This window comes from Simplicispira hankyongi, assembly GCF_003570885.1.
Lineage (GTDB): Bacteria > Pseudomonadota > Gammaproteobacteria > Burkholderiales > Burkholderiaceae_C > Simplicispira > Simplicispira hankyongi.
On record NZ_QXJC01000001.1, the window covers coordinates 854,037 to 909,375 of the forward strand.

The following is a 55,339-nucleotide window of genomic DNA, read 5'->3' on the forward strand; positions in this document are numbered from 1 at the left end:
CCTCGTCGGCAAACTGGTAGATGGGCAAAAACCGCTCGTCTGCATTGAACGCAAAGTGCCGGGCGTTGTTGTTGGCGAAGTAGTAGGTGCTGGTGCGGTTGCTGACGATGAAGAGCTGCAAAAAGCTCAGCAGCGTTTTGGTGTAGCCGTTGCCGGGGTCGTTTTTGTAGTCAACGATCTGCTCCATGGCCCGGCGGGGGTTGATGCCCAGGGTTTTGAGCTCCACCTGCACGCACGGCACGCCGTTGATGAGGATGAGCACGTCGTACCGGTGGTGGCTGTAGTCGGTGTTGATGCGCAGCTGGTTGACGACCTCAAAGGTGTTCTTGCACCAGTCTTTGATGTTGACCAGGGTGTAGTTCAGCGGCGTGCCGTCTTCGCGCGTGAAGGCATTGATGCTGCGCAGGGTTTTGGCGGCGGTGAAGACGTCGGGGGTGACGATTTCGTCCAGCAGGCGGGCAAATTCGCCATCGGTCAGGTGCACGCGGTTCAGGGCCTCGAACTTCTCGCGAAAGTTGCGCTCCAGCGCGGCGCGGTCGCGGATATCGGGGCGGTATTCGTACTTGAGGTTTTGGAGCTTGCCGATGAAGCCGTATTCGATCTGCTCTTCTTTGACGGCGGGGCTCGGGGCTCCTGATGGCAGATCGTAGATTGACTTGGATGAAGGCATGGGGGAGGAACGTGCGTTGGCCATAGACCGGAAGGCAATGCGGGGGCGGGTTGGTATAGATTGTGACCGTTGCCCTATGCAGTACGCCGTCCTGAATGCATCAATTGTGGGGCGAGTGGGCCCGATCAAAGAGCTTGCCGATCTCATGCAGCGTCCAGCCTTGTTTCCAGCGCTCCCACATCAGCGCCTTCTGAGTATCTGAATCGTAGATTCTTGGTCGCTGCTTCATCCGCAACACTCCTTCCGCCTAGCCGGTGGTTAGTGTGTTGCATCGACCGGTTGAATCCGCCGCCGAAACCCGTCTTCCCCTCTGCACAAGACAAAAGCCCAAAACGGCGGCGCCATTCCCCACAGCCCCGTCACTTCCAATTCAATAGCTACCAGCGCTTGCTGCATAAGCGCTAGAGCCCTATTTCACTTGAAATTCAAGCTGGCGCCGCCACCTGAATCAAGTGGCCAAAGGCCGAGAGCGTAGCCTTCGGCCCATCGCCGGCAGCCATCACGGTCTGTGGGTACGGCCCTTGCCCTGCCCTGCCCTGCCCTTCATTGCGCCGCAAGAAATCAGGCTTGTGCCACGTTGATCGTGTGCGCCGAAATGGCAGCCACCGTGTCAGGCCCGCAGCCAGCCCTTGGTCCTGGCGACATTGACGAAGGCTTGAACACCGGCGGCGATGTCGGCGTTGGCATCGGGAAAGACTTTCTCCAAGTCCTGGATGATGCCCTGGACGCTGGCTTGGCCATCGCAGCGCTTCATGATCTCGCCGGCCGTATCGTTGAGTTTGATCAGCCCCTCCGGGTACAGCAGGATGTAGGCGTTCTGGCTCTCTTCCCAGCGGAAGAAGTAGTGCGGCGCGAGGCGCGGCTGAAGCCCAAGGTTGTCGGTGGTGTCCATCATCAGGGCCCGGTAAATGCGGCGCCGGGCGGAGGCGGTTGCTGCCTTCGCCCGGACACCGCTTAGCGCACGTAGACGTAAGCAGTGACTTCAAAGCCGAGGCGGATTTCGCAGTAAGCAGGGGTTTCCCAGGTCATGACAAGTCTCCTTGGTAGCGGAACGGCAACATGCTGTTCCTTAATGGATTGTGGGTTTCGTGCCTTGCGCCCACTAGCCGCATTTCGCGAAAAGCGGCTCATGAAAATCATGAACTGCCCCGTCTTTTTCCATCGGTGTGTAGCGGCCCCAGCCGCTGACCTGCACGTCGCAGTACGCCAGCATCATGGTGTCCAGCATGGCCCACAGGATGTCGAGCTTGAACTGCAGAATCTCCAGTGCGCGTTGCTGCAATTCGCGCGTATTGAAATGCCCGAGCGTGATGCGCAGGCCATTGCAGACATCGCGCGGGGCCTCGCTCAGGCGGCGCCGAAAGTACGCATAGCCATCCGGCTCGATCCACGGGTAGTGCTGTGGCCAGAACTCCAGCCTCGACTGGTGGATGCCGGGGGCGAACAGCTCGGTCAGTGACGCCGCTGCCGCCTCCTGCCATGGCCGCTGGCGCGCGAAATTGACGTAGGCGTCGACGGCAAAGCGCACGCCGGGCAGCACCAGCCGCTGCGATACGGTGTCCGCGCGTGCCAAACCCACCGCTTCGCCAAGCCGTATCCAGGCTTCGATACCGCCCTCATCGCCCTGGCAGCCATCGTGATCGAGGATGCGCTGCACCCAGTGGCGCCGTACTTCGCGCTCTGGGCAGTTGGCCAGAATTGCCGCATCCTTGATCGGAATGTTGATCTGGTAGTAGTAGCGGTTGGCCACCCAGCCCTGAATCTGCTGCGGCTGCAGTTGCCCCCGGTGCATCATGACCTGAAACGGATGGTGGATGTGGTAGCGCCCGCCCATCGCGCGCAGGCGCTCTTCGAATTCCTGGTCGCTCCAGGCTTGCAGTGTGTTCATGGTTGGTCTCCGGTATCGATCCGCATGCCGTCCCAGGCCAGTTCGACGCCAGCACGCTTCAACGCGGCGTGTTCCAGCGAGTCTTCGTCCAGGATCGGGTTGGTGTTGTTGATGTGAATCAGCACCTTGCGCGGCTTGTCAAAGCGCGCCAGCAGCGCCAGCATGCCGCCCGGCCCCGATTGCGGCAGGTGCCCGATGGCGCGCGCCGTATGGGTCGACAGGCCGAGGCGGATCATTTCGTCATCGGTCCAGAACGTGCCGTCGAGCAGCACCCAATCGGCATCGGCAAGGTAGGGTTCCAGGTGCGGCTCCATGGCGCCGAAGCCGGGGGCGTAAAAAATTCTTTTCCCGCTCGCCGTGTCTTCGATCAGCACGCCGATGTTGTCGCCGGGGCGCGATTGCTGGCGGTAGAGCGAATACGGCGGCGCCTTGCTGACCAGCGGCACGGGTGTGAAGCGCAGGCCGCTGACGGCGGGCACGGTGAATGGCGTCGGTGGCTCCACCTGCAAGGCTTGCCAGCGGACCGTGCAAAAGTGCGACAGCACGTTGAAGACGGGGTTGCCGGTGGAGAGGTCTTCGTGCACCTGCGCGGTGCACCACACGTCGAGGGGCTTTCCTTCTCGCAACATGAAGAGGCCGGTGGTGTGGTCCACCTGGGCATCGATCAGCACCACCCCGGCGATGCCGGTATCGCGCTGGGCACGCCCCGGTTGCAGACAAGGGTTGGCGCGGATCTGGCTCAAAAGGTCGGGTGAGGCGTTGAACAGCACCCAGTCGCTGCCGTTGCTGCTGACCGCAATCGAGGACTGCGTGCGTGGCTGGGCGCGCACGCTGCCGCGCCGCACGCCGTCGCAGTTGCGGCAGTTGCAGTTCCATTGCGGGAAGCCGCCGCCGGCGGCCGATCCGAGTACCAGAAGTTTCATGGCGCCAGTGTGTGGCGGCGCTGCGGCCGCCGCATGCAGGGATTCGTGAAACCACCGTCAAGGTTTTCTGGAGCCAGGGGCATCGCCCTTGCCTCCGACTTGGGTGCAGGCGCACTGGGGCGCACCTGGGAGCCTCGTGCCCGGTTGGCCGGACTCTCTCTTCACGGCGGCACTTTGGTCGCCAACCTCGCGTCGATCCGGGAAAGCGCCAGGCTGCAAGCACTGGCTCTGGCCGCGACCTGCGCTCAAGAAAATCACTAGCCAGCTTTGCGTACAAACCTGAGGCAGTTCTCCACGCGATCGCGTCGCGCCGCTTTCCGCCTGGGCCAACAATGCCGCCAAGGGGTCTTTCGTTTCGACCGGCCTCATGCAAATACAGGAGACGGGTATGCCAAAAGAATCGCAAGGACTCACGCTGGACGGCCAGGGAAAGCCGCTTTGGCTGTCGCTGGAGCTGACCTACCGCTGCCCACTGAAATGCTCATGGTGCAGCAACCCGCTCAATTTCGAGGATTACACCGAGCGCGAACTCTCGACCGAAGAATGGAAAGCCACGCTGCGCGAAGCGCGTGCCTTGGGTACGCTGCAACTGGGCTTCACCGGTGGCGAACCCTTGCTGCGCGATGACCTGGAAGAGCTGGTGGCCTATGCCGACGGCCTGGGCCTGTACACCAACCTGATCACGTCCGGCATCGGGCTCACCGAAGCCCGCTTGATTGCCTTGAAAGAGGCAGGCCTGAAACAGGTGCAACTGTCGCTGCAGGCGCTGCGCTCGTCGCTGACGGACGAACTGGTCGGCGCCAAGGCGCACACCCGCAAATTGGCGGCGGCGCGCCTGATCAAGGCCCACGGCTTTCCCATGGTGATGAACATGCCGGTGTTCAAGCAGAACATCGACCAGATCGATGCCATGTGCGCATTCGCCGCCGAAATCGGTGTCGAGTACATCGAGTTTGCCAATATCCAGTACTACAACTGGGCCATGGTCAACCGCGATGAGCTGATGCCGACCCTGGAGCAGGTGCGCGAAGCCGAAGCCACGATCCAGCGCTGGCGCGACAAGCTGGGCGACAGCATGACGCTCTATTTCGTCATTCCGGACTACTACGAAGGCCGCCCCAAAGCGTGCATGAACGGCTGGGGCGCCATCAGCCTGACCATCGCGCCGGATGGCGTCGCGATGCCCTGCCTCGAAGCGCGCGTGATCCCGGGCCTGGAATTCGTGTCGGTGCGCGACAAGCCGCTCTCGTGGATCTGGCACGAATCGCCGCTGTTTCGCAAATACCGGGGGGTCGACTGGCTGCCCGAGCCGTGCCGTTCGTGCTCCGAGAAGGAAAAGGATTTTGGCGGTTGCCGCTGCCAGGCCTTCCTGCTGACCGGCGACGCCGGCAATACCGACCCGGCCTGCAGCCTGTCGCCGCACCACCATGTGGTGCAACAGGCGGTGGCCAGCACCGTGCAAGCGCTGCGCTTTCGCAAACCCCTGATCCGGCGCACCAAGAGCGCGGTGTCCACCGCCTACATGGAGGAATGAACCATGCGCCATCCTTACGACACGGCCGCCGGCACGATCGTGCTCGGCCTGCTGCTGACTGGGGCCTTGGCCGCCCTGGCGCGCTTGCTGATCGCCTGAGGCACAGCATGGACAGTCTCTCTATCGATCTGCTGCTGCGCTGGGGCCATTTCATCGCCGGCGTGATCTGGGTTGGCCACAACTATTCCAGCGTCATCCAGCGGCCCAACTGGCGTGCGCTGAGCGCCGCCGATCTGATTGACGACCAGAGCCCGCGCTTCCAGGCGCTGCTGCACCGCGAGCACGGCACGTTTCGCTGGGCCTCGGTCGTCGCCTGGTCCGCCGGCATGCTGATGCTCTGGCGCTACGGCTGGCTGATGGGCGCCATTACCCTGCAAGGGACCTTGGCGCCGATCGGGATCGGCATGTACATCGGCACGCTGATGATGGCCAACGTCTGGCTGGTGCTGTGGCCGCACCAGCAAAAAGTCCTCGGCCTCAAGCCGGCCTCCATCGCCGAGCGCGTGCGCTGCTCGCGCATCACGCATTTGTCCTCGCGCACCAACACCATGCTGTCGATTCCCTTGCTGTTCTTCATGGCAGCGGGCGCCCATGGCGGCCTCCTGGCGGGCTGACGCGGCAATGGCGCAGCACGACGCCCCGGCGAAGGCAGCCTGGAATTTCGCCGCCGGTCCGGCGCGGCTGCCGGATGCCGTGTTGGCACGGGCCGGCGCCGCCCTGTTCGAGCGCGGCGCCGATGGCGCAGCAGCCATCGAACGCCCCTTCACCGGGGCCGGCTTTCGCGAGGTGCTGGCCGACGCCCGGCAGCGCCTGGCGGCCTTGCTCGGCGTCCCCGACCACTACCGCGTGCTGTTTCTCGCCGGCGGCGCCATGCACCAGTTCTCCATGCTGCCGATGAACCTGCTCGACCCGGCATCGGGCCTGCGCCGCGTCGCCTATGCCGACTCGGGCTATTGGTCGCGCCGGGCGATGCAGGAGGCAGCGCGCTACGCCGAAGTGGCGGTGGTTGCCAGACATGCCGGCGCGCTGCCGCTCACCGCACCGCCGCTGGACGACTGGCAGGTGCCGCCAGATTGCGCCTACTGCCACATCACGGCCAACGAAACCGTGGACGGCATCGCTTACCCGGCATGGCCCAATACCGGCGCCGTGCCGCTGGTGGCCGATGCGACCTCGTGCTTTCTCAGCGCGCCGCTCGACGTGTCGAAGTTCGGCCTGATCTATGCCAGCGCGCAAAAAAACATCGGTCCGTCCGGCCTGACAGTGGTCATCGTGCGCGAAGACCTGCTGCGGCGCCCTGCCTTGGCCGCCCCCTCGGCCTTGTGCTATCGCCTGCAGGCGGCGCAGGACAGTTGCCTGAATACGCCGCCGACCCTGGCGATTCACCTTGCGGCGCTGGTCTTCGACTGGATTTCTGAATCGGGCGGTCTGGTGGCCATGGCAAGTGCCAACCGACGCAAAGCTGATTTGCTGTACAGCGCCATCGACAGCAGCCAGGGTTTCTACACGGCGCCGGTCGCCCATGGGCACCGCTCGACCACCAATGTCCGCTTCCATCTGGCGGATGAGCGCCTGACCGAAGTTTTTTTGACCGACGCCGCAGCCGCCGGCTTGCACCACCTGCGCGGCCACCGCCAGGTCGGCGGCCTGCGTGCCAGCCTCTACAACGCAATGCCGGACGCAGGGGTCGCTGCGCTGGTCGACTTCATGGCGGAATTTGCCCGAGGCCACGGGTGAACACCGCCTGGCTCCCCACCCGGCCTGGGCTGGCCGGCGGAATCGACAACGACGGCAGCCGGGCAGCGGAACTGCTGGCCGCCGGGTTCGGCAGTGTGGAGTTCGGCACGGTAACGCCCCGCCCTGAGCCTGGCGCCAACCCCGGCGCCAACCCCGGCGTGGTTGCGCTGGCTGCCCGTCTGCGGGCGCTGCCGCCGCGCGCGCAAGGTGCTGCCCGTGTCGGCATCGGCATCGGCATGGGGGGCGACGCCGCGCCGGAAACCCTGGCCGCCGAATGGTGCTGCGGGTACCAAACCGCCTGCGAAGTGGCCGATTACCTGAGCTTCAATTTGAGCGCGCGCCGCTACCAAGCCTTGTTGACGCCTGCGCATTGGCCGCTGCTGCTGCAGGCATTCGACGCTGTTACCCACGAACGCCAACAGCACACTGCCGTTGGCGGCCAGTACCTTCCCCTGGCGCTCAAACTGCCGCTGGGGCCGGCGGGCGGGTTCCCACTGGCACTGGCTCAAGCAGCGGCCGCAGCCGGCTTCGATGCCGTGACGGCGGTGCTGCCCGCCAGCAGCGAACGTCTCGACCGGCTTCGCCTGCTGCGCGCACAACTGCAAGGCCAGGCAGCCATCGTGGCCGTCGGCGGCATACGGTCGGCGGGCGATGTGCGCGCCGCACTGGCAGCCGGCGCCAACGCGGTGCAAGTCCATTCTGTGTTCGCGCAACAAGGCGCTGCCTGCCTGCCGGATCTGCTCCATCTGGATCTTCAGGCCTAGGGTGCCAGCGTCAGATCGACCGTGGTCTGGCTTGGCAGAACACAGGCGCTTTCGCTGGATGTCATCGGCCCGGTCATGTGCCTGCAAGGGGAGCAACGCCGCATGGCGCGCCGAGTGCGGTGCCCCCATCCTGTGAGCCCTGGTGTCATACCGCTTGGCGCGCACAACAATGCCGCCAACGGCCAGCTCGACCTCGTCGCCACCCTTTGAGAACAAAGCGGTGGCGCCTGTCCCGCAATCTCTAAGCTTTCAATTTGATAGCTAAAAGCGACCGTGGATATTGCCGTAGAAGCCAATTTTTATTGAAATTTCCGGCAAGAACCGACCCCACGGATCATCCGCCCATCTGCGCAATCGCCTGGCGGAAACGGCGCAGCGACAGTGCAAACATCACCACGCCAATCAGCAGCAGCGCCACGAAGGATGGCCATACCACCGCCAGGCCCGCCCCGCGAAACAAAATGGCCTGGCCCAGTTCGGTGAAATGCGTGGTGGGTGCGAGGGACATCACCGCTTGCACCCACTCGGGCATGCTCTCGCGCGGCGTCATGCCGCCCGAGAGCATTTGCAGCGGCAGCATCACCAACATGACCAGCAGGCCGAACTGCGGCATGTTGCGTGCCAGCGTCGCCATGAAGATGCCCAGCGACGTGGTGGCAAACAGGTGCAGCACCACGCCAGCAAAGAACAGCCACAGCGAGCCCTCCACCGGCACCCGCAGCAGCCCCAGCACAACGCCGTGCAGGGACAGCAGCGTTGCCACCACCACCACCAACCCCATGGCCCACACCTTGGCCAGCATGATTTCGGTGGGCGTCACCGGCATGACCAAGAGGTGCTCGATGGTGCCATGCTCGCGCTCGCGAATCAGCGCCGCGCCGGTCAGAATGATCGAAAGCATGGTGACCTGCGAGACCAGCTCCATCAGGGAACCAAACCACACATTCGAGAGCGTGGGGTTGAAGCGCATGCGCGTCACCAGCTCTACCGGGGGAGCCTGCGTGCCCCGGTTGCGCTGCACGAACTCACCCACCTCGCCCGCCACGATCTGCTGGGCCAGGCCACTGCCTGCAAACGCCTGGCTCATGCGCGTGGCATCCACATTGAGCTGCACAGTGGGCGAGCGCCCGGCCAGCACATCGCGCTGCAGGTTCGGCGGAATGACCAGCACCAGCGTGTAATGGCCTGCGTCCAGCGCCGGATCGACCTGGGCATTGGTGATGCGCACCGGCGCATTGAACGCGGGCGGGTAAAACGCACTGAAAATACGCGCCGACAGGGCCGAATCGTCCTCGTCCACGATGGCCATCGGCGTGTGGTGCAGCGTTTCGGGCATGGCCGTTCCCGCAGTGTAGATCGCCACGGTAAAGGTGTACACAATCAGGACCAACATCATCGGGTCGCGCCACAGGCTCCACAGCTCCTTGACGCCCAGCAGGCGGATGTTGGTCAGGTGGTGCAGCAGGCGGCGCATGCTCACTTTTCCTGCTTGCGCAGCAGCAGCACCGCCACGCCCAAAATCACCACCGGCGCCACGGTCAACGGCCAGAACGAGGCGGCCAGGTCGTGAAACCCCAGCGCCTTGTTGAACACCCCCCGGCTGATGGTGAACATGTGGCTGGCCGGATAAATCTCGCCGATCCAGCGCCCCGCACCCTCCAGCGACGACACCGGGTTGATCAGGCCGCCAAACTGGATGGCAGGCAGCATGGTGCCGATCATGGTGAAGAACATGGCCGCAAGCTGGCTGCGCACCAGGGCAGATGCCAGCAGGCCCAGCCCGGTGGCGCTGATGGCAAACAGCAGCGTCGCCAGTGTGAGCGTGGCCAGGCTGCCGGTGACAGGCACGCCAAACACGGTCACGGCCAGCAGCAGCATCATGGCGAAATTGAGCATGGACAGCGCGAGATAGGGCAACTGCTTGCCCAGCAGAAACTCGGTGCGCGTGGTCGGTGTGACGTAGAGATTGATGATCGAACCCAACTCCTTCTCGCGCACCACGGCCAGCGCGGTCAACATGGCCGGCAGCATGAGCAGCAGGATGGGGATGACCGCTGGCACCATGGACGGCAGGCTCTTGACGTCGGGGTTGTAACGAAACCGCGTTTCCACGTTCACGTTGCCTGCGGGCGCTGCGCCGGTGCGCGCTGCAATCGTCTGCACCAGCCAGTACTGGTGCATGCCCTGCACATAGCCGGCCACGGTTTCCGCGCGCTGCGGCATGGCACCATCGATCCAGGCGCCGATCTCGGCCTGCTCGCCGCGCTCCGCATGGCGGGCAAAGCCGCTGGGGATTTCCAGCGCCAGCGAAATTTTGCCGCTGCGCAGGCGCTGGTCCATGTCGGCATCGTCCCGCAAAGGCGGCTGCTCGCTGAAGTAGCGCGAGCCCGCAAGCTGCAGCGCATAGTCGCGGCTCAGCGCGGTCTGGTCGCGGTCGAGCACCGCAAAGCGCAGGTCTTCGACATCCATGCTGATGCCGTAGCCCATCACAAACATTAGCAGCAACGAGCCCAGCAGCGCCAGCGCGCCGCGCACCGGGTCGCGCTGCAACTCCAGCGACTCGCGCCAGGCATAGCTGTAGAGGCGCCGCAGGCTGCGCCGCCAGGCGGGCTCGCGGGGCGGCGCAGCGGTGGTGGCGCGCGGGTCCTGCGCGGCTTCGGGCGTATCCGCCGCGCCGCCGCCGGCCTGCACCAGGCAATCGATAAAGGCCTGCTCCAGCGTCTGCGCTGCGTGCGCCGCCACAATGGCCTGCGGCGTATCGCTGGCAAGCACCCGGCCCGCGTGCATGAGCGAAATACGGTCGCAGCGCGCCGCCTCGTTCATGAAATGGGTCGAGATGAAGATGGTCACCCCGTCGCGGCGCGAGAGCTCGATCATCAGGCGCCAGAAGTTGTCGCGCGCGATCGGGTCGACGCCCGAGGTCGGTTCGTCGAGGATCAGTAGCTCGGGCTTGTGCACCATGGCGACGGCGAGCGAGAGGCGCTGGCGGTGGCCGAGCGGCAGTTTCTCGGGCAACAGATTCAGAGAGTCCTGCAGGCCAAAGCGCTGCGCCATCTCGGCGGCGCGGCCCGCGACTTGCGCTTCGGGCACATGGAACAGGCGCGCGTGCAGCAGCAGGTTCTGCTCCACCGTCAGTTCGCCATAGAGAGAGAAGCCCTGCGACATGTAGCCCACGCGCTGGCGCGTGGCGATGTCCTTGGGGTCCACCGCATGGCCGAACAGCAGCGCACTGCCCTCGCTGGCGGGCAGCAGGCCCGTGAGCATCTTCATGGTGGTGGTCTTGCCGCAGCCGTTCGACCCCAAGAAACCAAAAATCTCGCCCCGGCGGATGCGCAGGCTGACCGCATCGACTGCGGTGAAATCGCCAAACCGCATGGTCAGGCCCTGCGCCTCGATGGCCACCTCCTGCGCCTGGGCGTCCGACAGGGGCGGAATTTCAATCACGCGGTGCCCGCGCCGCCGCTCCTCGGGCAGCAGGCCGATGAAGGCGGCTTCCAGATCGGCTGCGCCCGTGCGCTCCAGCAGGCCGCCGGGCGTGCCTTGCGCCAGAATGCGGCCCTCGTCCATGGCGACGAGCCAGTCAAAGCGCTGCGCCTCGTCCATGTAGGCGGTGGCCACCACCACGCTCATGCCGGGGCGCTGCTGGCGGATGCCCTCAATCAGGTCCCAGAACTGCGCGCGGGCCAGCGGATCGACGCCGGTGGTGGGCTCATCGAGAATCAGCAGGTCGGGGTCGTGGATCAGCGCGCAGCACAGCCCGAGCTTTTGCTTCATGCCGCCCGAGAGCTTGCCGACAGGGCGCGCCAGAAATGGCTGCAAGCCGGTGGCGCGGGTGAGCTGGTCGATGCGCCGGCGACGCTCCTGCGCGCCATGGCCGAACAGGCGCGCAAAGAACTGCAGGTTCTCTTCGACCGAGAGCGTGGGGTAGAGGTTTTTGCCCAGGCCCTGGGGCATGTAGGCAATGCGCGGGCAAACGCGGCGCCGGTGGCCGGCGCGTGCCATGTCGCCGCCCAGCACCTGCACCCGCCCCTGCTGCACCACGCGGGCCCCTGCCATCAGCGCCAACAGGCTGGACTTGCCCACCCCGTCGGGGCCGATCACGCCCACCATGCAGCCTGCCGGCACGTCCAGGTCGATATCGGCCAGGGCCTGTACCTGCCGATAACGCAGCCCAACACCCGCCAGCCGCGCCACGGGCGCCAAGCCCGTATCGCTCACGGCTGCCCTTTGATGGCCAGGTGCTCGGGCCACGCGGCCTGCGGGTCGGTGCGGATCCAGGCCATGCCGGGCAGCCCGGTCTTGACCTGCTCGATGTGGCGCAGCAGCAGATCGCGGTCGATCTGCGCACGCACGCGGAACATGAGTTTTTGCCGCTCACTCGCGGTTTCCACGGTCTTGGGTGTGAACTGGGCCGTGCTGGCCACAAAGGACACACGCGCCGGAATCACGAACTGCGGCGCGGCATCGAGCACGATGCGCACCTCGCTGCCCAATGCCACCCGGCCTGCGACCGCCTCCGGCAGGAAGAAGGTCATGTACACATCCGACAGGTCGACAAGGCTCAGCACCCTGGCGCCCCCCGCCACGATTTCACCAGGGTGTGCAATGAGAAACTGCACGCGGCCGTCGCGCGGGGCCTTGAGCTCGCTCTCCGCCAGATCCACATCAATGCGCTGCAGCGTGGCTTCCATGGCCTGGACGCTGGCCTCGGCGGCGGGCACCTGGGCGCGTGCTGCATCCACCCCGGCCTCGGCCGCACGCGCCTGGGCCTTGGCCGCATTCAGCGCCGCCTGGAGGTTGCGCACCCGGGCGCGGTCGTCGTCCAGCACCTGGTCGGACAGGAAACCGTCGCGCGCCAACTGCTCGGTGCGCGGCAGGCGGCGCTGGGCCATCTGCAAATCGGTTTCGCGCTGCACCACCTGGGCCAGCGCGGCCTGGTGGTTGCCCACGGCCTGTGCCACCTGCATCTGGCTGGTGGGCACCGCCTGGCGCGCCTGCTTCAGCCGTGCCAGGGCTTCGTCGCGCTGCGCCTGCAAGCCGTCGAGCTGCAAGCGGGCCAGCACCTGTCCGGCCTTGACGAACTCACCTTCGGACACCAGCAGCTCGCTCAAGCGGCCCGGCTGCTTGCTGGCAACGGCGATTTCCGTCGCCTCGATGCGGCCGTTGCCGCCGACCAGGCCAGCCTGCGGGTCGGCCGTGCGCCAGGGCGCCCAGGCCAGCAGCAGCGCCGCGCCGACCAGCAACAGTGCGCCGGCCGTCAGAACCGATTTCCAAGCGATCTTCATGCCGCCATTGTCCCCTCGCCGCCGGGCCGCACGGACGCCACCCGGCACCTGTTTGCCCGCGATCAAGAAAAACCACCCGGACAGCGCCGGGTGGTCTTATTTTGATAGCTGTAAGCGCTTACTGGATAAGCGCTAGAGGCCATTTTTACTACAAATTCAGGCCGGCACCGGGGTACGGATCAGGTAATCGAACGCGGCCAGCGCCGCCTTCGCCCCATCGCCCGCCGCGGTGATGATCTGCTTGTACGGCGCGGTCGTGCAGTCGCCGGCGGCGAACACGCCGGGCACGTCGGTGCGGCCGTGGGCGTCCACCTGGACCTCGCCGAAGCGCGAGAGCTCCACGGTGCCCTTGAGCCACTCGGTGCTGGGCAGCAGGCCGATCTGCACGAACACGCCGTCGAGCGCAATGTCCTGCGCCTCACCCATGGTGCGGTCGGTGTAGGCCAGGCCCGTCACCTTGCTGCCGTCGCCCAGCACCGCCGTGGTCTGCGCGTTGGTAATAACGGTGACGTTGGGCATGCTGAGCAGCTTTTTCTGCAGCACCGCGTCGGCCTTGAGTTCCGGGGCGAATTCCAGCACTGTCACGCGCGCCACGACGCCGGCCAGGTCGATGGCCGCCTCGATGCCGGAGTTGCCGCCGCCAATCACGGCCACGTGCTTGCCCTTGAACAGCGGGCCGTCGCAGTGCGGGCAGTTGGTCACGCCCTTGGTGCGGTACTGCTCCTCGCCGGGCACGTTCATGTTGCGCCAGCGCGCACCGGTGGAGACGATGACGGTGCGGCTCTTGAGGCGGGCGCCGTTCTCCAACTCCACCTCGATCAGGCCGCCGGGCGTGCTGGCGGGCACCAGTGCCTTGGCGCGCTGCAGGTTCATGATGTCCACCTCGTAGTCGCGCACGTGGCGCTCCATCGCGGCGGCGAACTGCGGGCCCTCGGTGTGCTGCACCGAGAGGAAGTTCTCGATGCCCACGGTGTCGAGCACCTGGCCGCCGAAGCGCTCGGCCGCGACGCCGGTGCGTATGCCCTTGCGCGCCGCGTACACCGCAGCGGCCGCGCCGGCCGGACCGCCGCCGACGATGAGCACGTCGAACGGCGCCTTCTCACCGAGCTTGGCGGCGTCGCGCGCGGCGCTGCCGGTGTCGATCTTGGCGACGATTTCGGCGAGCTCCATGCGGCCCTGGCCGAAGCGCTCGCCATTCAGGAACACGGTGGGCACGCCCATGATGCCGCGCGCCTCGATCTCGTTCTGGAACACGCCGCCGTCAATCGCGGTGTGCGTGATGCGCGGGTTCAGCACGCTCATGAGGTTGAGCGCCTGCACCACGTCCGGGCAGTTGTGGCAGGAGAGCGAGTAGTAGGTCTCGAAATGGAAGTCGCCGTCCAGGCCCTTGACCTGCTCCAGCAGCTCGGCCGCTTCCTTCGACGGGTGCCCGCCGACCTGCAGCAGCGCCAGCACCAGCGAGGTGAACTCGTGACCCAGCGGCACGCCAGCGAAGCGCACGCCGCTGTTTTGCCCAGGGTTGGTGATGAGGAACGAGGGCTTGCGCACATCCAGGTCGTTCTTCTCGACCACGGTGATCTTGTCCGACTGGGCGCGGATGTCTTGCAGCAGTTCGCGCAGCTCGTTCGACGCCGTGCTGTCGTCCAGCGTGGCGACCAGTTCCACCGGGCGCTGCAGGCGCTCCAGGTAGGCTTTCAACTGGGTTTTGAGGGTGTCGTCGAGCATTGCGGAACTCCTGAAATTTGAATTTTTGGGCGTAAAAAAACCCGGGCGCCAGGCACCCGGGCGTCTTGGAGCGCTTAAGGAGGGCGCTTAGATCTTGCCGACGAGGTCCAGCGAAGGGGCAATGGTCTTCTCGCCTTCCTTCCACTTGGCCGGGCAGACTTCACCAGGATGCGCCGCGGTGTACTGGGCGGCCTTGAGCTTGCGCAGGGTTTCCTTCACGTCGCGGGCGATTTCGTTGGAATGCACTTCCATGGTCTTGATAAAACCATCGGGGTTGATGATGAAGGTGCCGCGCAGCGCCAGGCCTTCTTCGTCGATGTGCACGTCAAAGGCGCGGGTCAGGTGGTGCGTCGGGTCGCCGACCAGGAAGAACTTGGCCTTGCCGACGGCGGGCGAGGTTTCGTGCCAGACCTTGTGCGAGAAATGCGTGTCGGTGGTGACAACGTAGACCTCGGCACCGGCCTTCTGGAATTCTGCGTAGTTGTCGGCCGCATCTTCAACTTCGGTCGGGCAGTTGAAGGTGAAGGCGGCGGGCATGAAGATCACCACGGACCACTTGCCTTTGATGGTTTGGTCCGTCACTTCAACGAACTTGCCGTTGTGGAAGGCTTGGTTCTTGAACGGCTGGACTTGCGTATTGATGAGGGACATTGCTGCTTTCCTTTCGGGTGATGAACTGAACACGAAGGCAAGTCTAGACACAATCAATCAATAAAACCAATCAATTCATTTCATAGTATCGATGCCTTTTAACTATTTCAATACCCCGATCAGCGCACAGTGGCCGGCGCTGGACGCACAATGGCGCCTTCATTGCCGCACACGATAAGGAGTCCCGCTATGCAAGGCGACGCACAGGTCATTGGCTACCTCCAGGCCCAGCTCAAGAACGAGCTGACCGCCATCAACCAGTACTTTTTGCACTACCGCATGCTCAAGCACTGGGGCTTTGGCAAGCTGGCCAAGAAGGAGTACGAGGAGTCCATGGGCGAGATGAAGCATGCGGATATGCTGATGGACCGCATTTTCATGCTCGACGGCCTGCCGAACCTGCAAGACCTGGGCAAGCTGATGATTGGCGAGGACGTGCCCGAAATTCTGGCCTGCGATCTGGGCCTGGAGCGCGGCGCGCAAGCGACGGTCAAGGAAGGCATGGCGCACTGCGAATCGGTGCGCGACTACGTTTCGCGCGATTTGCTGCAAACCATCCTCGACGACACCGAAGAGCACATCGATTTTCTGGAAACGCAGATTGAGCTGGTCGCCAAGGTCGGCGTGCAAAACTACCTGCAGTCGCACATGAGCGAACTTGAATAGGCCGCAGGCGGCTGCGCAACCGAAGCGGGCCAGGCGCCCGCTTTTTTATTGCGCATGCGAGCTTGCGCCCATCCTCGCACCGGTTTGCGACAATGCCCGTACCCCTCGCCTGCCCTATCGCCCCCATGCACGAAACACCTCCGCCTGCACCGCCTGAGCCGCCTGCCACCCAGCGGCACAACCCCTTGCACGGCGTGACGCTCGAAGCCATGGTGCGCGCGCTCGCCGAGCATTACGGCTGGCCGGGCCTGGCCGAACAGATACCAGTGCGTTGCTTTCAGCACGAGCCCAGCGTGAACTCCAGCCTGAAGTTTTTGCGCAAAACGCCCTGGGCGCGTGAGAAGGTCGAGAGCTTGTACCTCTTCATGCTGCGCGAGCAGCGCCGGGCGGCGCAGTAGGCATTCACCTAAGGCGGGTCGTGCTGCCAGTAGCGCCGCCCGACCTCGCGCTCACAGCGCACTGCCTCGGGCGCGTCCGATTGCCAGGTCGCGGCGCCGCAATGTGCCGAATCAACCACCCGTGCACCATGCTCGCGCAAGCGCTGCACCACGATCGGCGCGGGGTGGCCAAAGCGGCTGCGGTAGGCGGCCTGTACCAGCGCAATTTTCGGCTGCACCGCGGCAAGAAAAGCGTCGCTTGACGAGGTTTTGCTGCCATGGTGCGGGACCAGCAGCGCATCGGCAGCCAATGGCGCTCCGGCCTCCACCAACGCCAGCTCCTGCGGTCGCTCGATATCACCGACCAGCAGCGCGCTGGCGCCGCTCACAGCCCGCACGTGCAACACGCAGCTTTGTGCATTCGGCTTCTCGCCACGTGGCAACACGGCAGGCGCCGCCTGCAACGGGTGCAGAACATCGAACTGCACACCGTCCCACGTCCAGGTCTGCCCCGCGACGCAGGGCGCCCAGGCACGCAGTGCGAGCAGCGCGGCCTCACCAGCAATCGACCCGGTCAGCGCAGCCTGCGGCTGCTGGGCCAGTACAGCACTCGCGCCACCGGTATGGTCGCTGTCGCGGTGGCTGAGCATGACGGTGTCCACCCGCTCACCCAGCGAGCGCAGCAGCGGCACCAGCACGCGATCGCCCGCATCGCTTGCCAGGCTGTAGCGTGGGCCAGTGTCGTAAAGCAGCGCGTGCCGCGCGGTACGCACCAGCACCGCGTTGCCCTGGCCAATGTCGGCGGCAAGCAACTCGAAACTGCCCGGCAGCGGCCTCGGCGCCTGCCACAGCAGCGCTGGCAGCAGCAGCGGCACGCCGGCCAAACGCAGGGATGCGGGCAGGCGCGCAGCCAGCAACACGCCGCCGATCACCGCAGCCAGCCCCGCCCACAGCGGCGCCGCCGCCACATCGAACTGCGCCCACGGCCAGGCTGCCAGCCAGCCCAGCCAAATGCCCAGCAGTTGTACGCACCAGGCCGCCACCTGCCATAGCGGCGGCCAGAGCACGCCAGCGAAGGCCAGTGGCGTGACGATCAGCGTGACCCAAGGAATGGCAACGAGGTTGGCAAAAAAACCGACCAGCGACACCTGGCCAAACAGCAGCAGGCTGAGCGGCGTGAGCGCCACGGTCACCGTCCATTGCTCGCGCAATAAGGAGAGAAACTTGGCCTTGGCGCTTATGGTACCTGCGCTACCAGCTATCGGATTAAGAGCAAACAACACCCCGACAGCCACAAAGCTCAGCCAAAACCCGGCCTGCAGCAGGGCCCAAGGGTCGAACAGCACCACGACCGCACAGGCCAGAAGCCAGATAAGCGGCCAAGGCCAGCGCCGCCCGGCAAGCTTGAGGCCCACCACCACGGCCAGCATCAGCACGGTGCGCTGCGCAGGAATGCCCCAGCCGCTGAACACCGCATACACCGTTGCCAGCAGCAAACCACCGAGCAGGGCCGCAGACTGCGCCGGCCATGCCAGGCACAGGCGCGGCGCGCGCCGCCACAGCCCACCAACAGCCAGAGCCGCCAGCCAGGCAAAGAGCGTGATGTGCAGGCCTGAGATGCTGACCAGGTGCGCGACCCCCGTGGCCCGAAACACGTTCCAGTCGCTGCGGTCGATGGCACGCTGGTCGCCCGTCACCAGTGCCGCCACCACGCCGGCGGCACGCACCTCGGCCGGCCCCTCGGCGGCTGCGGCCAGTCGGGTCAGAATCGCATCTCGGACGTTCTCACGCAGTTGCAGCACCGGGTAGCGCAGCGCGGCGTCCAGACGCGCGGGAGGCCCGTCCTTCGGTCCGGCCCGCACATAGCCCACTGCCTGCACGCCTTGTTCCCACTGCCTGAGCTCGTAGTCAAAGCCGTTCGGGTTGCGCGCGCCATGCGGCGCCTTGAGCCGCACCACCATGCGCCAGCGCTCACCAGCGTGCGGCGCGCCGGCTTGCTGGGGCTGCGCACCGCTCGCACCGGCCTCGTGGTACCAGGCCAGGTCGATGAGCGGCGGCACTTGCAGAGACTTTCCCTGCAGGCTGGCGGAATCGACCTGCAAGCGAAAGCGGACACCCGTCTCCATGGCTTCCGGCAAGCCTGCCACAGTGCCGGTCACCATGATGTCTTGCCCCTCCAGCGCCGGGTTCAGCGCCGCGCGCGCGTAGTGCAGGGAGCGCAATCCGCAGAGCGCAAACACGGCAAGTGCAAACGCCACCAACACGAGAAAAAACGCCCTGCGCGGCCTGGATGTCGCCCGCCAGCTAAGGGCGCCCAACGCCAGCGCGACACCAGCGGCGCCGGTGGCGGCATACCCCGCTGCCGTCCATAAAGTGGGCTGCTGGATTTGCAACGCAGACCCCACCACCACGCCGAGCAGCCCCGGCACCAGCACGACAAGCCGCATCGGCGCCATGCGCAGCCCTTGCCGTTGCGACGGAACAGGTGCTGGCGGTGCTGGACTGGAATCCGACGCAGAGGTCATCGCAGAGGCTGGCGCCGGGGTCATTGCCGGATGGGTGGAATGTTGGGTTTCTGCCTGTGTACCATGCGCGGTTTCCCTACAGCAAGAATCTGCCATGAACGTTTACGACAAACTCAAAGAACTTCAGATCACCCTGCCACCGGTCTCGGTGCCTGCTGCAGCCTACGTGCCCTACGTGCAGACCGGCAAGCTCGTCTTCTTGAGCGGCCATATTGCACGCAAGGACGGCAAGCCTTGGGCGGCACAATTTGGCCGCGATATTTCAACGGAAGACGGCAAGGCTGCCGCGCGCGCCGTGGCCATTGACCTGATGGGCACGCTGCAAGCCGCAGCCGGCGGTGACCTCAACCGCGTCAAGCGTATCGTGAAGCTGATGAGCCTGGTCAATTCCACGGGAAGCTTCACCGAGCAGCACCTGGTGACCAATGGCGCCAGCGAACTGCTGGGCGAAGTGTTTGGCGAAGCTGGTGTGCACGCGCGCAGCGCTTTCGGCGTGGCGCAGATTCCCTTGGGCGCCTGCGTGGAAATTGAACTGATTGCCGAATTGGCTTGAGCGCGGCTCCAAGCGCGCTGTCGCTGCGCGCCTAGAACGATTCCCAATCGCCCTCATCGCCCGGCGCTGCAGCAGCAAGCCTGGAAGAAGGTTTGGAAGAAGGCGTGGATAAGGCCTTGGGCAAGGGCTTGGCGGCCGCAGGCCGTACACCCGGCGCTGAAACCTTGGGGCGTGCCTGCACGGATTTGGTCACCGCAGGCGACGGGCTTATTCGCTGCGCCACAGCTCGCGGCGCAGCCACTGAGGCGACGCGCTGCGGCACCTGGGCGCCCCCCAACTTGAAGGTCGAAACCACCTGCGCCAGCTGCTCGGCCTGCTCGCGCAGGCTTTGCGCCGCCGCCGCGCTTTGCTCGACCAGTGCGGCGTTTTGCTGCGTCATCTGGTCCAGGTTGCCCACGGCCTGGTTCACCTGAGAGATGCCCGAGCTCTGCTCGGTGGACGCCGCCGTGATTTCGCCAATCATGTCGTTGACGCGCTGCACCGACTGCACGATGTCCTGCATCGTGGTGCCCGCATCCTGCACCAGACGCGAGCCGGCCTCGACTTTCTCCACCGAGGTGCCGATGAGCTGCTTGATCTCCTTGGCCGCCTCGGCACTGCGTCCGGCCAGGCTGCGCACTTCGCTGGCCACCACGGCAAAGCCTCGGCCCTGCTCACCCGCCCTTGCGGCTTCCACAGCGGCGTTGAGCGCCAGGATATTGGTCTGGAAGGCAATGCCGTCGATCACCCCAATGATGTCGGCAATCTTCTTGCTGCTGTGGTTGATCTCGTCCATGGTGGCGACCACCTGCGTCACCACTTCGCCGCCGCGGCGCGCCACACCGGTGGCGCTGGCAGCCAGACTGCTGGCTTGCTGGGCGCTGCTTGCACTTTGCGCAATGGTGCTGGTGAACTGCTCCATGGCGGCAGCGGTTTCCTGCAGGTTGCTTGACGTCTGCTCGGTGCGTGCCGAGAGGTCGTGGTTGCCGCTGGCAATCTCGGCGCTGGCGGTGGCAATGCTGTCGGTGCTGTGGCGCACTTGCTGCACGGTGCCGGCCAGCGATGCACTCATGGCGTAGAGCGAGCGCAGCAGATCGCCGAATTCGTCCTGGCGCTGAATGTCTGCGCGCTGGCTCAAATCGCCAGCCGCAATGTGCGCAGCCAGTTCGTTGGCCTGTCGCAGCGGACGCTGGATGCTGCGGATAAGCAGAAAGGCGCCCGCGCCAATGACCAGTATCACCAACACCATGGCAGAAATACCGACCCGGATCGTCGTGACACGCGAAGCAGCAATGCTCTGCAACTGGTCACGCTCCGCCTGCTGCTGCATTTCCACGAAATCGTGCAGGGCTTTCAAGTAGGCGTCGGACGCCGGGCTATAGCTTTTTTCGACGAACGCGACAGCTTCCTGTTGCTGCCCATCGGCCTTGAGCTTTCGCGCCTGCGCGCGCGCATCCAGCATGGCTTGGCGCGCGGCTGCAATCTTCGCCATCTGCGCACGGTCCGCATCGGACAATGGAAGGGCCTCGATTTTCTTTTGCACCTCGCTGACTTGCTGCGTCGTTGCGGCCATCACACCCTTCAACGCGTCCTCCACCGCCGGGTCGCTGCTGACAATGACGGCCTGGGTACGCGCCGCGTTGCTCTCCGTGAGGCCGACCCAGCGCGTGGCCGAGTCCACGCGCAGTTTCATGGCGGCAGTGACCGCGTCGCTCTCGACCTGCGCCCTGGCCGACCGCAGGCCGGCGAACCCCACCACACCCGCCAGCATGAGCACGATGATAAGGACGGCCAACCAGAGCTTGTGAGCAATTCGAAGCTGCATCATCGACCCTTATGTATGGAAATGTAAGCTTTTGCTCCCGCGAGCGTACTACCAAATCCAGCCGCCCAGGCAAGAAATTCGCTAGGGCCGACTCCCTATTCCAGCCGCGTCACGGCCTGCGGCTTGAACCCCAGATCCGCCACCTTGCCCCGGCGCGCGCGCGCGGCACGGGCATTGTTGAGCGAGCGGATTTCCAGCGTTTCGTCGCGCGGCTTGCCGCCCCGGCCGATGCCGTCGAGACGGATGCTGCGGGTATAGGCGGCCGCACCCGCCAACCGGTCCTTGTCTTCCAAGTCGATCAGCATGAGCCCCCGGCCACCGTTGGCCATGGTCTTGAGCTCGGTGATCTCGAAGGTGAGGATGCGCCCGCCCGTGGAGGCGCAGGCCACATGGGTGGCCGGTGGCAGGCCCTTGCCGCCCGAGCTGCCGGCGGCGTGCGAGGGGGCGCACAGCGTCTCGCCCTCGCCCAGCGTGACAAAGGCTTTGCCGCCCTTCTGGCGCGAGACCATGTTCTCCACTGCCGCCAGAAAACCGTAGCCCCCCGAGCCCGACAGCAACAGCGTGGCGCCCGCCGGGCCGGCAAAGTAGTGCAGCACCTGGGTGCCGGCCTCCAGTTCGATGAGCGTGGTCACCGGCTGGCCGTCGCCCCGCGCGCCTGGCAGCAAGGCCACGGCCACGGAGTACACCCGGCCATTGCTGCCAAAGGCGAGCAAGGTATCGACCGTGCGGCATTCAAACGTGCCATACAAGCCATCGCCCGCCTTGAAGGCAAAACTGGCCGCTTCGTGCCCGTGGCCGCTGCGTGCGCGCACCCAGCCTTTTTGTGACACGACCACCGTCACAGGCTCGTCCACCACCTTGACTTCGGCCACGGCCTTCTTCTCGGTCTGGATCAGCGTGCGGCGCGGGTCTGCAAACGTTTTGGCGTCAGCTTCGATCTCCTTGATCATGGTGCGGCGCAGCGTGCCGGGGTTGTTCAAAATGTCTTCGAGCTTGCCCTGGCTTTCGCGCAGTTCTTTCAACTCCTGCTCGATCTTGATCGCTTCGAGCCGCGCGAGCTGGCGCAGGCGGATTTCGAGGATGTCTTCGGCCTGCCGGTCACTCAGCGCAAACCGCGCAATCAACGCCGCCTTGGGGTCGTCGGCCTGGCGAATGATGGCGATCACTTCGTCGATGTTGAGCAGCACAATCTGCCGCCCTTCGAGGATGTGAACGCGGTCCAGCACCTTGCTCAAACGGTGCTGCGAGCGCCGCGTGATGGTGGTCTGGCGGAAGGCGATCCACTCCTCCAGCATCAGCCGCAATGATTTTTGCACCGGCCGGCCATCCAGCCCCACCATGGTCAGGTTGATGGGCGACGAGGTCTCCAGGCTGGTGTGCGCCAGCAGTGCAGTAATCAGCTCTTGCTGCGGCGTCTTGCTCGTCTTGGGCTCGAACACCAGGCGCACGGGGGCGTCCTTGCTGGATTCGTCGCGCACCACGTCCAGCACGGCAAGCACGCTGGCCTTGAGCTGCACCTGATCCTGGCTCAGGGCCTTTTTGCCGGCCTTGACCTTGGGGTTGGTGATTTCTTCGATCTCTTCGAGCACCCGCTGGGTGCTCACGCCGGGCGGCAACTCGCCCACCACCAGTTGCCACTGGCCACGGGCCAGGTCCTCGATCTTCCAGCGCGCGCGCACCTTGAGGCTGCCCCGGCCCGTGCGGTAGGCGTCGGCAATGTCGGCAGCGCTGCTGATGATCTGGCCACCACCGGGGTAGTCGGGGCCGGGCACGATGGCCAGCAGCTCTTCGGCGCTCAGCGAGGGCGTCTTGATCAGCGCAATGCAGGCGTCGGCAATCTCGCGCAGGTTGTGGCTGGGGATTTCGGTGGCCAGGCCCACGGCAATGCCGCTGGCGCCGTTGAGCAGAGCGAACGGCAGGCGCGCGGGCAACTGGCGCGGCTCTTCGGTACTGCCGTCGTAGTTGGGCATGAAATCGACCGTGCCTTCGTCAATTTCATCGAGCAGCAGGCTCGTGATGCGCGACAGCCGCGCCTCGGTGTAGCGCATGGCGGCAGCGCCGTCGCCGTCACGGCTACCAAAGTTGCCCTGGCCGTCGATCAGCGGGTAGCGCTGGGCAAAATCCTGCGCCATGCGCACCAGCGCGTCGTAGGCCGACTGGTCGCCGTGCGGGTGAAAGCGCCCCAGCACGTCGCCCACCACGCGGGCACTCTTGACGGGCTTGGCCGCCGCGTTGCGCGTGGGGCCGCTGTAGGACAGGCCCATGCGGTCCATCGCATACAGAATGCGCCGCTGCACGGGCTTGAGACCATCGCACACGTCGGGCAGGGCTCGGCCCTTGACGACAGAGAGCGCGTATTCGAGGTAGGCGCGCTGGGCGTAAGTACCCAGGCCCGGTTCGTCGGGGGTCTCGGGCGCAGAAAAGGCGAGGTCGGGTTGCTCACTCATGGGTCAATCACTAACTTATTGATAGCTATCAGCGCTTGACAGATAAGCGCTAGAGGCCAATTTGGCTTGAAAATCAGACGTCGATCTCGACGCTGTCGCCGTGCAGCTCCATCAACTCGCGCCGCGACCCCGCCTCGCCCTTGCCCATCAGCTTGGTGATGAGGCCTTCGGTGGCGGCAAAGTCCATGCTGCCCAACTGCACCGGCAGCAGGCGACGGGTGTCGGGGTTGAGCGTGGTGTCCCACAGCTGCTCGGCGTTCATCTCGCCCAGACCCTTGAAGCGGCTGATCTGGCACTTGTCGCGCGCCACGCCGTCTTTTTCGGCTTTGTCCAGGATGGACTGCAGCTCGCCGTCGTCCAGCGCGTACTGCTTGGCGGCGGGTTTCTTGCCGCGCGCCGGCACGTCCACACGGAACAGCGGCGGGCGCGCCACGTAGATGTGGCCGGTTTCGATGAGCTTGGGAAAGTGCCGGAAAAACAGCGTGAGCAGCAGCACCTGGATGTGCGAGCCGTCCACGTCGGCGTCCGACAGGATGCAGACCTTGCCGTAGCGCAGGCCCGAGAGATCCGGTGTGTCGTCCGGCCCGTGCGGGTCCACGCCAAGCGCGACCGAGATGTCGTGGATTTCGTTGTTGGCGAACAGCCGGTCGCGCTCCACCTCCCAGGTGTTGAGCACCTTGCCGCGCAGCGGCAGGATGGCCTGACTCTCTTTGTCGCGGCCCATCTTGGCACTGCCGCCGGCCGAGTCGCCCTCGACCAGAAACACTTCGTTGTGTGCCAGGTCGCGGCTCTCGCAATCGGTCAGCTTGCCGGGCAACACGGCCACGCCAGAGCCCTTGCGCTTTTCAACCTTCTGGCCGGCCTTCTGCCGCGTTTGCGCCGCGCGGATGGCCAGTTCGGCGAGCTTCTTACCGTATTCCACGTGCTGGTTCAGCCAGAGTTCGAGCGCCGGGCGCACGAAGCTCGACACCAGCCGCACGGCGTCGCGCGAGTTCAGGCGCTCCTTGATCTGGCCCTGGAACTGCGGGTCGAGCACCTTGGCCGAGAGCACGTAGCTGGCGCGGGCAAACACGTCTTCGGGCAGCAGCTTGACGCCTTTTGGCAGCAGCGAGTGCAGCTCGATGAAGCTCTTGACGGCGGTAAACAAACCATCGCGCAGGCCGCTCTCGTGCGTGCCGCCCGCGCTGGTAGGAATCAGGTTGACATAGCTCTCACGCACCGGCTGGCCGTCTTCGGTGAACGCCACGCACCACGAGGCGCCCTCGCCTTCGGCAAAGCTCTCGTGGCCGCTGTCGGCAAAACCTTCGCCTTCGAACAGCGGTATGACCGGCTCGCCATTGAGCGTCTGCTGCAGATAGTCGCGCAGGCCGCCCTTGTACTGCCAGGTTTGCGTATCGCGCGTTTTTTCGTTGACGAGCGAGACGCTCACACCGGGCATGAGCACGGCCTTGCTGCGCAGCAGGTGCGTGAGCTCGCCCAAGGGCAGGTTGCTCGATTCGAAGTATTTGGCGTCGGGCCAGGCGCGCACCGTGGTGCCCTGCTTGCGGTCGCCCTCGCTTCGGGCCTGGGTGGTGAGCGGTTCAATCACATCCCCTGCCGAGAACGCCAGGCGGGCCACCTGGCCTTCGCGGTAGCTGGTGGCTTCGAGCCGGGTGGAAAGTGCATTGGTCACGCTCACGCCCACGCCGTGCAGCCCCCCCGAGAAGTTGTAGGCGCCACCCTTGCCCTTGTCGAACTTCCCACCCGCGTGCAAGCGGGTGAAGACCAGCTCGATCACCGGCGCCTTTTCTTCCGGGTGCAGGCCGAACGGGATGCCACGCCCATCGTCTTCCACGCTGACCGATCCATCGGCATGCAGGACGACCTTGATCTTCTTGCCGTAGCCCGCCAGCGCTTCGTCGGCAGAGTTGTCCAGCACCTCCTGGATCACGTGCAAGGGGTTGTCGGTGCGGGTGTACATGCCCGGCCGCTGCTTGACGGGCTCCAGGCCCTTGAGCACGCGGATCGAGCTTTCGGAATAGTCGCTATTTGAAACAGGAGAGGGTTTGGCTGCCATGGGCGCGGATTGTAGGACTGTATGAAAAGCCAGTCTGGCCAACCGACCATGGCGCCCAGGCGCCAGCACGGTGCCGGCCGTTTGGCTATATTTGTTGCAATGCACACGACGCCACCCAAACTCTCCATGTTCCAGGTGCTCGCCTGCGGCGCTGCCGTGGTGACGCTCTCCATGGGCATTCGCCACGGCTTTGGCCTGTGGCTGCAACCGATCACGCAGGAGATGGGCTGGACGCGCCAGTCCTTCGCCCTGGCGCTGGCCATTCAAAACCTCTCGTGGGGCCTGATTGGCGTCTTTGCCGGCATGTTGGCAGACCGTTTTGGCGCCTTCCGCGTGCTGATTGGCGGCGCGGCGCTGTACGCATTGGGCCTTGTGGGGATGGCGCTCTCGCCCACCGAAACACTGTTTGCCCTGACCACCGGCGTGCTGATTGGCGCGGCGCAGGCGGGCACCACCTACGCCGTGATCTACGGCGTGATTGGCCGCCAGGTCCCGGCTGAAAAGCGCTCCTGGGCCATGGGCGTGGCGGCGGCGGCGGGCTCGTTCGGCCAGTTCCTCATGGTGCCGACGGAAGGCTTCCTCATCACCGCCATGGGCTGGAAAGAAGCGCTGCTGGTGCTGGCCGCCATGGTGCTGGTCATCGTGCCGCTCGCCTTCTGGCTGCGCGAACCCCGCTTCGCCAGCGCAGCCCCCGTGCAGCACAGCCAGGGCATTGGCGAGGCGCTCTCCGAGGCGCTGCGCTACCCGAGCTTTCTGATGCTGACCGCTGGCTACTTCGTGTGCGGCTTCCAGGTGGTGTTCATCGCGGTGCACATGCCGAGCTACCTGCGCGACCACGGCCTCTCGCCCCAGGTGGCGAGCTATTCCCTGGCGCTGATTGGCTTGTTCAACGTGTTCGGCACCTATATTTCCGGCACGCTGGGCCAGCGCATGGCCAAGCGCCATATCCTGGCATTCATCTACTTCACCCGCGCGGTGGTCATCACCGTGTTCTTGCTGGTGCCGCTCACGCCCACGTCGGTGTACCTCTTCTCGGCGGTGATGGGCGCGCTGTGGCTGTCCACCGTGCCGCCGACCAACGCCGCCGTGGCACAGATTTTTGGCGTGCAACACCTCTCGATGCTCGGCGGCTTCGTGTTCTTCAGCCACCAGGTCGGCAGCTTCCTGGGGGTGTGGCTGGGCGGCTACCTGTACGACCGTACCGGCAGCTACGACACCGTCTGGATGCTGGCGATTGCCTTTGGCGTGCTCGCCGGCCTCATCAACCTCCCCGTGCGCGAGCACCCGATTGCGCGCGGTGCCGCGCAGCCCGCATGACCGAAGCACCGGCACCGGGCAGCGCCTTGCCGCGCAGGCCCTGGCGCCGCCGCGCCGCTTGGACGGCGGCGCTGCTGGCGCTCGCAGCCGTGTTTGCGCTCTACCAGCGGCCCGACTTCCTGGTGATGCTGGCCGATCAGGCCTGGGCCTGTTTTTGATGCCAAATCAGCCTCTAGCGCTTATTGCATAAGCGCTTCCAGCTATATCTTTTGATAGCCTCCATGCCTTCGACCGACGCTTCTGAATGGGTACGCCGCTGGTCGCACCTGGTGCCACCGGACGCGCAGGTGCTCGATCTCGCCTGCGGCGCCGGCCGGCATATGCGGTGGTTCGCGGAACGTGGCCATACGGTCCTCGGCGTAGATCGCGCTCCCGAGGCCTTGCAAAGCGCCGCCGCGTTTGGCGAGGTGCTGGCCTGCGACCTTGAAGCCGCGCCCTGGCCACTGCCCGAGCGCAGGTTCGGCGCCGTGGTCGTCACCAACTACCTGTGGCGTGCGCTGCTGCCACGCATCGTGGCCAGCGTGGCGCCCGGCGGCCTGCTGCTTTACGAGACCTTTGCGCAGGGCAACGAAATGGTGGGTCGGCCGGTGAATCCCGATTTTCTTCTGGCGCCAGGGGAACTGCTGCACGCCTGCCAGGGTCTGCACGTGGTGGCGTACGAAGATGGCACCCTGGACAACCCCGAGCGCTTTGTGCAGCGCATCGCTGCACTGCGCGTGTCGGCGGGCGCCGCCGCATCGGGCCGCCGGGCGCTTCAGGCACCCCAATGAAATTGAGCCCACGATCGGCGAGTGCCGCCCGCTAGAATGCCCCTTTGCGTTTTTTTCCAGCCGATATGACTTCTCCCCGCCCTCTCCTTACCGGCAGCATCGTCGCCCTCGTCACGCCCATGCACGAAGACGGCAGCGTGGACTATGAGAGCCTGCGAAAACTCATCGACTGGCACATTGCCGAAGGCACCGACTGCATCGGTGTCGTCGGCACCACCGGCGAATCGCCCACGGTGGACGTCGAGGAACACTGCGAAATCATTCGCGTCAGCGTCGAACAAGCGGCAGGCCGCGTGCCGGTGATGGCAGGCTGCGGCGCCAATTCCACCAAAGAGGCGATTGAACTGGCGCGCTTTGCCAAGGGCGTGGGCGCCGACAGCCAGTTGCAAGTCGTTCCCTACTACAACAAGCCCACGCAAGAGGGCCAGTACCAACACTTCAAGGCGATCGCCGAAGCCACGGGCGAACTACCCATCGTGCTCTACAACGTGCCCGGCCGCTCGGTCGGCGACATGCTGCACGACACCGTGCTGCGTCTGGCGCAGGTGCCCGGCATCATCGGCATCAAGGAAGCCACGGGCAATATCGAGCGCGCGCAGTGGTTGATTCGCGATCTGCCCAAGGATTTCGCCATTTATTCGGGTGACGACCCCACGGCCGTCGCCCTGATGTTCTGCGGTGGCCACGGCAACATCAGCGTCACGGCCAACGTGGCGCCGCGCCTGATGCACGAGCTGTGCGTGGCCGCATTGGCCGGCGACATCCGCCGCGCCATGGACATCCAGTTTCGCCTGATGCCGGTGCACAAAAACCTGTTCATCGAAGCCAACCCGATTCCCGTCAAGTGGGCCATGGCCCGCCTGGGCCTGTGCGGTGGGACCATGCGCCTGCCCATGACCCCGCTCAGCTCTGCCCATGAGGCTGCCGTTGAAGGCGCGCTGCGCGCCAGCGGCCTGCTCTGATTGCGGCTCAGCCGCTTATCGAATTCAAGAGGATGTTCCGCGTGAAAACTGCTGCACGATTTGGCCTGCTGGGCCTGACCATTGCCTTGTCGGCCTGTTCGGTTCTCGATAGCGACAAAATCGACTACAAAAGTGCCAGCAAGGGCCAGACGCTGGAAGTTCCGCCCGACCTCAAGCAGCTCTCGCGCGATTCGCGCTACGCCCTGCCGGGCGGAGTGGTCTCCGCCAATGCCATGGAAGCGGGCAAGGCGACCCAAACACCGGACAGCCAGGCGGCTGCCAACCACATGGGTGATGTGCGTATTGAGCGCAACGGCGATCAGCGCTGGTTGGTGGTGCAACGCCCCGTCGACAAGCTTTGGGACCCGGTGCGCGATTTCTGGCTTGAGAACGGCTTTACGCTGGCCCTCGACCAAATCGACCTGGGCATCATGGAAACCGACTGGGCGGAAAACCGCGCCAAGATTCCACAGGACTTCATTCGCTCCACGCTGGGCAAGGTGTTTGACTCGCTCTACTCCACTGGCGAGCGCGACAAGTTCCGCACGCGGCTTGAGCGCCGGCCTGACGGCAGCACCGAGATTTACGTCAGCCACCGCGGGATGGAAGAGGTCTACAACACTGCGAACAAAGACTCCACCGTGTGGCAGCCGCGCCCGGCCGACCCGGAGCTGGAGATTGAATTTCTGCGCCGCCTGATGATCAAGCTGGGGGTTCCGGCTGAGCAGGCCAAAGCTGCCACAGCCTCCGCTCCCAAGGCCGCTGAAGTGCGCGTAGCCAACCAGGACGGCGTGCCGGTGCTGCAGATCGACGAAGGCTTCGAGCGTGCGTGGCGCCGTGTCGGCCTGGCGCTGGACCGAACCGGTTTCACTGTCGAAGACCGCGACCGCAGCCAGGGCGTTTATTTTGTGCGCTATGTGGCGCCTGGCACCGACCAAAAAGAGCCTGGTTTCTTTGGCAAGCTGTTCAGCCGCGCCAAATCGGCAACACCGCCGCTCCAGTACCGCATCGTGGTGCGAAGCCAGGGCAACGCCAGCGTGGCATCGGTGCTCAACGCCAGTGGCGCCCCCGAGAGCTCGGAGAACGCTCAGCGCATCGTGCGCATCCTTGCGGACGACATGAAATAAGCACGCCTGCAGTGCTGCGCTTTTGTAGCCTGGGCAGCGGCAGCTCCGGCAACGGCACGGTGGTCGAAGCCGGTAGCAGATCGGCCACGCGGCGCCTGCTGGTCGATTGCGGCTTTGGGCCGCGCCAGCTTGCAAAGCGGCTCGCGCATGCGGGTCTGGCCTGCGAAGACCTTGACGCCATCTTCATCACCCACGAGCATTCCGACCATGTCGGCTGCGCCATCGCCCTGGCACAGCAGCACGCTATTCCTCTGTGGATGAGCCAGGGCACCTACGCCGCCATAGGCAGTCCGCCGCTGGGGGCACTACTGCACCTGGCGCAGGACGGAGACACCATCGACCTGGACCTTTTCGAGGTCCGCCCCTTCACGGTGCCGCACGACGCCCGTGAGCCGCTGCAATTGCGCTGCAGCGATGGCGTGAACCATCTGGGGCTGGCGACCGATCTTGGGCATGCCCCGGCGCATGTGCTGGCACAGCTGGCAGGGTGCCACGCACTGTTGCTCGAAGCCAATCATGACCCGGAGATGCTGGCGCAGTCGAGCTACCCGGATTTTCTCAAGCGCCGTGTTGGGGGTGACTGGGGCCATCTGTCAAACACGGCTGCGGCGGCTATGCTGACAGCTCTCGCGCATCCGGGCCTCAAGCATGTCGTGGCGGCCCACCTCAGCGAACGCAACAACCGGCCTGACACCGTGCGTGAACTCTTCGCCCAAGCCTTGGGTTGGGGCGCAGACGCGATCGTGATTGCGCAGCAGCGCACGGGAACAGACTGGATATGCGTCGGCTGACCCGCAGACGCCTTCACCAACAAAAAAGCCCTGTCCATAGGCGCAGGGCTCGGTATGCATCGCCTGCGGAATCCCGCAGGCATCGCCAGCAATTTACTTGGCGGCAGAGGCAGCAGTGGAGGCAGCCTTGTCGGCGGCTTCCTTGGCTGCATCGGCGGCAGGTGCAGCAGACGATTCGCCGGCAGCAGGCGCAGCATCGGAAGCAGGTGCAGCAGCAGGAGCAGCAGGTTCAGCAGGCGCTGCGGCAGGTGCAGGTGCTTCAACCGGTGCAGGTGCGGGTGCAGGAGCCGGCTCTTCCTTCTTGCCACAAGCGGCCAGGGCAGCAGCAGCGATCAGCGAAGCGATGATGAAAGACTTGTTCATTAGGATTCTCCTCAGGGGACAGTTATAGACAAAGTTGCCAAAACGTCCAGCCTCTTGCAGCCCGGCTACGCTTTGGTAGAGTTTTTTGCGATAGCGCAATATTTGACTCTCGCAGAATTATAAAGAGTGTTTGTCAATTGTGGTTTTTACTTATTGACACACACTAGAAATCGCAGACATCGGCTATCACACCATTTGCATCGCAAGATACATCCGCGGTCGCATGGGCCGTCAACGAAGCGGCCTCATGCGCGGTTGACACCACAGAAAAATATTTCTCCAGAGCTTGAAAGCAGGCCCCCCACCCGTGCGCAGGCGCATGAATGGCAGCCGAGAGACTTACAGCCCCAGGGTGCTGGCAGAAAATCCTGGGCTGCTTTTCGTCTGTATCCACTCACGCAGCAATTCGTAGCCGGCCACCCGCCTGCCTGGCTCGGCCCCTGCAACACCTACGGATCGCACCGGATCCAGCCGGTGCATCACCCATGCAGGCGACCACAGCATGCTCGGCAAATCGAGCGCATCGGCATTCGGGCTGACGCGGCACTGGATGATGTGGTCCCAGGTAGAGCGCCAGCGCACAAAACGCGGGTGGCGGCGCACCACCTCGTCATAATTCTTGGCCAGCATGGTGAGCTGGCGTCCGCTGCGCGCCCAGGCATCGAGCGAGGCGATCACGGCGCGTTCCCCCAGCGGCCAGTCGAAAAAGCTGGCGTCGCTCAGGATGATTTCACGCCAGCCGGCCTGCCCAGCATGCGCAAGGGCATCGCGCACCAATTGTGCGAATGCGTTACAGCCTTCGAAGCGGCCTTCGAGCAAAGCGCCTGGCGCGGCTGAATCGGAAACTTCCATCGTCAGTTCTCCGTGACATGCAGCCAGCCCGCATCGCCCCAGGACGCCAGCAGGGCCATGGCGTCGGCACTGGCCTTTCGCAGTTCTCGCGTGCCAAGACAGCGGTCATTCGCCAGTTTGCGTACCAAGGCCGCGTCCCTGCCGCTGGCGCGGTAGCTCTCGCCATTGATGAACACATGCTGGCTGTCAAACAACATGCGCGTGCGCCGGTCGAGCACGACACCCCGCTCCAGCCCCGTGCACTGGCCCGGGTCGAACCATACATGAGGTTTGGGCTCGGTCAACACCTCGCCTAGGGCGCGCTCAAGCGCGAGCGGCTCAGCGAGCGCGCGCTCTAGAGCGTCGCGGGCAAACGCGGTCAGCGTGGCAGGTATTTCCGCCGGCGCCTGGACGGCGGGCTGCTGCGCATCGCGGTACAGCACCCGGCGGAGGTCATCAACGCCATCTTCGTCGGCAAGACGTGGGAGTAGCTCCCGCGCCAACTCCCTGCGCTCGGGCACCCGAAAGCCCACGGAATAGGTCATGCACTGGCCTTGCGCAATACCATCGTGCGCCCAGCCAGGTGGCAGGTACAGCATGTCGCCTGGGTCCAGCACATAGTCCTGCTCCGGCTGAAAGTCTGCCAGGATTTTCATCGGCACATCGTCCCGCATCCGCAGGTCTTTTTGACGACCAATGCGCCAGCGCCGCTGGCCGTGCGCCTGCAGCAAAAACACATCGTAGCTGTCGAAATGCGGGCCTACACCGCCGCCGTCGGTCGCGAAACTGATCATCAGGTCGTCAAGCCGCGCGTCCGGTATGAAACGAAAGCGGCTCATCAGCGTGTGGATGGCATCGTCGTGCAAATCGACCCCTTGCACCAGCAGCGTCCAATTGGGCCGCGAGAGCGGCGGTAGCGAGCGGCGCGGCACTGGCCCCTTGCGCAAGGACCAACTGCCATTCACATTCTGGGCGAGCCGTGACTCCACGCCCTCCTGGCCTGCCAGCTCAAACAACCGCGACCGCAGCACGGGAGGTGCAAAATCAGGGATGGCCTGGCGCACCAGCAAGGGCGTTTTCTGCCAGTGACGGCGCATGAACTGCTGCGCAGTCAGACCGCCAAGCAAGACAAGAGGAAGGTCGGTTTGCATGCAATCCCAGTGCAGCCGGCAGCAAATTGGCCGGGATGCGAGAATTCTCCTATGGAAATTACAGAACAATGTGTCGTCGCCCTCACCTGGGTCTTAAAAGATACTTTGGGGGAGGAACTCGACGTACTGGATGAGCCCGTGGAATTCCTTGTCGGTGGCAGCGATCTGCTGGCACGGATAGAAGAAGCGCTACAGGGCCACAGCGCAGGCGCGGCGCTCGACCTGCATCTGGAGCCGGAGGAAGCCTTTGGCGAATTCGATGAGGAGCTTCTTTTTCTGGAGCCTCTCGACCTCTTCCCGGAAGGGACCGAGGAGGGCATGAGCTTCGAAGGGTCGGCCTTGCCAGAGGGTGTCAGCAGCGAAGCGCCCCGCGATGGGTTCTATACCGTCTCACAAATCTACCCTGAGCATATCGTGCTCGACGGCAACCACCCATTGGCCGGCATTGCCCTGCGACTGCACCTCGAAGTGAAGTCGGTTCGACCGGCAACCGACGAAGAGATCGAGCGAAAAAGTGCAGGGACGGGCTTTTTTCGGGTACAGCCACAAGCCCCTGGCAGCAATAGCGTGCACTGAGGCACGGCGCAAAGCTTGGTACCGAGGTCAGTACCGGGAAATCTGGCCGTTGACCACACGCACCCGGTCTCCCACGCGCAAGTCACCGGGCGAGCTGACATCGTAGTCGCGCTGGCCGCCCTGATCCAGGCTGATGACGATGCGATAGCCACTGGGGCCTGCGTTGTTATTGCGCGCTTCAATGGCGTTGCCCGCCAACGCGCCGCCAATCACCCCTACACCCGTGGCGGCGGCGCGTCCACTGCCGCCGCCAATCTGGTGGCCGAGCACACCGCCCACGACCGCACCCAACACGGCGCCCGCACCCGATGTCTGGCCGGAACGCTGCTCCTGCAGTGCATAGACATTGACCACGCGCCCGTATTCGGTACCGCGCGCAGGGGCGGCATAGGCTCCCTGCTGGTAGCCCCCTTGTTGGTAGCCCCTGTCCGCATAGTGCTGGCGCGGTGCGGCGCATGCCGTCAAACCGGCGGTGAGGATGGCCGTTGCCGTCAAAAGGCCTACGCGTTGAAAGCGCAAAACATTCATAGTGTTCTCCTGAAATTGCTGGACACTTGTGCCACAGGGAGCAAAGCGTGTGTGATGGCCCTATTAGAGGGGTAGTGGTCGGACAAAGTTGCAAGAATTGGTGTCTGCAACGAGTCGGCGGCTGGGCACCCCGTGCGTAGTCGCAGGACTACGAGGCCCAATGGGCGCAATCGCATCAATCCTTGCCAGTAGACCCGTAGCCACCCGCGCCCCGCAAGCTCGGCGCAAACGTATCGACCACCGTAAATTGCGCTTGCACCACCGGCACCACCACGAGTTGCGCAAGCCGGTCCATGGGAGCGATCGTGAAGCTCACCGGACTGCGGTTCCAGGCGCTGACCATCAACTCGCCCTGGTAGTCGCTGTCGATCAGGCCTACCAGGTTGCCCAGCACGATGCCATGCTTGTGCCCCAGGCCCGAGCGCGGCAGGATCAGGGCGGCGAAGCCCGCATCCGCCAGGTGAATGGCCAGCCCGGTGCGCACCAGTTCGCACGCTCCAGGAGCGAGCGTGAGCGGCGCGTCCAGGCAAGCCCGCAAATCCAGGCCGGCACTTCCCGGGGTGGCGTACGCCGGCAGACAACCGGCCATGCGTGCGTCGAGCACCTTGATATCAATGTTCATTTGTCTCTGATGGCTTTGCTTTTTTGCTGCGCCAGCGCCTGCAACTGCCGTTGCAACTCTGGAAGCGATGGGAGGGGTGACTGCAGGCCCGCTTTGCGCAAGGCTCCAAGGGCCTGCCTCCAGCGCCCCACCACCCACCACGCAAGCCCGGCCATTGCGAGCGCCAGAACAGGGCCCAGGCCGGCTTGATTGCGCCCGAACAGTTGCAGCAGCACCAGCAGGACCACCCCGACAAGCAGCAAGCCCAATACGGTCGCAAGCGTCGGCTTTGTCGGCGACAGCGCGTCCGGTTTCTCCGGGCTGGCGGCGACCGCTTGGGGCCGCCGCCTTGCTTCGCCCGCGTGCGGCACACGCCCCGGTTCCTCTGGCAATGGCACGATGTGGGCGGCGGTGAGGCGCTCTACATAGCGTGCGAAATCGCCATCCTTGGGCGCATCCCATTCTGGCTTCAGCCCCGTGGCACCGGAAAACGGGTTCATGGCTTGGCTCCGTCAGGGTGCCGCACGGCAATCTGCTCGATCAGTTGCTGCGCCAGCACACGCTTGCTGGCGCGCGGCAGTTCGCTGTGGCCCTGCGCATCCACCAAAAGCAGGGCGTTGTCGTCCTGCCCGAAGGTGGCCGGGCCGATGTTGCCGACCAGCAGCGGCACGCCCTTGCGTGCGCGTTTGGCGGTAGCGTGCACCAGCAGGTCGTGGCTTTCGGCTGCAAAGCCCACGCAGTACAGCGCACCGCTGTGGGCACGTTCCGACTGCGCCACAGTGGCCAGAATGTCGGGGTTTTCGGCAAAGGCGAGCGTGGGCGCAGTGCCGCTGCCGTCTTTCTTGACCTTTTCTTGCGATGCACTGGCAGGTCGCCAGTCGGCCACCGCAGCCGTTGCTATAAAAATAGTAGCTTCCTGCGCAAGCGGAATCACCGCGTCGTACATATTTTGTGCAGAAACCACATTGATTCGGCGCACGCCGCGCGGCGTCGGTAGCGCCACCGGGCCGGCGACCAGGGTCACCTCGGCACCCGCCTCGCGGGCAGCGCGGGCGATGGCAAAACCCATCTTGCCGCTCGAATGGTTAGTGATGCCACGCACCGGGTCGATGGCTTCAAAGGTGGGGCCGGCGGTGACGAGTACCTTTTGTCCGGCCAGCCGCTTGGGCTGAAAGAATGCCACCACTTCTTCGAGCAGATCCTGGGGTTCGAGCATGCGCCCGTCGCCGGTTTCGCCGCAGGCTTGGTCGCCGTAGCCCACGCCCAGTACCACGGCGCCGTCCTGCTGCACCTGCACGAGGTTGCGTTGCGTGGCGGGGTGCGCCCACATCTCGCGGTTCATGGCAGGGGCAAGCAGCAGCGGCACCCGCTCCACGGGCCGCGCCAGGCACATCAGTGCCAGCAGATCGTCTGCCGCCCCGTGCGCCAACTTGACCACGAAATCTGCACTACAGGGCGCGACGACGATGGCGTCGGCCTCGCGGCTGAGGTTGATGTGCGGCATGTTGTTGTCCGCCCGCGCGTCCCACTGCGAGGTGAAAACCGGCCGATTGCTCAGTGCCTGCATGGTAACGGGCGTCATGAACTGCTCGGCCGCCTGCGTCATCACCACTTGCACGCTGGCGCCGGCTTTGACGAGGGCGCGGCAAAACTCGGCCGCCTTGTAACAGGCGATGCCACCAGTGAGCCCAAGGACGATGTGTTTGCCAGCCAGATCGGTCATGGCGGCAATGTAGCAGAGGGTCTGGCGGCGCCAGCGGCGCGAGGCCCAGTGCCTATAATTGCAATTTCCCACCACCTTCATTGACATGACCAAATTTGTCTTCGTCACCGGCGGTGTGGTGTCTTCCCTGGGCAAGGGAATCGCCTCAGCCTCCCTTGCCGCGATCCTCGAATCGCGGGGCCTCAAAGTCACTCTCATCAAGCTCGACCCGTACATCAACGTGGATCCGGGCACCATGTCACCGTTCCAGCACGGTGAAGTCTTCGTCACCGACGACGGGGCGGAGACCGACCTCGACCTGGGCCACTACGAGCGTTTCATTGAAACGCGGATGAAGAAGACCAACAACTTCACCACCGGCCGCATCTACCAGAGCGTGTTGGAGAAAGAACGCCGTGGCGACTACCTCGGCAAGACGGTGCAGGTCATCCCGCACGTCACCAACGAAATCCAGGAATACATCAAGCGCGGCGCTGGCGTAGGCACGCCCGACGCCGTGGACGTGGCCATCGTCGAGATCGGCGGCACCGTGGGCGACATCGAGTCGCTCCCCTTCCTTGAAGCCGTGCGCCAGCTCAGCCTGAAGCTCGGCCCGAACAACGCGGCATTTGTGCACCTGACCTACGTGCCCTTCATCGCAGCAGCGGGCGAACTCAAGACCAAGCCGACCCAGCACACGGTGCAGGAGCTGCGCAAGATCGGCATCCAGCCCGACGCCCTGCTGTGCCGCGCCGACCGCGCCATTCCCGACGAAGAGCGCGCCAAGATCTCGCTGTTCACCAATGTGCCCGAATGGGGTGTGATCAGCATGTGGGACGTGGACACCATCTACAAGGTGCCGCGCATGCTGCATGAGCAGGGGCTGGACGGCCTGATCTGCGACAAGCTGCGCCTGAACACCCCGCCCACCAGCCTCAAGCGCTGGGACGCGCTGGTGCACGAAACCGAGCACCCGCAGGGCGAAGTCACCATCGCCATGGTGGGCAAGTATGTGGACCTGTCCGACAGCTACAAGTCGGTCAACGAGGCGCTGCGCCACGCCGGCATGCAGAACCATGTGCGCGTGAAGATCGAGTACCTCGATTCCGAGACGCTGACCCCGGCCGAGGTGGAGAACCTGGGGCGCTTTGACGGCATCCTGGTGCCCGGAGGCTTTGGCCAGCGCGGCGTGGAAGGCAAGATCAGCACGGCACAGTACGCCCGCGAGCACAAGCTCCCCTACCTGGGCATCTGCCTGGGCATGCAAGTGGCCACCATCGAATACGCGCGCCACGTGGCAGGCCTGACAGGCGCCAACAGCACCGAGTTCGACCCGGCCACGCCGCACCCCGTGATCGCCCTCATCAACGAGTGGCAGGACAAGGACGGCAGCATCCAGAAACGTGACGCAGCGTCCGATCTGGGCGGCACCATGCGCCTGGGCGCACAAAGCTCCGACGTCGCGCCCGGCACGCTGGCGCACGAAATCTATGGCGATGTGGTCACCGAGCGCCACCGCCACCGCTACGAGGCCAACAAGCATTACCTGGACCGCCTGCGAGCTGCCGGCCTGGTGATCTCGGCGTTGACCCAGCGCGAGCACCTGACGGAAATCGTCGAGCTGCCGCGCAGCGTGCACCCCTGGTTTGTGGGGGTGCAGTTCCACCCCGAATTCAAGTCGACGCCCTGGGCCGGCCACCCGCTGTTCAACGCCTTCATCCGCGCTGCCATTGCGCACCACGGCGAAACGGCCGCATCCGCTGCGCCCACCCCCGAGGAGACCACGGCATGAAGTTGTGCGGTTTTGACGTCGGCCTGAATCGGCCCTTTTTCCTGATTGCCGGGCCCTGCGTGATCGAGTCGGCCCAGCTGCAAATGGACGTAGCCGGCCAGCTCAAGGAGATCACCTCAGCCCTGGGCATTCCCTTCATCTTCAAGAGCAGCTTCGACAAGGCCAACCGCTCGTCTGGCACCAGCTTTCGCGGCCCAGGGCGCGAGAAGGGCCTGGAGATTCTCGGCCGCATCCGCAGCGAGCTTGGCGTACCGGTGCTGACCGACGTGCACAGCGAAGACGACATCCGCGAGGCGGCGGCCGTGGTCGATGTGCTGCAGACCCCGGCGTTTCTGTGCCGCCAGACCGATTTCATCCGCGCCGTCGCCCAGTCGGGCAAGCCGGTGAACATCAAAAAAGGCCAGTTCCTCGCGCCACACGACATGAAGAACGTGATCGACAAGGCGCGCGCCGCCGCCAAAGAGGCGGGATTGAGCGAAGACAACTTCATGGCCTGCGAGCGCGGCGCCAGCTTCGGCTACAACAACCTGGTGAGCGACATGCGCAGCCTGGCGATCATGCGCGAGACTGGCGCACCCGTAGTGTTCGACGCCACGCACAGCGTGCAACTGCCGGGCGGCAACGGCACCAGCAGCGGCGGTCAGCGCGAGATGGTGCCGGTGCTGGCGCGCGCTGCCGTGGCCGTGGGCGTGGCGGGCCTGTTCATGGAAACCCACCCGGACCCGGCCAATGCCCTCTCCGACGGCCCCAACGCCGTGCCGCTCAAGCACATGCGCGCGCTGCTGGAGACGCTGCTGGCGCTGGACGCCGTCACGAAGAAGAACGGTTTTCTCGAAAACAACTTTGGAGCCTGAGCATGGCCAGTGGATACATCATTGCCTCGGTCGAAGTCACCCACCCCGAGCAGTACGAAGAATACAAAAAATGGAGCAGTGAAGCCATGCGGGTGCACGGCGCCGAAGTCTGCATCCGCGGCGGCAAGGTGGACGTGCTGGAAGGCGACTGGACCCCAGGGCGTACCGTGGTCCTCAAGTTCCCCAGCTTTGATGCCGCACGCGCCTTCCACGATTCGCCCGAGTACCGCAAGGCCCGCGCCGCGCGTGAAGGCGCTGCCATCATGCGCATGGTCTGCGTGGAAGGCGTGTGATTCGCTCTGAATAGAATAGCTGCCTGCGCATATCCAATAAGCGCTGGAAGCCAATTTTGCTTGAATTTTGCGCGCTGGCGCGCACACCCCGGATTGAAACCCTGCAAGGAACCCCATGAGTGCCATTGTTGACATCGTAGGCCGTGAAATTCTCGACAGCCGCGGCAACCCCACCGTCGAATGCGACGTGCTGCTCGAATCGGGCGTGATGGGCCGTGCGGCCGTACCGTCCGGCGCCTCCACCGGCTCGCGCGAAGCGATTGAGCTGCGCGATGGCGACAAGAGCCGCTATGCTGGCAAGGGCGTGCTCAAGGCCGTCGAACACATCAACACCGAAATCTCCGAAGCCGTGCTCGGCCTGGATGCTTCCGAGCAGGCCTTCCTCGACAAGACCCTGATCGACCTCGACGGCACCGACAACAAGAGCCGTCTGGGCGCCAATGCCATTCTGGCTGTCTCGATGGCTGTGGCCCGCGCTGCGGCCGAAGAATCGGGCCTGCCGCTGTACCGGTATTTGGGCGGCATGGGCGGCATGCAATTGCCAGTGCCGATGATGAACGTGATCAACGGCGGCGCACACGCCAACAACACGCTCGACATCCAGGAATTCATGATCATCCCGGTGGGCGCGCCGAGCTTTCGCGAAGCGCTGCGCTGGGGCGCCGAGGTATTCCACGCGCTCAAGAAGATCATCAACGACAAAGGCATGAGCACGGCCGTGGGCGACGAAGGCGGCTTTGCCCCCAGCGTGGCCAACCACGAAGCGGCGATTGAACTGATCCTGCAAGCCATCGATGCCGCCGGGTACACCGCAGGCGAGCAGATTGCGCTTGGCCTCGATTGCGCCGCCAGCGAGTTTTTCAAGGATGGCCAGTACCACCTGGCCGGCGAAGGCCTGGCACTGAGCGCGCAGGCCTGGACCGACATGCTGGCCACTTGGGTCGACAAATACCCCATCATCAGCATTGAAGACGCCATGGCCGAGGGCGACTGGGACGGCTGGAAGATCCTGTCGGACCGCCTGGGCAAGAACGTGCAGTTGGTGGGCGACGATCTGTTCGTCACCAACACCAAGATCCTGCAGGAAGGCATCGACAAGGGCATTGCCAACTCGATCCTCATCAAGATCAACCAGATCGGCACGTTGACCGAGACGTTTGCCGCCATCGAGATGGCCAAGCGCGCGGGCTACACCGCCGTGATCAGCCACCGCTCGGGCGAGACCGAAGACAGCACCATTGCCGACATCGCCGTGGGCACCAACGCCGGGCAGATCAAGACCGGCAGCCTGAGCCGCTCGGACCGCATGGCCAAGTACAACCAACTGCTGCGCATCGAGGAAGACCTGGGCGACATCGCCCACTACCCAGGCCGCCGCGCGTTCTACAACCTGCGCTAATCCACACCTGGGCCGCGAAGCTTCCCGCCATGGGCTCACGCATCGTCACCGTGGTGCTGCTTGTATTGCTGGCCTCGCTTCAGGGCCAGCTGTGGTTAGGACGCGGCAGCGTGCCGCGCGTGGCCAGCATGCAGCAGCAACTGCGCTCGCAGCAGGACGCCAACGAGGCAGCGGCCGAGTCCAACCAGCGGCTGGCCTCCGAGGTGCAAGACCTGCGCGAGGGCCTGGACATGGTGGAAGAAAAGGCGCGCAGCGAATTGGGCATGGTCAAGCCCAACGAGATCTTCGTACAGTACCTGCCATAACCCGCCCGCAGCCAGGTCCAACCAGCAGGTGGTGCGCGCCAACCCGCGCACGTGAAACTTTCACGGAGCCGTCACAGCGCTGACATGGACGCTGCCTAAATTGTGTTTCAAGGTAACTCTGGAACACACGATGACCACTGCCTCCACCAGCGCCCGTATCGCGGCGCGTTCTGTCCATCGCAACATGTCGGTGGGCCTGGCCGAAACCCCGCGCGAAATTCTGGAAGCGCAAAAGCTGCGCTACAGCGTGTTCGCAGGCGAGCTCGGCGCCCGGCTGCGCACCCGCATGCCGCAGGTTGACCAGGACATCTTCGACCCCTATTGCGAGCACCTGGTGGTGCGCGACGAAAATACCGGAGCGGTGGTCGGCACCTACCGCATCCTGTCGCCGGAGCAGGCCGTCAAGATTGGCGGCTACTACTCGGAAGGCGAGTTTGATCTCACACGTCTGCAGCACCTGCGTCCGCGGATGGTGGAAATCGGGCGGTCTTGTGTGCACGCCGATTACCGCAGCGGCGCCACCATCACCCTGCTGTGGGCAGGCCTGGCACGCTACATGCTGCAGCGCCGCTACGACTACCTGATAGGCTGCGCCAGCATGAGCATGGCAGATGGTGGGCATGCCGCTGCCAGCGCCTACCGAGGGCTGCACGAGCACATGAGCCCGCTGGAATACCGAGTGTTTCCCCGTTGCCGGCTACCGCTGGAGGCATTGGACCAGGACTTGCCCGCCACACTGCCGCCGCTCATCAAGGGCTATCTGCGCGCCGGTGCCTGGGTGTGTGGAGACCCCGCCTGGGACCCTGATTTCAACACCGCCGACCTGCCCCTCCTGATGCCGATCGCGCGCCTGGACAGCCGCTACGCCAAACACTTCCTGGGATGAACCCGCCAATCCGCGTGAACGAGACGCCCGCGCCGCGCGCGCTACAGGTGCTGCGCTGCATGCGGCTGGGCCTGCACCTGTTGTGGGGAGCGGCCACCATTGCCAGCGTTTACCCACTTGCCAGCACCTCGGTGCGTCTGCAACTCAAGCGCCGTTGGTCGCGCCAGTTGCTGCGCATGCTGGGCATACGGCTGGACGTGTGCTGGAACAACGCGCCAGCAGGCAGTCTGGTGGTGGCCAACCATGTGTCGTGGCTGGACATCTATGCCCTCAATGCCACGCATGCGATGGCCTTCGTGGCCAAGGCGGACGTGCGCGCCTGGCCCTTGGTGGGCTGGCTTGCGGCGCGTACGGACACTGTTTTCCTGCGACGCGGCCTGCGCGCCGACGCGCGCGACGCCAACGCCCGTATTGCGGCCCTGCTGCAAGCCGGCCAGGACGTAGCCGTGTTTCCAGAAGGCACCACCACCGATGGCAGCACGCTGCTGGACTTTCATGCCGCCCTGCTGCAGCCGGCAATCGCCACCGGTCGCCCCATCCAACCCGTCGCCATCACGTACCACGACCGCCACGGCCGGCGCAGTGGCGCGGCCGCGTATGCGGGGGATACGAGCCTGCGTGAGTGCCTGGCGGCGATCCTCGCCTGCCGCAGCCTTGTCGTTCGCGTCAGAGCGGCGCCGCCGCTGCCCACCCAATCTGGGCACCGGCGCGTGCTGGCGCTGGCCGCGCGCCAAGCCGTGGCGGCACACATGGCGCTTTCGCCCCACCCGCAACCGAACCCACCGCACCGGATGCCCGCTGGGGAGCACCCTCTCCAAGCCGACGTCGCGACCACCTGAGTCGCCTGCGTTCCTGCGTTGCTTACTGTGCACCCTTGGGCGGGGGAGGCTGGAAGACACTGGGGGCAGCAAAAATTTGGGCGGCATCCACCGCGTCGAAGCGGTACTGCTGGCCGCAGTATTCGCAGCCCACTTCGATCTGCCCTTGCTCGGCCAGGATGCTTTCGGCCTCTTCTCGCCCCAGGGTTTCCAGCATGCGACCCACGCGCTCGCGGCTGCAGGTGCAGGCAAAGCGCGGGCCCAGCGCACCCTGCTGCGGCGCAAAGCGCGCCAGGTTTTCCTGCCAGAACAGGCGACGCAGCACGGTATCCACATCCAGCGCCAGCAGCTCCTCGCGCGTCAGGCTGGCGGCCAGCGTGGCGATGCGGTTGTATTCCTCATCAGCACCTTGCCCCACCGATTCGCCCTGGCTACCGCCCAGGTTGGCAACGCCTTGCATCGGCATGCGCTGGATCAGCAGGCCTGCCGCCACCTGGTCGTCGGCCGCCAGCACCAGCATGGCTTCGAGCTGCTCCGACTGGCGCATGTAATGCGCCAGCACTTCACTCATACTGGAAAGCGGCCGCTCCTGTGCGTCTACCAGCGGCACCACACCCTGGTAGGGTTGCTGGCCCGGTAGCTTGTCTTTCGGGTCAAGCGTGATCGCGCAGCGCCCGCCGCCGGCGACGTTGACCATCTCCGCCAACCGTGCCCCTTCCGGCACCTCGCCCGTAAGAGCCGCCGTGGCGCGCAATGCCAGGTCAGACTGCACCTCCGCCACGGCCAGGCGCAGCGGCCCGTCGCCAAAAATCTGCAGCACCAGCGTGCCGTTGAATTTGATGGACGACTGCATCAACACGCCCGCCGCTGCCATCTCGCCAAGCAATTCGCGCACGGGCACCGGGTAGGCGCCGCTCGTGGTGTTGGCGGCACGGCGCGCCAACATCTCGCGCCAGGCACCGTCCAAGCGCACGATGGCGCCGCGTACCGGTATGCCTTCAAAAATAAATTTGTGCAGTTCAGACACGTGCACGTTCCCTTAATCTTGGTCGATACGGCGCAGGCCGCCGCGAAAACGCCGGGCGTTCTCCACGTAATGCTGCGCGCTGGCACGCAGTCCGTCCATCTGCTCGGGTGTGAGCTGGCGCACCACGCGCGCCGGGCTGCCGATGATCATCGAGCCATCGGGGAATTCCTTGCCTTCGGTGACCAAGGCGCCGGCACCGACCAGACAGTTCTTGCCAATCTTCGCGCCATTGAGCACCACGGCGCCAATGCCGATCAGGCTCTCGTCGCCAATGGTGCAGCCGTGCAGCATCACCTTGTGGCCCACGGTAACGCGCTCGCCAATGACCAGCGGCTGGCCGAAATCGGCGTGCAGCACGCTCGCATCCTGCACGTTGGAGCCAGCACCAATGGTGATGGATTCGGTGTCGCCGCGCACCACCGTGCCAAACCACACACTTGTGTCGTCGTGCAGCACCACGGCACCCATCACCTGCGCGCTGTCGGCCACCCAGGCGCTGGGAGCGATCTGCGGAGCTTTGTCGTCCAATGCATACAGGGCCATATTCGTCCTTAAGTTCAGTGTTTCCCAACGCAAGGCGGGGACTTTCTACAATTGTAGGGATGGAACTCCGACACCGCGCCCTGCAGGTGCTTTGCCTCGCCGATGTAGACCAGAAGGTGGCGGAAACACTCGAACTGCATACCCAAGCAGCTTCGCTTTCAATAGCGGAAGCGGAAGCGGCACCACCCGAACCCGTCGATTTGCCTGGCCGGCCTGATCGGCCCGAGTTGCTTGCCCACAGCGCAGTGGCACGCCGCTCGCCTGCCACACCCGGGGGCCGGGCCGTACTGCTGCACGCCATCGCACATATCGAGTTCAACGCCATCAACCTGGCGCTGGATGCCATCTGGCGTTTCTCGGACATGCCGCGCGCCTACTACCTCGATTGGCTCAAAGTTGCCGGAGAAGAAGCACGGCATTTCAGCCTGCTGCGCGAGCACCTGCGCACGCTGGGCCACGACTACGGCGATTTTCCGGCCCACCAAGGCCTGTGGACCATGTGCGAAAAAACGGCCCACGATGCCATCGCACGCATGGCCCTGGTACCGCGCACGCTGGAGGCGCGCGGCCTGGACGCCACACCGCTGATTCAGCGCAAACTCCGCCAGACGGGTGCGGCCGACGCCCTGGCCGCCGCCAATATTCTGGACACCATCCTGCGCGAGGAGATCGGCCATGTGGCCATTGGTAATTTTTGGTATCGGTGGCTGTGCGAGCGCGCACAACTCGATCCACAGGTGCACTATGCACATTTGGCAGAGCGCTACGCGGCGCCGCGCCCCAGGCCGCCGCTGAATACCGAGGCCCGGCGGCGCGCCGGATTCACCGAATCCGAGTTGGCCTGGCTTGCGTATGGAGATACAGAGCCAAGTAGGGACGATGCTTTCTAGAATGGTGCCCAACGCGCTGCTGCATGCCCACACGGGCCCGCCAGCCTGATGTTGTAGTTTTATGACCCAATCCGATGTCCAGTTCTGATTCGCTTGACCCCCTCAGCCCGCCGCCAACGCCCCAGCCGTCGGTGGCCATGATTGCGCGCCAGGCGATTGTCAATTCCCAGCAGGCCGTCATAGGCTATGAGCTGTTCAACCGTTCGCGCACCGGGCCCGGACACACGGCAGCCACTGACGTTGCGCTGGTGTTCAGCGCCCTCTCGCATGCCGGCACCGAAGACCTGGTGGGCAAGAAGCTGCTTTTCGTGAACTGCACGCACGAAAGCCTGGCAGGAGGTCACCTGGAGCTGATCGACCCGGACAAGGTGGTGCTGGAGATTCCACCACTCGGCCACGTGGCTACCGACGAGGTCGGCACCCGGCTGCCCATGCTCGCTGTATTACGTGAGCGCGGCTTCCATTTGGCCTTCAACCACACTGTGCTGCAGTCCGCCTACGCGGCCTGGCTTCCCCTGGCGGACTACATCAAGCTCGACCTCTCGGTGCTGGCGCCAGACCAGTTGGCGGTGCTCATCAGCTACGCCGGGCGGCACTCACAGGCCGAGCTGGTGGCAGAGAAAGTGGAAACAGCGCAGCAGTACGACATGGCGTCGAGCCATGGCATTGCCCTGTTCCAGGGCTACTGGTTTGCCCGGCCTTCGCTGGTGCAGGCACGGCTGGTCACGCCCTCACAGACAGCGATCCTGGAATTGATAAGCCTGGTACGCAAGCAGGCCAGCACAGACGCCATTGAAGAAGTCCTCAAAAAGGACGCTGGGCTGGCCTTCAACCTCATGCGCCTCATCAACTCTTCTGGCTTTGGCATGACGCGCGAGATCACCTCGTTCCGCCAGGCGGTGATGCTGATGGGCCTCAAAAAGCTCTTTCGCTGGGCCGCGCTGCTGCTCACCCTCTCGCGCAACGGCGGGCCACCCCCTTCGGTGGGCAGCACTGCCGTGGTACGTGGGCGGCTGATGGAGCTGCTGGCACTGGAGATTTTCGACCAGGAACTGGCCGACGAAGCTTTCGTCGCCGGCATCTTCTCGCTGCTCGACACCATGCTGGGCATGCCCATGGAATCGGCGCTGCAGCTCATCACCGTGCCCGAACCGGTCTCGGCTGCGCTCTTGCGGCGCGAAGGCCCGCTGGGCAAGCTGCTCCTGCTGGCGCAGGCCTGCGAGAGCAGTGACGACGGGGCATTCGACCACGCAGCGCACGCGCTGGGTCTCTCCAGCTCGCAGATCAACGGCGCGCACCTGCAGGCCCTGGCTTGGGCCGACCAGGTAGAAGACTGAGAAAAGGGCGGCCTCGCGCCTAGAATCGCTGGGAACACGCATCCCGCGCACGCCTTTTTCCCCTCTTCCTTATCGCCCATGTCCCAGCCACCAGACAATGCCCCAGAAGACGCTACAGCCTCCCCGGAAGCGGTAGCCGCCAGCGATATGGCGGTGATCGCCCGCCAGGCCATCGTTGACGCCAAGCGCGTGGTTGTGGGCTACGAACTGTTTGACCGCTCGACCGCGCACGACGCCCACACGGCTGCCAGCGATGCAGCCCTGCTGTTCAACGCGCTGTCCTACGGCGGCGCCGAAGCGCTGGTGGGCAAGCTCACGGTGTTCATCAACTGCACCCACGAGAGCCTCGCAGGGGGCCACCTGGAACTGGTCCACCCCGACAAGGTCGTACTGGAAGTGCCGACCTTGCCCGAGGGTGCGACACCAGAAGCCATCGATGCCTGCATCGGCACCTTCGAAGGCCTCAAGACACGCGGCTTCAAACTGGCCTTTGACCAGCAGGTGCTGCGCCGGCCGTACGCGGGCTGGCTGCCCATGGCCTCGTACATCAAGTTCGACATGTCGGCTTTCAAGCCCGAACTGGCGGCCCCGCTGGTGCAGTTCGCGCGCAACTACAGCCAGGCCGAACTCGTTGCCGAAAAGGTCGAGACGGCCGAGCAGTTTCAGCGCATGTCCGACCTGGGCGTAAAGCTGTTCCAGGGCTACTGGTTTGCCAAGCCGTCGATGGTGCAGGCCAAGACAGTCCGGCCCTCGCAGGCCATCATCATCCAGCTCATCAACCTGGTGCGGCGCCAGGCCAGCAGCGCGGAGATTGAAGATCTGCTCAAAAAAGACCCGACGCTCTCCTTCAACCTGCTGCGCTTCATCAACTCGTCGGGGTTCGGCCTGCAATGCGAGATCACCTCGTTCCGCCATGCGGTGATGATCCTGGGGCTCAAGAAGCTGTTCCGCTGGGCAGCGCTCTTGCTCACCACTTCGCGCGCCGGCGGCTCGCCACCGGCCGTGGGCACCATGGCCGTGGTGCGCGGGCGGCTGATGGAACTGCTCGCCCAGGAACTGCTGCCACAGGAAGAGTGCGACAACGCCTTCGTGGTCGGCGTTTTTTCCATGCTCGACACCATGCTGGGCATGCCGCTGGAGAGCGCGCTCGGCTCGGTGGCTTTGCCGGAATCCGTGGTCGACGCACTGCTGCACGACCGCGGGGTGTTTGCACCCTTCCTGGCTCTCACCAAGGCCTGCGAAAGTGGCGACGAAGCCGCATTTGCCTACAACGCCGGGCAACTGCAGCTCTCGAACCACCAGGTCAACTGGGCGCACCTTCAGGCCCTTGCCTGGGCCGAGAGTCTGGGCGAGTAAGCCCCAGACACCCTAAAGCAAGCTATCCGCGCGGATGGTGGCGCGCGTGCAGCTCGCGCAGGCGCTCGCGCGCCACGTGCGTGTAAATGGTGGTCGTCGAAATATCGGCATGGCCGAGCAGCAGCTGCACCACGCGCAGATCGGCGCCATGGTTGAGCAGATGGGTGGCAAACGCATGGCGCAAGGTGTGTGGCGAGAGCGGCGCTGTAATGCCCGCGCGCAGCGCATGCTCGCGCACGATGCCCCAGAAGCGCACGCGCGTCATGCCGCTGCCGCGCGCGGTCACAAACAAATCCTCGCTCTGCCGGCCCGCCAAAATGAGCGCACGCGCCTCGCCCAGGTAGCGCGTGAGCCAGGCGCCGGCCTCTTCGCCAAACGGCACCAGCCGCTCCTTGTTCCCTTTGCCCAGCACGCGCAGCACGCCGGCGCCCAGGTCCAGGTTCCAGGTCTTGAGCTGTACCAGCTCAGAGACGCGCAGGCCGCTGGCGTACATCAGTTCCAACATGCTGCGCTCGCGCAGGCCGAGCGGCGTGCGCACATCGGGAGCCGCGAGCAGTGCCTCGACCTGGCCCTGCGAGAGCGTCTTGGGCACGCGCAGTGGCTGGCGGGCTGCCTGCAGGCGCACGCTGGGGTCGGCGGTGATGCGGCGCTCGCGCAGCGCCCAGTGAAAGTAGCGCCGCAGCACGGTGAGGCGCCGGTTGGCGGTGGTGGCGCGCGTGCCCTGGTGGCGCGCGGAAAACCAGGCCTGGATGTGGTACTCGGCCGCTGCGTCCAACGCCAGGGGCGGCTGCTGCGCCGCCAGCCACGCGGCGAAGTGCCGCAGGTCGCTGCGGTAGGCGGCCAGCGTGTTGCGCGACAGGCCGTCTTCGAGCCACAAGGCATCGGCGAACTGGTCGATGGCCGTCTGGCTGGTTTCAAAAAAGGGCATGCGAAACGATAGCAGAGCGATGCGCTCGGTGACACGGGGCGACACGGGGCGACACGGGGCGACACGGGACATGGCAGCGCAACCAGGCCAGCGCAGGTATTCTGCACGCCGTGGTGTACGCGCAAATTCTGTTTCCCGATTTTTCCCTCATCCTGCTGGGCTACCTGGTGTGCCGCTTCACCGCGCTCAACCGCTCGGTGTGGCAGCCGGTAGAAGCGCTGGTGTACTACCTGCTGTTTCCGGTGCTGCTGTTCCAGTCGATTGTGCGCAGCCCCATCGAACTGGGCGCCACCTCGGGGCTGATGGCCGCTGGCTTGCTCAGCGGCGTCTCTGGCATCGCGCTGGCCTATGGCCTGCCCTGTCTGCCCGGACTGCGCAGTCGCATCGAACCACGTGCGCATGCCGGCGCAGCGCAGGTGGCGTTTCGCTTCAACTCGTTCATTGGCCTTGCCATGGCGCAGCGACTGGCGGGCGCTCCCGGCCTGCAACTGATCGCCGTGCTGATCGGTATTTCAGTGCCGCTCTTCAACGTGGCGGCCGTCTGGCCCATGGCGCGGAAGGGGGAACACCACTTTGCCCGCGAGCTGCTGCAAAACCCTTTGATTCTGGCGACCACCGCCGGCCTGACCGCGAACCTGGCGGGACTGCACATTCCGGATATTTTGGTGCCCAGCGTCTCGCGTATCGGGGCCGCTGCCATCGCGCTGGGGTTGATGGCGGCTGGCGCAGGGCTCGAATTCGGCTCGCTCCGGCGCGACGGGGTGCTGACGGTGTCGGTGCTCTCCATTCGCCACCTGCTGCAGCCGCTGATGGCCTGGCTGGCTGCGCGCCTGCTGGGACTGGACGCCTTGCAAACCACGGTGCTGCTGATTTTCTCGGCTCTGCCCACCTCATCAAGCTGCTACGTGCTGGCCGCCCGCATGGGCTACAACGGACCGTATGTGGCGGGGCTGGTGACGCTCTCCACCCTGCTGGGACCGGCCAGCCTGTCGCTGGCACTGGGGGTTCTGGGGCCCACCTTGAAACTATGATTTTGGTAGCTGCAAGCGCTTTAGGGATAAGCGCTAGAGGCCTATTTCATTCAATATTTTCGTTTTCCAGTGCCCAGGCGACATGCTCGCGCACCAGCGCACTCTCGTGTGCAGCGCGGCTTTGCAGGGCGGCGCGCAGTTCGGGCGCGTGCGTCTTCGCCAGCGCATTGCCCAGCGCCACCGCGACGTTGCGCAGCCAGCGCTCGTGGCCAATGCGGCGGATCGGGCCGCCTTCGGTCATGCGCAGGAACGTTGCCTCGTCCCAGGCAAACAAATCCACCAGTTGCTGACCACTGAGGCCGGCACGCGCGTCAAAGTCTGCCAGGGGGCTGGTGCGCGCGTATTTGTTCCACGGGCAAATGAGCTGGCAGTCGTCGCAGCCGTAAATGCGGTTGCCTATCGGGCGGCGAAACTCGATCGGGATCGGCCCGGCGTTTTCAATCGTCAGGTACGAGATGCAGCGCCGCGCATCGAGCCGGTACGGCGCGACGATGGCCTGCGTCGGGCAGACGTCGATGCAGGCCTGGCAACTGCCGCAGTGCGCCGTCACCGGCGTGCTCTCCGGCAGTTCCATGTCGATGTAGATCTCGCCCAGGAAAGCCATCGACCCGGCCTCGCGGTTGAGCACCAGCGTGTGCTTGCCGCGCCAGCCCTGGCCACTGCGCGCGGCCAGCTCGGCTTCGAGCACCGGCGCCGAATCGGTGAAGACGCGGTAGCCCGTCGGCCCGACGGCCTCGGCAATGCGGTCGCAGAGCTTTTGCAGGCGCGCACGCAGCACCTTGTGGTAGTCGCGCCCTCGGGCATAGACCGAGACGGCGCCCTGCTCTGGGTCGGCCAGGCGCGCAAACTCGATGGCCTGCCAGCCAGCCGGCGTGTCACGCGGCAGGTAATCCATGCGCACGGTGATCACGCTCACCGTGCCCGGTACCAGTTCGGCCGGGCGCGCACGCTTCATGCCGTGCGCTTCCATGTAGTGCATGTCGCCGTGAAAGCCCTGCGCCAGCCAGCCCTGCAAACCCGGTTCGGCAGACGAAAGATCCACACCGGCCACGCCGATTTGGGAAAATCCCAACTCGCGCGCCCATTGCGTAATTTGAGGAATGAGTTGACTGCCGCTGACCACCATCGCCCGATTGTAGAAACGCCCCTTGCGCACAAGACCCGCTCACTGGTGTGGACGAACGAAGCCGACACTGAGGCGTTCGCGCAACAACTCGCCGCGCGGCCGGAAATTGCCAACGCCTTCATCAGCCTGCACGGCGACCTGGGCGCCGGCAAGACCACGCTGGTGCGCCATCTGCTGCGTGCGCTCGGGGTGCAGGGCCGCATCAAGAGTCCGACCTACGCGGTGGTGGAACCCCACGAGGCCGGGGCGCTGGCCATCTGGCACTTTGACTTCTACCGATTCAGCGACCCGCGCGAGTGGGAAGACGCGGGTTTTCGTGAGCTGTTTGCCAACCCCGGCCTAAAACTGGCAGAATGGCCGGAAAAGGCTGCAGGCCTGCTCCCGCCTGCGGATCTTGCTATCCACATTGAAGCAACGAACGACACCGAGCGCCGCGCCTCTTTGGCGGCAGGCACCGCGCTTGGCGAGCAACTGCTGCAAGGACTGCACCCATGAAGCCCACCATCCCCCCCGAGCCCCCCGCCCATGCGCCGCGCACGCTCGCCTCGCGGCGCGCGCTGCTGAAGGCTGGCAGCCTGGTGCTGCTGCTGAGCCGCCAGCAAATCGCGCGTGGCGCCACCATTCTGGCCGTCCGCATCTGGCCGGCACCCGAGTATTCGCGCGTCACGCTGGAATCCGACGGCCCGCTCAAGGCGCGCCAGTTCTTCGTCAGCACACCGCCCCGGCTTGCCGTGGACATCGAAGGCATCGACCTCAGCCCCGCGCTCCGGGAACTGGTGGCCAAGGTGCGCCGCGACGATCCCAACATTGCCGGCATTCGTGTCGGCCAGAACGCGCCGGGCGTGGTGCGACTGGTCGTTGATCTCAAACAGGCTGCCAGGCCACAGGTGTTTTCGCTACCACCCGTTGCCGCCTACGGCAACCGATTGGTGTTCGACCTGTACCCCGAGGTGCCGGTAGATCCGCTGGAAACCCTGATTGCCGAACGCCTGCAGGCCTCGCCCGGCAGTGCCGCCACATCGGCCCCAGGCGCAGCACCGCCAGAATCCACCCAGGCCCTGTCCGCTACCCCGCACGCCGACAAGGCAGCCGATCCGCTGGGCGAGCTCATTGCCCGCGCTGGTGGTACGCGTGAAGCGGCGGCGCCGGGCGCCCGACTGGACGTGCCGGACACACCCACCGCAGCGCCGGATCCCCTGTCCGGCAAGCGCCCGGCCGCACCGGCCAACCCATCCGCACCGGCTCTCGCCTTGGGGCGCAAGACCGACCGCCTCATCATCGTGGCGCTGGACCCCGGCCACGGCGGCGAAGACCCCGGCGCCACCGGCCCCCAGGGCACGCACGAGAAGGACGTGGTGCTCAAGGTCGCGCACCTGCTGCGCGAGCGCATCAACGCCACCACCGTCGGCGGCAACCCCATGCGCGCCTACATGACGCGCGACGCCGATTTCTTCGTGCCGCTGGGCATGCGGGTGCAAAAAGCGCAGCGCGTGCAAGCCGACCTGTTCGTCAGCATCCACGCCGACGCCTTCACCAACCCCGATGCCCGCGGCGCCAGCGTTTTTGCGCTCAGCCAAGGGGGCGCATCGAGTTCAGCCGCCCGCTGGCTGGCCAACAAGGAAAACCAGGCCGACCTGGTCGGCGGACTCAATGTGAGCGCCCAGGACCAGCATGTGCGCCGCGCCCTGATCGACATGAGCACGACGGCGCAGATCAACGACAGCCTGAAACTCGGCAGCGTCCTGCTGGGCGAGATCGGCCACCTGGGCAAGCTGCACAAAGGGAGCGTGGAACAAGCGGGATTCGCGGTGCTCAAGGCACCCGACATCCCCAGCGTGCTGGTGGAAACCGCCTTCATCAGCAACCCTGAAGAAGAAAACCGCCTGCGCAGCAGCGCCTACCAGGAACAGCTCGCCGATGCACTGATGCGCGGCATCACGCGCTACTTCGCCAAGAACCCGCCGCTTGCGCGCAGCCGCTCGGTTTGACACACTGTCACCTACCCGGAACCTGTTCCAAGGGAGACCGCCATGGCCCTGACCCATACCCCTTCATCCGAAGTTGTCCGTATTGCCCCGCTGGGGGCCGCAATCAGAGGCGCGGTCAATACCGCCGTCCTCAAAGCCAAGGAACTTGAAGTGATTCGCCTGGTGGTGCCGGCCGGAAAAACCCTGCCGCAACACCAGGTGCCAGGCGAGATCACGCTGCTGTGCATCGAAGGCGAATGCGAGCTGAAGACACCCGGTGCATTGCAGGTTTTGGCCACTGGCGATTTTGTCCACCTCGAAGGCGGCACACCGCACGCGCTCACCGGCCGCAGCAATGCCTCGCTGCTGCTCACCATCAGCCTGTGCACGGAGCGCGGTTAAGCGCGTGCGCTGACGCTGGCTGCATGGTGCGTCCTACAGTCTGGCAAGGGATACCGCGCGATAGTGGTGCATCGGCCTAACGCACGCTGTTTTGCGGCGCGGCCTTTGTTCCACTTTCCTGAAAGGGACCCACCATGCAAACCCGACATCTTCTGATCGCCACCGCCTTTGTTGCCTCCCTGGGCCTGGGCGCCTGCGCTTCCAACCCCACCAACGCCCAGATCGGCACCGGCGTCGGAGCTGTCGTTGGCGGTGTCGCCGGCAACGCCCTGCTGGGGACCGGCGGTGCCATCGCCGGCGCCGCAGGCGGCGCCTTGATTGGCCACGAACTGGGCGAAGACCGGGACCAGCGCCGCCGCTGATCCTGGCCGCAACGCCAAGGCCTGAAAAATTTGGCCAAAAGAGCTTCCAGCGCACTACCCATAAGCGCTAGCAGCTCTTTTTTTAGGAGCTAACAACTACTCCCTTGCGACTCCCGCGCCAGGCGCCAAACAGCGCAATCAGCCCCGGCACCAGAATCAAGCCCCAGATGATCTTGTCCAGATGCTCACGCACAAAGGCCAGGTTGCCAAAAAACAGACCTGCGCTGCTCACCCCCAGCACCCACAGCGCGGCACCGCCGACGTTGTAGGCGCTGAACTTGCCCCGGCCCATGGCCGCCACGCCCGCCACGAAGGGAGCGAAAGTGCGAATGAACGGCATGAAACGCGCCAGCACGATGGTGATGCCGCCGTAGCGTTCGTAGAAGGCATGCGCCTGGTCAAACGCGCGGCGGTTGAACCAGCGCGACGATTCCCACTGGAATACGCGCGGACCGAACCAGCGGCCAATCGCGTAGTTGCACTGGTCTCCCAGCACCGCCGCGGCGAGCAGAACGGCCACGGCCGGGGCAAATTCCATCATGCCGGCGCCGCAGAGCGCGCCCACGATGAAGAGCAGCGAATCGCCCGGCAAAAAGGGCATGACCACCAGGCCGGTCTCGACAAACACAATCAGGAACAGCAGCGCGTACACCCACAGGCCGTAGGTGGCAACGAAGGCTTCGAGGTGCTTGTCGACGTGCAGAATGAAGTCGATCAGAAAGGCAATGGCGTCCATGAACAGGCTTTGGGCAGGCGTTGAATAAGGCGGGCCATTATGGCGATCTCTCCTGCCCGCGGCGCCAATCTCTAGAATCTTCGCGTGCAACACGTTTCTCCCCCAGCTCCTACCGCTTCCAAAGCCGCCCGCCGCCCCATCTGCGACCTGCCCGACGAACTCGTCAGCCAGATTGCCGCCGGCGAGGTGGTGGAGCGCCCCGCCTCCGTGGTGCGCGAACTGGTGGACAACGCGCTCGACGCCGGCGCCACGCAGATCACGCTGCGCCTGCTGGCAGGCGGCGTGCGGCTGATCAGCGTGGAAGACGACGGCTGCGGCATTCCCCAAGCCGAGCTGGCGGTGGCGCTGCGCCGCCATGCCACCAGCAAGATCCGCACGCTGGACGACCTGGAGAGTGTCGCCACCATGGGCTTTCGCGGCGAGGCGCTGGCGGCCATTGCGTCGGTCTCCGAACTTGCCCTGCTCTCGCGCCCTGCTGGGCAAGACAGCGCCTTTCTGCTTGATGCCCGCAGCGGCGAGCTGCGCCCCGTGGCGCGGGCCATGGGCACTACGGTAGAAGTGAAAGAGCTGTTTTTCAGCACGCCGGCGCGGCGCAAGTTCCTCAAAACCGATACCACCGAGCTGGCGCACTGTGTCGAAGCGGTGCGCCGCCACGCCCTGGCGCGGCCCGACGTGGGTTTTGCCATCTGGCACGAAGGCAAGCTGGTGCAGCAGTGGCGCATCGCCCTGACGCATGGCGCCGGGGCGGGAGCGCTGGAGCGGCGCCTGGCCGACGTGCTGGGCGAAGAGTTCCTGGAGCAATCGGTGGCATTGACCCACCAGGAAGGCCGCATCACCCTCACCGGCCGCGCCGGCCTGCCGGACACGGCACGTGCCCGCGCCGACCAGCAGTATTGCTACGTCAACGGCCGCTTCGTGCGCGACAAGGTGGTGGCCCACGCCGCCCGCAGCGCCTACGAAGAT

At 65.0% G+C, this 55,339-nt stretch carries 56 protein-coding genes and 1 pseudogene (2 of these 57 only partly in view); 30 read left to right on the top strand and 27 right to left on the bottom strand.

Features of this window, described 5'->3' with window-relative positions; all coding sequences use genetic code 11:
- The 6 genes and pseudogenes from D3F03_RS03815 to pqqB all read right to left on the bottom strand — a co-directional run.
- Nucleotides 1-670 carry the 5' portion of a type I restriction endonuclease subunit R gene (locus D3F03_RS03815; protein ID WP_119107997.1) on the bottom strand. The gene continues 2,411 nt to the left of window position 1, outside the view, so the window shows 670 of its 3,081 coding nt (coding positions 1-670); it begins with the start codon at nt 668-670; its stop codon lies beyond the left edge, outside the window.
- A 112-nt stretch (nt 671-782) separates the two neighbouring features.
- Nucleotides 783-899: pseudogene (locus D3F03_RS17375) on the bottom strand (IS30 family transposase); the annotation flags it as partial.
- 381 nt (nt 900-1,280) lie between these two features.
- Entirely contained in the window at nt 1,281-1,565 is a 285-nt protein-coding gene (gene pqqD, locus D3F03_RS03825) for a pyrroloquinoline quinone biosynthesis peptide chaperone PqqD (protein ID WP_119107998.1), read from the bottom strand.
- Between the two features lie 59 nt (nt 1,566-1,624).
- A complete protein-coding gene (gene pqqA, locus D3F03_RS17565) occupies nt 1,625-1,810 on the bottom strand; it encodes a pyrroloquinoline quinone precursor peptide PqqA (RefSeq protein WP_425453069.1) in 186 nt (61 codons plus the stop codon).
- Nucleotides 1,773-2,558, bottom strand: coding sequence for a pyrroloquinoline-quinone synthase PqqC (pqqC, locus tag D3F03_RS03835; RefSeq protein ID WP_119107999.1), 786 nt, complete (start codon nt 2,556-2,558; stop codon nt 1,773-1,775). The genes pqqA and pqqC overlap by 38 nt, the downstream gene beginning before the upstream one ends.
- Nucleotides 2,555-3,481: a pyrroloquinoline quinone biosynthesis protein PqqB gene (gene pqqB / locus D3F03_RS03840; RefSeq protein ID WP_119108000.1), complete on the bottom strand. Its 927-nt coding sequence runs from the start codon at nt 3,479-3,481 to the stop codon at nt 2,555-2,557. Before pqqB ends, pqqC begins: the two co-directional genes overlap by 4 nt.
- Before the next feature lie 388 nt (nt 3,482-3,869).
- On the opposite strand from pqqB, the gene pqqE reads away from it, so the two are divergent.
- The 4 genes from pqqE to D3F03_RS03860 all read left to right on the top strand — a co-directional run bounded on the left by pqqE (nt 3,870) and on the right by D3F03_RS03860 (nt 7,516).
- Complete coding sequence (pqqE, locus tag D3F03_RS03845) at nt 3,870-5,015, top strand: pyrroloquinoline quinone biosynthesis protein PqqE (RefSeq protein WP_119108558.1); 1,146 nt, start codon at nt 3,870-3,872, stop codon at nt 5,013-5,015.
- Between the two features lie 107 nt (nt 5,016-5,122).
- Nucleotides 5,123-5,629, top strand: coding sequence for a urate hydroxylase PuuD (locus tag D3F03_RS03850; protein ID WP_119108001.1), 507 nt, complete (start codon nt 5,123-5,125; stop codon nt 5,627-5,629).
- A complete protein-coding gene (gene serC, locus D3F03_RS03855) occupies nt 5,607-6,752 on the top strand; it encodes a 3-phosphoserine/phosphohydroxythreonine transaminase (RefSeq protein ID WP_199665401.1) in 1,146 nt (381 codons plus the stop codon). Before D3F03_RS03850 ends, serC begins: the two co-directional genes overlap by 23 nt.
- A complete protein-coding gene (locus tag D3F03_RS03860; protein ID WP_119108002.1) occupies nt 6,749-7,516 on the top strand; it encodes a dihydroorotate dehydrogenase in 768 nt (255 codons plus the stop codon). The genes serC and D3F03_RS03860 overlap by 4 nt, the downstream gene beginning before the upstream one ends.
- A 334-nt stretch (nt 7,517-7,850) precedes the next feature.
- Here the strand turns inward: D3F03_RS03860 and D3F03_RS03865 are convergent, their stop codons facing one another.
- The 5 genes from D3F03_RS03865 to ahpC form a co-directional block, all read right to left on the bottom strand.
- Nucleotides 7,851-8,990 (bottom strand): ABC transporter permease, encoded by a 1,140-nt coding sequence (locus D3F03_RS03865; RefSeq protein WP_119108003.1) that lies wholly within the window; start codon nt 8,988-8,990, stop codon nt 7,851-7,853.
- A gap of 2 nt (nt 8,991-8,992) precedes the next feature.
- Entirely contained in the window at nt 8,993-11,734 is a 2,742-nt protein-coding gene (gene rbbA / locus D3F03_RS03870) for a ribosome-associated ATPase/putative transporter RbbA (protein ID WP_119108004.1), read from the bottom strand.
- Complete coding sequence (locus tag D3F03_RS03875; protein ID WP_119108560.1) at nt 11,731-12,801, bottom strand: HlyD family secretion protein; 1,071 nt, start codon at nt 12,799-12,801, stop codon at nt 11,731-11,733. Before D3F03_RS03875 ends, rbbA begins: the two co-directional genes overlap by 4 nt.
- A 156-nt stretch (nt 12,802-12,957) precedes the next feature.
- Nucleotides 12,958-14,526, bottom strand: coding sequence for an alkyl hydroperoxide reductase subunit F (ahpF, locus tag D3F03_RS03880; RefSeq protein ID WP_119108005.1), 1,569 nt, complete (start codon nt 14,524-14,526; stop codon nt 12,958-12,960).
- A gap of 87 nt (nt 14,527-14,613) precedes the next feature.
- Nucleotides 14,614-15,177, bottom strand: a complete 564-nt coding sequence (gene ahpC, locus D3F03_RS03885) for an alkyl hydroperoxide reductase subunit C (RefSeq protein ID WP_119108006.1) — start codon at nt 15,175-15,177, stop codon at nt 14,614-14,616.
- Between the two features lie 189 nt (nt 15,178-15,366).
- Between ahpC and bfr the strand changes: the two genes are divergently transcribed.
- Both bfr and D3F03_RS03895 read left to right on the top strand, forming a co-directional pair.
- Nucleotides 15,367-15,843 carry a bacterioferritin gene (bfr, locus tag D3F03_RS03890; protein WP_119108007.1) on the top strand — a complete coding sequence of 159 codons (477 nt, stop codon included), beginning with the start codon at nt 15,367-15,369 and terminating at the stop codon, nt 15,841-15,843.
- Between the two features lie 125 nt (nt 15,844-15,968).
- On the top strand, nt 15,969-16,241 hold the full coding sequence (locus D3F03_RS03895; protein WP_119108008.1) for a VF530 family protein: 273 nt from the start codon (nt 15,969-15,971) through the stop codon (nt 16,239-16,241).
- Nucleotides 16,242-16,249: 8 nt separating this feature from the next.
- On the opposite strand, the gene D3F03_RS03900 is transcribed toward D3F03_RS03895, so the two are convergent.
- Complete coding sequence (locus D3F03_RS03900) at nt 16,250-18,676, bottom strand: DNA internalization-related competence protein ComEC/Rec2 (protein WP_119108009.1); 2,427 nt, start codon at nt 18,674-18,676, stop codon at nt 16,250-16,252.
- A gap of 163 nt (nt 18,677-18,839) precedes the next feature.
- Here D3F03_RS03900 and D3F03_RS03905 point away from each other — a divergent pair, with 163 nt between their 5' ends.
- Nucleotides 18,840-19,298, top strand: coding sequence for a RidA family protein (locus D3F03_RS03905; RefSeq protein WP_119108010.1), 459 nt, complete (start codon nt 18,840-18,842; stop codon nt 19,296-19,298).
- 31 nt (nt 19,299-19,329) lie between these two features.
- Here the strand turns inward: D3F03_RS03905 and D3F03_RS03910 are convergent, their stop codons facing one another.
- The 3 genes from D3F03_RS03910 to D3F03_RS03920 all read right to left on the bottom strand — a co-directional run bounded on the left by D3F03_RS03910 (nt 19,330) and on the right by D3F03_RS03920 (nt 25,605).
- Nucleotides 19,330-21,105, bottom strand: coding sequence for a methyl-accepting chemotaxis protein (locus tag D3F03_RS03910; protein ID WP_119108011.1), 1,776 nt, complete (start codon nt 21,103-21,105; stop codon nt 19,330-19,332).
- Between the two features lie 92 nt (nt 21,106-21,197).
- A complete protein-coding gene (gene parC, locus D3F03_RS03915; protein ID WP_119108012.1) occupies nt 21,198-23,549 on the bottom strand; it encodes a DNA topoisomerase IV subunit A in 2,352 nt (783 codons plus the stop codon).
- A 73-nt stretch (nt 23,550-23,622) separates the two neighbouring features.
- On the bottom strand, nt 23,623-25,605 hold the full coding sequence (locus D3F03_RS03920; protein ID WP_119108013.1) for a DNA topoisomerase IV subunit B: 1,983 nt from the start codon (nt 25,603-25,605) through the stop codon (nt 23,623-23,625).
- Between the two features lie 99 nt (nt 25,606-25,704).
- Between D3F03_RS03920 and D3F03_RS03925 the strand changes: the two genes are divergently transcribed.
- From D3F03_RS03925 to D3F03_RS03945, 6 genes are all read left to right on the top strand, one after another.
- Nucleotides 25,705-26,922 carry an MFS transporter gene (locus D3F03_RS03925; protein WP_119108014.1) on the top strand — a complete coding sequence of 406 codons (1,218 nt, stop codon included), beginning with the start codon at nt 25,705-25,707 and terminating at the stop codon, nt 26,920-26,922.
- Nucleotides 26,919-27,080: a hypothetical protein gene (locus tag D3F03_RS17270; RefSeq protein WP_199665402.1), complete on the top strand. Its 162-nt coding sequence runs from the start codon at nt 26,919-26,921 to the stop codon at nt 27,078-27,080. The genes D3F03_RS03925 and D3F03_RS17270 overlap by 4 nt, the downstream gene beginning before the upstream one ends.
- 63 nt (nt 27,081-27,143) lie before the next feature.
- Nucleotides 27,144-27,692, top strand: coding sequence for a class I SAM-dependent methyltransferase (locus D3F03_RS03930; protein WP_119108015.1), 549 nt, complete (start codon nt 27,144-27,146; stop codon nt 27,690-27,692).
- Nucleotides 27,693-27,757: 65 nt separating this feature from the next.
- Complete coding sequence (gene dapA, locus D3F03_RS03935) at nt 27,758-28,654, top strand: 4-hydroxy-tetrahydrodipicolinate synthase (protein WP_119108016.1); 897 nt, start codon at nt 27,758-27,760, stop codon at nt 28,652-28,654.
- A gap of 32 nt (nt 28,655-28,686) precedes the next feature.
- On the top strand, nt 28,687-29,781 hold the full coding sequence (gene bamC / locus D3F03_RS03940) for an outer membrane protein assembly factor BamC (RefSeq protein WP_119108017.1): 1,095 nt from the start codon (nt 28,687-28,689) through the stop codon (nt 29,779-29,781).
- Nucleotides 29,782-29,792: 11 nt separating this feature from the next.
- The gene (locus D3F03_RS03945) at nt 29,793-30,572 is read left to right on the top strand and encodes an MBL fold metallo-hydrolase (protein ID WP_119108018.1); all 780 of its coding nucleotides are present in this window, start codon (nt 29,793-29,795) and stop codon (nt 30,570-30,572) included.
- A gap of 93 nt (nt 30,573-30,665) precedes the next feature.
- Here D3F03_RS03945 and D3F03_RS03950 read toward each other — a convergent pair whose 3' ends face one another.
- From D3F03_RS03950 to D3F03_RS03960, 3 genes are all read right to left on the bottom strand, one after another.
- Nucleotides 30,666-30,935 (bottom strand): hypothetical protein, encoded by a 270-nt coding sequence (locus tag D3F03_RS03950; RefSeq protein WP_119108019.1) that lies wholly within the window; start codon nt 30,933-30,935, stop codon nt 30,666-30,668.
- A gap of 339 nt (nt 30,936-31,274) precedes the next feature.
- A complete protein-coding gene (locus D3F03_RS03955; RefSeq protein ID WP_119108020.1) occupies nt 31,275-31,787 on the bottom strand; it encodes a hypothetical protein in 513 nt (170 codons plus the stop codon).
- A gap of 2 nt (nt 31,788-31,789) precedes the next feature.
- Nucleotides 31,790-32,917, bottom strand: a complete 1,128-nt coding sequence (locus D3F03_RS03960; RefSeq protein ID WP_119108021.1) for a JmjC domain-containing protein — start codon at nt 32,915-32,917, stop codon at nt 31,790-31,792.
- Nucleotides 32,918-32,968: 51 nt separating this feature from the next.
- On the opposite strand from D3F03_RS03960, the gene D3F03_RS03965 reads away from it, so the two are divergent.
- Nucleotides 32,969-33,493, top strand: a complete 525-nt coding sequence (locus tag D3F03_RS03965) for an FKBP-type peptidyl-prolyl cis-trans isomerase (protein ID WP_119108022.1) — start codon at nt 32,969-32,971, stop codon at nt 33,491-33,493.
- A 27-nt stretch (nt 33,494-33,520) separates the two neighbouring features.
- Here the strand turns inward: D3F03_RS03965 and D3F03_RS03970 are convergent, their stop codons facing one another.
- From D3F03_RS03970 to coaBC, 4 genes are all read right to left on the bottom strand, one after another.
- Nucleotides 33,521-34,021 carry an outer membrane lipoprotein gene (locus D3F03_RS03970; RefSeq protein ID WP_119108023.1) on the bottom strand — a complete coding sequence of 167 codons (501 nt, stop codon included), beginning with the start codon at nt 34,019-34,021 and terminating at the stop codon, nt 33,521-33,523.
- Between the two features lie 175 nt (nt 34,022-34,196).
- A complete protein-coding gene (gene dut, locus D3F03_RS03975) occupies nt 34,197-34,643 on the bottom strand; it encodes a dUTP diphosphatase (protein WP_119108024.1) in 447 nt (148 codons plus the stop codon).
- The gene (locus tag D3F03_RS03980) at nt 34,640-35,122 is read right to left on the bottom strand and encodes a hypothetical protein (RefSeq protein WP_119108025.1); all 483 of its coding nucleotides are present in this window, start codon (nt 35,120-35,122) and stop codon (nt 34,640-34,642) included. Before D3F03_RS03980 ends, dut begins: the two co-directional genes overlap by 4 nt.
- Complete coding sequence (coaBC, locus tag D3F03_RS03985) at nt 35,119-36,345, bottom strand: bifunctional phosphopantothenoylcysteine decarboxylase/phosphopantothenate--cysteine ligase CoaBC (RefSeq protein ID WP_119108561.1); 1,227 nt, start codon at nt 36,343-36,345, stop codon at nt 35,119-35,121. Before coaBC ends, D3F03_RS03980 begins: the two co-directional genes overlap by 4 nt.
- 85 nt (nt 36,346-36,430) lie before the next feature.
- Between coaBC and D3F03_RS03990 the strand changes: the two genes are divergently transcribed.
- The 7 genes from D3F03_RS03990 to D3F03_RS04020 all read left to right on the top strand — a co-directional run bounded on the left by D3F03_RS03990 (nt 36,431) and on the right by D3F03_RS04020 (nt 42,692).
- A complete protein-coding gene (locus tag D3F03_RS03990) occupies nt 36,431-38,116 on the top strand; it encodes a CTP synthase (protein ID WP_119108026.1) in 1,686 nt (561 codons plus the stop codon).
- Nucleotides 38,113-38,970 carry a 3-deoxy-8-phosphooctulonate synthase gene (gene kdsA / locus D3F03_RS03995; protein WP_119108027.1) on the top strand — a complete coding sequence of 286 codons (858 nt, stop codon included), beginning with the start codon at nt 38,113-38,115 and terminating at the stop codon, nt 38,968-38,970. The genes D3F03_RS03990 and kdsA overlap by 4 nt, the downstream gene beginning before the upstream one ends.
- Before the next feature lie 2 nt (nt 38,971-38,972).
- Entirely contained in the window at nt 38,973-39,263 is a 291-nt protein-coding gene (locus D3F03_RS04000) for a DUF1330 domain-containing protein (protein ID WP_119108028.1), read from the top strand.
- A 115-nt stretch (nt 39,264-39,378) separates the two neighbouring features.
- Nucleotides 39,379-40,662: a phosphopyruvate hydratase gene (eno, locus tag D3F03_RS04005; protein WP_119108029.1), complete on the top strand. Its 1,284-nt coding sequence runs from the start codon at nt 39,379-39,381 to the stop codon at nt 40,660-40,662.
- A 29-nt stretch (nt 40,663-40,691) separates the two neighbouring features.
- Nucleotides 40,692-40,967 (top strand): cell division protein FtsB, encoded by a 276-nt coding sequence (ftsB, locus tag D3F03_RS04010; RefSeq protein ID WP_119108030.1) that lies wholly within the window; start codon nt 40,692-40,694, stop codon nt 40,965-40,967.
- A gap of 130 nt (nt 40,968-41,097) precedes the next feature.
- On the top strand, nt 41,098-41,853 hold the full coding sequence (locus tag D3F03_RS04015; protein WP_119108031.1) for a GNAT family N-acetyltransferase: 756 nt from the start codon (nt 41,098-41,100) through the stop codon (nt 41,851-41,853).
- Entirely contained in the window at nt 41,850-42,692 is an 843-nt protein-coding gene (locus D3F03_RS04020) for a lysophospholipid acyltransferase family protein (protein ID WP_119108032.1), read from the top strand. The genes D3F03_RS04015 and D3F03_RS04020 overlap by 4 nt, the downstream gene beginning before the upstream one ends.
- A gap of 22 nt (nt 42,693-42,714) precedes the next feature.
- Here D3F03_RS04020 and hslO read toward each other — a convergent pair whose 3' ends face one another.
- On the bottom strand, nt 42,715-43,698 hold the full coding sequence (hslO, locus tag D3F03_RS04025; RefSeq protein WP_119108562.1) for an Hsp33 family molecular chaperone HslO: 984 nt from the start codon (nt 43,696-43,698) through the stop codon (nt 42,715-42,717).
- Nucleotides 43,699-43,710: 12 nt separating this feature from the next.
- The gene (locus D3F03_RS04030; protein ID WP_119108033.1) at nt 43,711-44,241 is read right to left on the bottom strand and encodes a gamma carbonic anhydrase family protein; all 531 of its coding nucleotides are present in this window, start codon (nt 44,239-44,241) and stop codon (nt 43,711-43,713) included.
- Between the two features lie 59 nt (nt 44,242-44,300).
- Between D3F03_RS04030 and D3F03_RS04035 the strand changes: the two genes are divergently transcribed.
- The 3 genes from D3F03_RS04035 (at nt 44,301) to D3F03_RS04045 (ending at nt 47,824) form a co-directional block, all read left to right on the top strand.
- Entirely contained in the window at nt 44,301-45,131 is an 831-nt protein-coding gene (locus D3F03_RS04035) for a ferritin-like domain-containing protein (protein WP_119108034.1), read from the top strand.
- 74 nt (nt 45,132-45,205) lie between these two features.
- A complete protein-coding gene (locus tag D3F03_RS04040; RefSeq protein WP_119108035.1) occupies nt 45,206-46,468 on the top strand; it encodes an EAL and HDOD domain-containing protein in 1,263 nt (420 codons plus the stop codon).
- A 78-nt stretch (nt 46,469-46,546) separates the two neighbouring features.
- Complete coding sequence (locus D3F03_RS04045) at nt 46,547-47,824, top strand: EAL and HDOD domain-containing protein (RefSeq protein WP_119108036.1); 1,278 nt, start codon at nt 46,547-46,549, stop codon at nt 47,822-47,824.
- A gap of 22 nt (nt 47,825-47,846) precedes the next feature.
- On the opposite strand, the gene xerD is transcribed toward D3F03_RS04045, so the two are convergent.
- Nucleotides 47,847-48,752, bottom strand: a complete 906-nt coding sequence (xerD, locus tag D3F03_RS04050; protein ID WP_119108037.1) for a site-specific tyrosine recombinase XerD — start codon at nt 48,750-48,752, stop codon at nt 47,847-47,849.
- A 98-nt stretch (nt 48,753-48,850) separates the two neighbouring features.
- Here xerD and D3F03_RS04055 point away from each other — a divergent pair, with 98 nt between their 5' ends.
- Entirely contained in the window at nt 48,851-49,783 is a 933-nt protein-coding gene (locus D3F03_RS04055) for an AEC family transporter (RefSeq protein WP_425453090.1), read from the top strand.
- 46 nt (nt 49,784-49,829) lie between these two features.
- On the opposite strand, the gene queG is transcribed toward D3F03_RS04055, so the two are convergent.
- On the bottom strand, nt 49,830-50,876 hold the full coding sequence (gene queG, locus D3F03_RS04060; RefSeq protein WP_119108563.1) for a tRNA epoxyqueuosine(34) reductase QueG: 1,047 nt from the start codon (nt 50,874-50,876) through the stop codon (nt 49,830-49,832).
- Between the two features lie 12 nt (nt 50,877-50,888).
- On the opposite strand from queG, the gene tsaE reads away from it, so the two are divergent.
- The 4 genes from tsaE to D3F03_RS04080 all read left to right on the top strand — a co-directional run bounded on the left by tsaE (nt 50,889) and on the right by D3F03_RS04080 (nt 53,640).
- Complete coding sequence (gene tsaE / locus D3F03_RS04065) at nt 50,889-51,404, top strand: tRNA (adenosine(37)-N6)-threonylcarbamoyltransferase complex ATPase subunit type 1 TsaE (protein WP_119108039.1); 516 nt, start codon at nt 50,889-50,891, stop codon at nt 51,402-51,404.
- The gene (locus tag D3F03_RS04070) at nt 51,401-52,897 is read left to right on the top strand and encodes an N-acetylmuramoyl-L-alanine amidase (protein ID WP_119108040.1); all 1,497 of its coding nucleotides are present in this window, start codon (nt 51,401-51,403) and stop codon (nt 52,895-52,897) included. Before tsaE ends, D3F03_RS04070 begins: the two co-directional genes overlap by 4 nt.
- Before the next feature lie 42 nt (nt 52,898-52,939).
- The gene (locus tag D3F03_RS04075; RefSeq protein WP_119108041.1) at nt 52,940-53,278 is read left to right on the top strand and encodes a cupin domain-containing protein; all 339 of its coding nucleotides are present in this window, start codon (nt 52,940-52,942) and stop codon (nt 53,276-53,278) included.
- A gap of 134 nt (nt 53,279-53,412) precedes the next feature.
- Nucleotides 53,413-53,640, top strand: coding sequence for an osmotically inducible lipoprotein OsmB (locus tag D3F03_RS04080; protein ID WP_119108042.1), 228 nt, complete (start codon nt 53,413-53,415; stop codon nt 53,638-53,640).
- 82 nt (nt 53,641-53,722) lie between these two features.
- Here D3F03_RS04080 and D3F03_RS04085 read toward each other — a convergent pair whose 3' ends face one another.
- Entirely contained in the window at nt 53,723-54,376 is a 654-nt protein-coding gene (locus tag D3F03_RS04085) for a DedA family protein (RefSeq protein WP_119108043.1), read from the bottom strand.
- A gap of 84 nt (nt 54,377-54,460) precedes the next feature.
- Between D3F03_RS04085 and mutL the strand changes: the two genes are divergently transcribed.
- Nucleotides 54,461-55,339, top strand: the start of a protein-coding gene (mutL, locus tag D3F03_RS04090) for a DNA mismatch repair endonuclease MutL (RefSeq protein WP_119108044.1). The gene runs 1,068 nt beyond the window's last position; the window shows 879 of its 1,947 coding nt (coding positions 1-879); the start codon lies at nt 54,461-54,463; the stop codon falls past the right edge of the window.

Bases quoted from the DNA above. Each gene is read 5' to 3' on its own strand.
- pqqD (WP_119107998.1), bottom strand. From the start codon at position 1,565: ATGATGGACACCACCGACAACCTTGGGCTTCAGCCGCGCCTCGCGCCG.
- pqqA (WP_425453069.1), bottom strand. From the start codon at position 1,810: ATGATTTTCATGAGCCGCTTTTCGCGAAATGCGGCTAGTGGGCGCAAG.
- pqqC (WP_119107999.1), bottom strand. From the start codon at position 2,558: ATGAACACACTGCAAGCCTGGAGCGACCAGGAATTCGAAGAGCGCCTG.
- pqqB (WP_119108000.1), bottom strand. From the start codon at position 3,481: ATGAAACTTCTGGTACTCGGATCGGCCGCCGGCGGCGGCTTCCCGCAA.
- pqqE (WP_119108558.1), top strand. From the start codon at position 3,870: ATGCCAAAAGAATCGCAAGGACTCACGCTGGACGGCCAGGGAAAGCCG.
- D3F03_RS03850 (WP_119108001.1), top strand. From the start codon at position 5,123: ATGGACAGTCTCTCTATCGATCTGCTGCTGCGCTGGGGCCATTTCATC.
- serC (WP_199665401.1), top strand. From the start codon at position 5,607: ATGGCGGCCTCCTGGCGGGCTGACGCGGCAATGGCGCAGCACGACGCC.
- D3F03_RS03865 (WP_119108003.1), bottom strand. From the start codon at position 8,990: ATGCGCCGCCTGCTGCACCACCTGACCAACATCCGCCTGCTGGGCGTC.
- D3F03_RS03875 (WP_119108560.1), bottom strand. From the start codon at position 12,801: ATGAAGATCGCTTGGAAATCGGTTCTGACGGCCGGCGCACTGTTGCTG.
- ahpF (WP_119108005.1), bottom strand. From the start codon at position 14,526: ATGCTCGACGACACCCTCAAAACCCAGTTGAAAGCCTACCTGGAGCGC.
- ahpC (WP_119108006.1), bottom strand. From the start codon at position 15,177: ATGTCCCTCATCAATACGCAAGTCCAGCCGTTCAAGAACCAAGCCTTC.
- bfr (WP_119108007.1), top strand. From the start codon at position 15,367: ATGCAAGGCGACGCACAGGTCATTGGCTACCTCCAGGCCCAGCTCAAG.
- D3F03_RS03895 (WP_119108008.1), top strand. From the start codon at position 15,969: ATGCACGAAACACCTCCGCCTGCACCGCCTGAGCCGCCTGCCACCCAG.
- D3F03_RS03900 (WP_119108009.1), bottom strand. From the start codon at position 18,676: ATGGCGCCGATGCGGCTTGTCGTGCTGGTGCCGGGGCTGCTCGGCGTG.
- D3F03_RS03905 (WP_119108010.1), top strand. From the start codon at position 18,840: ATGAACGTTTACGACAAACTCAAAGAACTTCAGATCACCCTGCCACCG.
- D3F03_RS03910 (WP_119108011.1), bottom strand. From the start codon at position 21,105: ATGATGCAGCTTCGAATTGCTCACAAGCTCTGGTTGGCCGTCCTTATC.
- parC (WP_119108012.1), bottom strand. From the start codon at position 23,549: ATGAGTGAGCAACCCGACCTCGCCTTTTCTGCGCCCGAGACCCCCGAC.
- D3F03_RS03920 (WP_119108013.1), bottom strand. From the start codon at position 25,605: ATGGCAGCCAAACCCTCTCCTGTTTCAAATAGCGACTATTCCGAAAGC.
- D3F03_RS03925 (WP_119108014.1), top strand. From the start codon at position 25,705: ATGCACACGACGCCACCCAAACTCTCCATGTTCCAGGTGCTCGCCTGC.
- D3F03_RS17270 (WP_199665402.1), top strand. From the start codon at position 26,919: ATGACCGAAGCACCGGCACCGGGCAGCGCCTTGCCGCGCAGGCCCTGG.
- D3F03_RS03930 (WP_119108015.1), top strand. From the start codon at position 27,144: ATGCCTTCGACCGACGCTTCTGAATGGGTACGCCGCTGGTCGCACCTG.
- dapA (WP_119108016.1), top strand. From the start codon at position 27,758: ATGACTTCTCCCCGCCCTCTCCTTACCGGCAGCATCGTCGCCCTCGTC.
- bamC (WP_119108017.1), top strand. From the start codon at position 28,687: ATGTTCCGCGTGAAAACTGCTGCACGATTTGGCCTGCTGGGCCTGACC.
- D3F03_RS03950 (WP_119108019.1), bottom strand. From the start codon at position 30,935: ATGAACAAGTCTTTCATCATCGCTTCGCTGATCGCTGCTGCTGCCCTG.
- D3F03_RS03955 (WP_119108020.1), bottom strand. From the start codon at position 31,787: ATGGAAGTTTCCGATTCAGCCGCGCCAGGCGCTTTGCTCGAAGGCCGC.
- D3F03_RS03960 (WP_119108021.1), bottom strand. From the start codon at position 32,917: ATGCAAACCGACCTTCCTCTTGTCTTGCTTGGCGGTCTGACTGCGCAG.
- D3F03_RS03965 (WP_119108022.1), top strand. From the start codon at position 32,969: ATGGAAATTACAGAACAATGTGTCGTCGCCCTCACCTGGGTCTTAAAA.
- D3F03_RS03970 (WP_119108023.1), bottom strand. From the start codon at position 34,021: ATGAATGTTTTGCGCTTTCAACGCGTAGGCCTTTTGACGGCAACGGCC.
- dut (WP_119108024.1), bottom strand. From the start codon at position 34,643: ATGAACATTGATATCAAGGTGCTCGACGCACGCATGGCCGGTTGTCTG.
- D3F03_RS03980 (WP_119108025.1), bottom strand. From the start codon at position 35,122: ATGAACCCGTTTTCCGGTGCCACGGGGCTGAAGCCAGAATGGGATGCG.
- coaBC (WP_119108561.1), bottom strand. From the start codon at position 36,345: ATGACCGATCTGGCTGGCAAACACATCGTCCTTGGGCTCACTGGTGGC.
- D3F03_RS03990 (WP_119108026.1), top strand. From the start codon at position 36,431: ATGACCAAATTTGTCTTCGTCACCGGCGGTGTGGTGTCTTCCCTGGGC.
- kdsA (WP_119108027.1), top strand. From the start codon at position 38,113: ATGAAGTTGTGCGGTTTTGACGTCGGCCTGAATCGGCCCTTTTTCCTG.
- D3F03_RS04000 (WP_119108028.1), top strand. From the start codon at position 38,973: ATGGCCAGTGGATACATCATTGCCTCGGTCGAAGTCACCCACCCCGAG.
- eno (WP_119108029.1), top strand. From the start codon at position 39,379: ATGAGTGCCATTGTTGACATCGTAGGCCGTGAAATTCTCGACAGCCGC.
- ftsB (WP_119108030.1), top strand. From the start codon at position 40,692: ATGGGCTCACGCATCGTCACCGTGGTGCTGCTTGTATTGCTGGCCTCG.
- D3F03_RS04015 (WP_119108031.1), top strand. From the start codon at position 41,098: ATGACCACTGCCTCCACCAGCGCCCGTATCGCGGCGCGTTCTGTCCAT.
- D3F03_RS04020 (WP_119108032.1), top strand. From the start codon at position 41,850: ATGAACCCGCCAATCCGCGTGAACGAGACGCCCGCGCCGCGCGCGCTA.
- D3F03_RS04030 (WP_119108033.1), bottom strand. From the start codon at position 44,241: ATGGCCCTGTATGCATTGGACGACAAAGCTCCGCAGATCGCTCCCAGC.
- D3F03_RS04035 (WP_119108034.1), top strand. From the start codon at position 44,301: ATGGAACTCCGACACCGCGCCCTGCAGGTGCTTTGCCTCGCCGATGTA.
- D3F03_RS04040 (WP_119108035.1), top strand. From the start codon at position 45,206: ATGTCCAGTTCTGATTCGCTTGACCCCCTCAGCCCGCCGCCAACGCCC.
- D3F03_RS04045 (WP_119108036.1), top strand. From the start codon at position 46,547: ATGTCCCAGCCACCAGACAATGCCCCAGAAGACGCTACAGCCTCCCCG.
- xerD (WP_119108037.1), bottom strand. From the start codon at position 48,752: ATGCCCTTTTTTGAAACCAGCCAGACGGCCATCGACCAGTTCGCCGAT.
- D3F03_RS04070 (WP_119108040.1), top strand. From the start codon at position 51,401: ATGAAGCCCACCATCCCCCCCGAGCCCCCCGCCCATGCGCCGCGCACG.
- D3F03_RS04075 (WP_119108041.1), top strand. From the start codon at position 52,940: ATGGCCCTGACCCATACCCCTTCATCCGAAGTTGTCCGTATTGCCCCG.
- D3F03_RS04080 (WP_119108042.1), top strand. From the start codon at position 53,413: ATGCAAACCCGACATCTTCTGATCGCCACCGCCTTTGTTGCCTCCCTG.
- D3F03_RS04085 (WP_119108043.1), bottom strand. From the start codon at position 54,376: ATGGACGCCATTGCCTTTCTGATCGACTTCATTCTGCACGTCGACAAG.